Below are 55698 nucleotides of genomic sequence, written 5' to 3'. Positions count from 1 at the left end.
CCTGGCCACTGTGGCCGGCTCCCCGTACCCCCTCGGCGCCCTGCTGGTGGCGGCAGTGGTCACCGCGAACGTGGCACTGGGCGGCATGCGCGCGATCACCTTCGTGCAGGCGTTCCAGTACTGGCTCAAGCTGACCGCCCTCGCCGTACCGGTGATCTTCCTGGCCCTGCAGTGGCAGGCCCACGGCCGCCCGGCGGTGACCCCGCCCGACGGGCCGACGTTCCGGGCCGCGACCACCGTCGTGGTCGAGCACCGCGCGACCCTCACCCTGCCCGACGGTGACATCCGGGAGGTACGCCCCGGCGACGAGTTGACCTTCGCTGCCGGTGATCCGGTGCCGGACGTCTCCGGAGTGGCCACCGATGCCAACGACTGGTTGCTGCCCAGCGCCGCCGGTGACGACGACCGCGGCCTGTTCGCCACGTACTCGCTGATCCTGGCCACCTTCCTGGGCACCATGGGCCTGCCGCACGTGCTGGTCCGCTTCTACACCAATCCGGACGGCGCGGCGGCCCGTCGGACCACGCTGGTCGTGCTGGCCTTGGTCGGCGCGTTCTACCTGCTGCCCACCCTGTACGGGGTCCTCGGCCGGATCTACACCCCGCAGTTGCTGCTCAGCGGCCAGACCGACGCGGTGGTGGTGCTGCTACCCGAAGCGGCCCTGGGTGACGGCCTGGCCGGGCGGCTACTCGCCGCGCTGGTCGCCGCGGGCGCCTTCGCGGCGTTCCTCTCCACCTCGTCCGGCCTGCTGACCAGCGTCGCCGGGGTGATCTCGACGGACGTGCTCGGTCGAGGGTCGGTACGCGGGTTCCGGCTGGCCACCGTCATCGCCGGTGGTGTGCCAGCGGTGCTGGCGCTGCACGTCTCCGGGCTGGACGTCTCGCAGGTCGTCGGGCTGGCCTTCGCGGTCGCCGCGTCGAGCTTCTGCCCGCTGCTGGTGCTCGGCATCTGGTGGCGCGGGCTGACCGACGTGGGCGCCACCGCCGGCGTGGTGGCCGGCGGCGGCGCGGCGATCGGCGCGGTGCTGGTCACAGTGCTCGGGCCACCGCTGTCCGGCTGGCCGGCCACGCTCATCGCGCAGCCGGCCGCCTGGACGGTGCCACTGGCCTTCACGGTGATGGTCGCCGTGTCGATGGCGACCCGCCGGCGGGCCCCGGCCGACGTCGCCGCCACCATGCTCCGCCTACACACCCCGGAAGCCCTCCGCATGCAGTGATCACCGCTGCGACATGCCCTCAGCAGGTGTCAGTGCCGGCGCAGAGCCGCTGCGCCACCGGGCGGGCGTACCGCAGCGCCTCCTTCGGGGTGGTGTCCATGTCCAACGCCACCTGTGCCACCAGGTCACCCTGCCGTACGACGAGCCAGCGGCTCCGCACGCCGTCGATGTCCGAGCCCACCAGTAGAGACTCGTCACCGGCCCCCAGCCCATCGGCCAGGACCGACATCGAACTGGTCGCCCCCCTGGGTTTGCAGTCGGTGAAAAGTGCCCGGACCGCGTCCATCTCACGGGCGGCATCGCGAATCGAGAAACGGACGACGCGTTGGATCATCCTGTCGGTCGGCGAGTCGAACGACACGGTTCGCTGGGCGAGCCTGCCGTTGGACGTTCCCGTCGGCGCTTCGCGACAGTAGATCGACACTGACTCCAGGCTCCAATCGCCGTCGATGTCGTCCTCTGCCATCGTGAAGCCGGCGGGCAGATCCGAGAGCCGCAGCATGGCTGCGGCCGGAATCGCCGGCTTGGTGGAACCGGCCGACGGCGTACGTGACGGGCTCGATGGCGGTGCGGCGGGAGTGGTGCTGGTCGTCGACGACCGAGGTGCGGCCGAGGTGGCCGACGGCGTGGGTGTCGGGGTGGGTGTCGGCGTGGGTGATCCGGTCGCCGGCAGCACCGGCGTCGGCGCGCCCTCCCGGCCACCGGCCAGCGCCACCGCGCCGGTGGCCACCAGGGCCACCGCCACCACTGCGGCGAGCGCCGCCGCGATCCTCGTCTGACGGGTCCGCCGCCGGCCGCGCTCCCGCACCTGTGCGGTCGGGGGCCAGCTCAGGTGCTCGGTGTCCCGGAACAGGTCAACGAAGGGCTGATCAGGCATTGCTGACCTCCTCGGGGAGGGTGGTGCCGAGCAGAGGTGCGAGGGCCTTACGCCCTCGGGCGAGTCGGGCCTTGACCGTGCCGACCGGAACAGCAGTCCGGGTCGCGATGTCCGCGACCGAGAGATCCGCGAGGTGGTGCAGGACGATCGCCTCGCGTTGGTCAGTCGGCAACTGGCGTAACGCGGAGACCAGCGCGACGGTGTTCTCCGACGGTGGTCCGACAGCGTTCACCGGACCATTCCGCCGATGGGCGGTGATCCCGTTCCGGATCTTCCGCCAACGGTTCTGAAGCAGGCGGTGTCCCACGTGGTGCACCCACGCCTCCGGATCGTCGTACTCGCTGATGCGCCGCCAGCGCTGCCAGGCCCGCACGTACGCCTCCTGTGCGGCGTCCTGCGCCTCATGGAGGTCGCCACCGAGCGCGTACAGCACTGTGACGACCCGGTGCCTGCTGGCTCGATAGAACTCCTCGAAGCCGTCATCTCTGTCCAATGTCTCTCCCCGTGTCGCTCCTGCCCCTGTCACCCGCGAGCGCGGTGTCCGGTTGCACAGCTGGCCGCGCTGGATCGACCTGCTCCGCGATCTTGCACTTTCTGTCGCGACAGAGGACGCATATCCCCCCATGTCGACAACAGAGACCGCAAGATCGGCGGGTCTGTTGCCCGGAACCTTCGTCCGCCTCGGGGATGATCGCGGGTCCGCCCGTCGCCGGACGGCGGAACTGGCGATCGACGGATAACGTCGGCGCATGACTGTTGAGCACCCCGCGCTCGCACTGCGTGGCCTGGCCAAGCGGTTCGACGGCACGATCGCGGTGGCCGGCGTCGACCTGGACGTCCCCGCCGGCTCCTTCTACGGCCTGCTCGGCCCGAACGGCGCCGGCAAGACGACCACCCTGTCGATGGCGGTCGGGCTGTTGCGACCGGACGCCGGCTCGGCCTGGGTGCTCGGGCACGACGTCTGGCAGGACCCGGTCACCGCCAAGCGGCTGCTCGGTGTGATGCCCGACGGGGTCCGGTTGTTCGACCGGCTGACCGGCGCGGAGCTGCTGGCGTACAACGGGTTGTTGCGGGGGATGGACCCGACGGTGGTCGACCAACGGGCTGCCGAGCTGCTGGACGTGCTGGCGCTCGGTGACGCCGGTCGAACGCTGGTGGTGGACTACTCGGCGGGCATGAAGAAGAAGATCGGCCTGGCCTGCGCGCTGCTGCACGGCCCCCGGGTGTTGGTGTTGGACGAGCCGTTCGAGGCGGTCGACCCGGTCTCCGCGGCGCTGATCCGGGACATCCTCACCCGGTACGCGGCCGGCGGCGGCACCGTGGTCTTCTCCAGCCACGTCATGGAGGTCGTCGAGCGGCTCTGCTCGCACGTGGCGATCCTGGCCGGCGGCACCATCAAGCGGGTCGGGACCATCGACGAGGTCCGCGGCGGTCGCTCGTTGGAGCAGGTCTTCGTCGAGGTGGTCGGCGGGCGCACCGCGACCGGCGAGGAGCTGTCGTGGCTCTCCCAGTGAGCGCGGACGCCACCCCCGCCGCACCCGTACGCGCTGTCTCCGCTCGCCACTTCGTGCGGCTCAAGCTGCGGGTGATGGGCAACAACTTTCGGGGCCAGGGTTGGCGGATCGCCCTGTTCGTCGGCGGCGCGTTGCTCGGGCTCTGGTTCGCCGCCGCCGGGTTCTTCCTCTTCGCCGCGCCGGGCCTGACCGGCGACGGCCGGTACGCGGTGCTGATCGCGGCGGCCGGTGGCGGGCTGCTGGTGCTGGGTTGGCTCCTTCTCCCGCTCGTCTTCTTCGGCGTGGACGAGACACTGGACCCGGCCCGGTTCGCGCTGCTGCCGCTTCCCCGGCGCACGTTGGTGACCGGCCTGTTCGTGGCGGCCCTCATCAGCGTGCCGGTGCTGGCGGTGCTCATCGCGTCGTCCGGGCTGGTGCTGACCTCCTGGTCGTTGGGCGGCTGGTCAGCGGGGTTGGTCGCCGTCGTGGGTGTGCTCGCCGGGTTGCTGCTGTGTGTGGCGGCCAGCCGGGCGGTGACCAGCGCCTTCGCCACGATGTTGCGGTCCCGACGGGTCCGCGACCTGGCGGCCGTGCTGCTGGCGGTGACGGCCGCGCTGCTCGGCCCGTTGCAGGTCTTCGGCCTCGCCGCGCTGCGCGAGGCGGACTGGACCCGGTTGACCGGCGTGGCGACCGTGATCGGTTGGACGCCGTTGGGAGCTCCGTGGACCGTCGGCATCGACGTGGCCCAGGGGCGGGTGTGGGCGGCACCGGTCAAGTTGCTGATCACCGTGGTGGCGCTCGGTGCCCTGCTGGCCTGGTGGTCCCGGTCGATCGAGTCGGCGATGGTGGGTGCGGCGAGCGCCGGTAAGGCCCCGGTGCGGCGTGGGGTCACCGGCGGCGCGGTCGCCCAACTGTTTCCCCGGGTCGCCACCTGGGCCGGCCGGGACCGGTTCGGTGCCCTGGTCGCTCGGGAGGCCCGCTACTGGTGGCGGGACGCGCGCCGCCGGGCCAACCTGATCACGATCGCTGTGGTCGGCATCTTCGTACCGGTGTTGATCAACGTTACGGGCGGGGACTTCGCGTTCGAGGACGGCGCCGGGTTCACGGCGGCTGCCAGCGACAGCTCACCGGTGGTGGTCACCATCTCCATGCTCCTCGTGGGCGTGCTCGCCGCCGTCACCCTGGCCAACCAGTTCGGCTTCGACGGCAGCGCGTACGCGGCGAATGTGGTCGCCGGGGTGCCCGGCCGGGTCGAGTTGCGGGCCCGGATGACGGCTTTCTCGCTGTACGTGCTGCCCATGTTGGGCGTCGTCGCTGTGGTGTTGTCGTTTCTGCTCAGTCGACCGGAGTGGATCGGGCTCACCATCGGCGGCCTGGTCGCCACCTACGGCGCCGGGCTGGCGGTGAACAGCCTGATCTCGGTGCTCGGGGCGTACTCACTGCCGGAGACGAGCAACCCGTTCGCCATGAACAGCGGTGTGGGCCTGGCGAAGGGCCTGCTCACCCTGCTGGCCATGCTCGCCTCGGTGGTCGCCGCGGTGCCGATGGTGGTGGCCGCCGCGCTGCTCGGTGACGCGTGGCTCTGGCTGGCCCTGCCGGTCGGCGCCGCGTACGGGCTGGGCGCGGCGCTGCTGGGCGCGTACCTGGCCGGCGACGTCCTAGACCGGCGCCAGCCGGAACTGCTGGCCACTGTCACCCCGCGCCGCTAGTCAGCGCGTCGGCTGGGGTCCTGGGCGGCGTCGGCGATGCAGCCACGCCAAGCGGCCGGCGCGAAGCTGAGGGTCGGGCCGGAGCGATCCTTGCTGTCCCGGACCAGAACGACGCCGGGCAGATTGTCCGCCACCTCGACACAGGCACCACCCGTGTCGCCGGACCTGGTCGACGTCCGCCAGTGGGGTTGAGGAACGGTCATGGCCGTCAGCGTGGCCAGAGCCTCCTGGGACACCTCGGCACCGGCTCGGGCGGCCTTCAACGCCCGCACCCACATCTCGACGTTCATCCTTACCTCTCCGGTAAGTACGTGACTGCGCTGTGTAGTAAGTTGCGGCACCAGCGGCCGTGCCGGGCGCGAACGGATCGGAGCGGTCGGTAGGCCCGCCGAATCAACCACCCGCGTGGGCGAACGGGCCGACGGTGGCCCTGCCGCGACCAGGCCGGACCGGTTGGCTGACCCCGGCGCAAACCTGGCGCGCGAACGGTGGCCGCTGGTGAGCTGCGCCGCCCGGGAGCGCCACGCCACCACAAGCGATATACCTCTGAGTCATATTTATGCCTCAGAGGTATATCGCTCAAACCGGAGAGACCCTTCGACCACCGTACGGGGTCGGCCGATCGCGAAGGCCGGGCCCGGCTGGTGAGCCGGGGTTGCTGGTCTACCTGGCCACGATGATGGCGGAGGCCGGTGATCAGCTCGCCCGGCTCGGCGGACGACCCGCCGATCTGCACGAGCGCTTCCTTGGTTGGGCGAGGGGTCGGGGCGGCACAATGTTTCACGTGAATCATGAGCCGGGTGCCGAGATCCACCACACCGATCCGTTCGCGGTGCCGACCGGGCAACGGTCGCCGGTACGCCGGCTGCGTGGTCGCCTCGCCGCACCGGTGACCCTCTGGACGGCACCCGGCCCGGCCGGGCTGACCGTCTCGTCCACCCTGGTGGCCGAGGGGGAACCGGACCGGCTGCTCGGGCTGATCGACCCGGAGTCCGACCTCTGGGCGGCCGTCGAGGAGTCGGGGCGGTTCGCTGTCACGCCGCTCGGCCCGCCGCACCGGCAACTCGCCGACCGGTTCGCCGGCCTCTTCCCCGCCCCGGGCGGGCTCTTCGCCACCGGCGCGTGGAACGAGACGCCGTACGGACCGGTTCCGACGGATGCCGGCGGCTGGGCCGGGTGCCGGCTGGACACCGCCCGGGAGTACGGCTGGGGCCTGCTGGTCGAGGCCACGATCGAGGCGGTCGACCTGGCCGACGAGGCCACTCCGCTCCTGCACTACCGAGGTCGCTACCACGAGCTGCCGAGCTGAACGGATGCCCCGCCAGGGGTGACCGATCACCGCAGTGACCTGAGTCACTTGGCGCAGCCAGTCAACCGCTCGGCGCACTCGCCGACCGGCGTCGATCTCAGCCTTCCCTGGCGGGGAGTGCGCTCTTTACGGTGCGCGAAACTCCTCTGACGCCTGTGAAGGTGGTGATCCACAGATGTCCACGGACACACCCGCTCCGGCCGCTTCCCAGTCGGACAAGTACCTGGCCGTACAACGGTCGGACGAGTTCGCCGGGCTGCGGCGTGCGCTGCGCGGCTTCGTCTTCCCGATGACCGTCGCGTTCTTCCTGTGGTATGCGCTCTACGTCATTCTCTCCGCGTACGCCCGGGACTTCATGGGCACGAAGCTGTTCGGCAGCAACATCAACGTCGCACTGGTCTTCGGCCTGCTCCAGTTCGTCTCCACGTTCCTGATCGCCTGGCTCTACTCCCGGTACGCGGACCGGAAGATCGACCCCATCGCGGACCGGATCCGCGCCGAGATCGGGGAGGTGACCCGTGAAGACGGTTCACGCGGTTGAGACGTTCCTCGCGGCTGAGGCGGGCGATCACACCGCCCGCAACCTGACCATCACGCTCTTCCTGGTCTTCGTGGCGGTGACCCTGGGCATCACCATCTGGGCCAGCCGGCAGACCAAGACGGCGACGGACTTCTACGCGGGCGGCCGGTCCTTCTCCGGCTTCCAGAACGGCATGGCGATCGGCGGCGACTACATGTCGGCCGCCTCGTTCCTCGGCATCGCCGGCATCATCGCGCTGTACGGCTACGACGGCTTCCTCTACTCGATCGGCTTCCTGGTCGCCTGGCTGGTGGCCCTGCTGCTGGTCGCGGAGCTGCTGCGGAACTCGGGCCGGTACACGATGGCGGACGTGCTGGCCTTCCGGATGCGTCAGCGTCCGGTGCGTACGGCGGCGGCGGTCTCCACCATCACGGTGTCGATCTTCTACCTGCTCGCCCAGATGGTTGGCGCGGGCGCGCTGGTCGCGCTGCTGCTCGGCATCCGGCCGGGGACGACCTTCCTCGGCATGGACGCGGACACCGCCAAGGTGGCCACCATCATCATGGTCGGCACGCTGATGATCATCTACGTGACCGTGGGTGGCATGAAGGGCACCACCTACGTGCAGATCGTCAAGGCGTTCCTGCTCATGGGCGGCGCGCTGTTGATGACCATCCTGGTGCTGGCGAAGTTCAACTTCAACCTGTCGGAGCTGCTCGGCCAGGCGGCCGCCGCGTCCGGCAAGGGCAGCGCGTTCCTCGAACCCGGGCTGAGGTACGGCGTCGAGGTCGCCGGCAACTCGACGCAGACGTTCTACAACAAGGTCGACCTGCTGTCCCTGGGCATCGCCCTGGTGCTCGGCACCGCCGGTCTGCCGCACATCCTGATCCGCTTCTACACGGTGCCGACCGCGAAGGCGGCCCGTAAGAGCGTGCTCTGGGCGATCGGCATCATCGGCACCTTCTACCTGCTCACCCTGGCCCTCGGCTTCGGTGCGGCGGCGCTGGTCGGCAGCCAGGCGATCACGGCGCAGGACAAGGCCGGCAACACCGCCGCGCCGCAGTTGGCCGAGGCGCTCGGCATCGACTTCTTCGGCGGTGAACTGGGCGGGGCAGCTCTGCTGGCGATCATCGCGGCGGTCGCCTTCGCCACCATCCTCGCGGTGGTCGCCGGGTTGACGTTGGCCTCGTCGTCCAGCCTGGCGCACGACTTCTACGCGAACGTGCTGAAGAAGGGTGAGGCGTCGGAGCGGCAGGAAGTGCGGGTCGCCCGGATCTCCGCCCTGGGGATCGGCGCGGTGTCGATCGCCCTGTCGATCTACGCGCAGAACCTCAACGTGGCGTTCCTGGTGGCGCTGGCCTTCGCGGTCGCCGCCTCGGGCAACCTGCCCGCGATCCTCTACAGCCTCTTCTGGCGGCGGTTCAACACCTCCGGCGCGGTGTGGGCGATCTACGGCGGGCTGATCTCGGCCGTGCTGCTGGTGTTCTTCTCGCCGGTGGTCTCCGGTGCGGCGACCTCGATGTTCCCGGACCACGACTGGCAGTGGTTCCCGCTGTCCAACCCGGGCATCCTCTCCATCCCGTTCGGTTTCCTCTGCGGATGGATCGGCACCGTCATCTCCAAGGAGCACGACGAGGAGAAGTACGCGGAGCTGGAGGTGCGCGCCCTCACCGGCTCTGGCGCCCACTGATCGCGGCACCTGTCGAGGGGTCCCCGGTTGACGGACGACGTCAACAGGGGACCCCTTCCGCTAATTGGGCGGTCGGTAGGCTGAGCCGCATGAAGGTTGCTGAGCGCTTTGGGTCCGGTCACCGCGTCCTCGTCACCGGCGGAGCTGGCTTCGTCCCGTCGCACCTGGTGGACTCGCTGATCGCCCGAGGCTGCACTGTGGTGGCGCTGGACAACTTCGTGACCGGCTCCAAGGAGAACGTCGCCCACCTGCTGGACCGACCGACCTTCACCCTCGTCGAAGCGGACATCTCCGACGGTCTGCCGACCCACCACCCGGCGCTGGCCGAGCGGTTCGACGCGATCCTGCACATGGCCTCGCCGGCCAGCCCCACCGACTTCGCCCAGTTGCCTGTGGAGATCCTCCGGGTCGGCTCGGTCGGCACCCTGCACCTGCTGGAGCGCGCGGCCGCCGACGGCGCCCGGTTCCTGATGGCGTCCACCTCCGAGGCGTACGGAGACCCGAAGGAGCACCCGCAGCGGGAAACGTACTGGGGCAACGTCAACCCGATCGGGGTCCGCAGCGTCTACGACGAGGCCAAGCGCTTCTCCGAGGCCGCCACGATGGCGTACCACCGCTACCGCGGGCTCGACGCGGCGATCGTCCGGATCTTCAACACGTACGGCCCGCGGATGCGCCCGGACGACGGCCGCGCCATCCCCACCTTCATCTCCCAGGCGCTGCGCGGCGAGCCGATCACCGTGCACGGCACTGGCAACCAGACCCGGTCCATCTGCTTCGTCGAGGACCTGGTGCGCGGCATCCTGCTGCTGCTCGACTCGACCGAGACGGGCCCGGTCAACTGCGGCACCGAGCACGAGCTGACCATGCGGCAACTCGCCGAGTTGATCGTGTCGCTCTCCGACAGCACCTCGAAGGTGACCTATGTCACCCGCAGCTCGGATGACCCGGAGATGCGCCGACCGGATCTCACGCTCGCCCGTGAACTGCTCGGATACGAGCCGTCGGTAGCGCCCGAAGATGGCCTGCGACGCACGATCGAGTACTTCCGGTCGCGGCTAGGGTAACCAGATCTTCGCGTACCGCCTGCCGCTGAGTGTCGCCTGAAGGCGGCAGTGGCTCCCGCTACGTACCCTGAGTTACATGTCCGCGACCTCGTCAGCCGGCGTCCCGCATCCGTACCTGCACCGCAGCGCCGGGCGCGCATCGGTGCCCGGCCCCGATCGGGGCGCCTCCGGGCGTGCCCGTCCGACCGAGGCGCGCTTCTACCCGTCGTACGACGAGGAGCAGCCTCGCTCCGGCGGCCCGGCGGGGCCCACCGGGCCCGGCGGCCCGGGTGGCACCGGCGGATCGGGGCGGCGCGGCCCGCGACCGCGCTGGGGTCGGATCGCCCTGGTGGCCGGGGCCGCGGTGCTGGTGTTGGCGCTGCTCGGCAGCGTCGGCGCCTGGTTGTACGCGCGCAACCTCAACAGTGACCTGGCTCGCACCGACCCGTTCGCGGAGATCACCGGTGGCCGGCCCGCCAAGACCGTCGATGGCGCGCTGAACATCCTGCTGGTGGGCAGCGACTCACGGGACCCGGACGCGCCTGTCGACAGCAAGAGTCAGTGGCGCGCCGACACGATCATCGTCATGCACATCCCGGCCGACCATCAGGAGGCCTACCTGGTCTCCATCCCCCGGGACCTGTACGTGCCGATCCCGCAGAGCGCCGGCGCGGACTGCGGCTCCGGTTCGCGCGCGAAGATCAACGCAGCGTTCGCGTTCGGTGGGCTTCCGCTGGCGGTACGCACCGTGGAGTGCTTCACCGACGTGCGGATCGACCACGTGATGGCGATCGACTTCGGCGGTTTCAAGGAGGTCACCGACGCTCTCGGTGGGGTGGACCTGAAGGTGGAGCGCACCATCACCTCGATCCACAAGCCGTACCGGACCTTCACCAAGGGCACCAACCACATGGACGGCGCGGAGGCGCTGGACTGGATCCGGCAGCGCAAGCAGTTCCCGGACGGGGACTTCGCCCGGATGCGGCACCAGCAGGAGTTCCTTCGGGCACTGATGGACAAGGCGGCCAGCACCGGCACGCTGGCGAACCCGAAGAAGCTCAATGATTTCCTCAAGTCGGTGACCGCAGCCGTAACCGTCGACCAGACTTTCTCGGTTACAGACATGGCGCTGCAGTTCCGTAACCTGCGCGGCCAGAACCTCACCTTTGTGACCAGCCCGAACTCGGGCAGCGACACCATCAACGGCGAGTCGGTGGTGGTGTCGGACCGGGAGAAGGCACTCGCGATGTACAAGGCCATGTCCGCGGACACGATGGCCGACTGGGTCAAGGCGAACCCGCCGAAGAGCAACGACGGCGGCTGACCGCGGCCCGGCTGGCACCAGCCGTTCGGGTCATCGAGAAACGACGATCGACCGAGTCTGCGAAAGTCGACGTCCAGATTGACCCGGGATGAACTCGCCAAGTCGATTTGATGTACGTACAGTGGTGCCGCCCCCTCCTGATCACGAGCTGGAGCACGCATGCCGGTTCAGGCCAGTCGTCGCCCTTCTTCCTCCGGGTCCGCCGCCCCCAGCGGTCGAGTCGCTGCGGCCATACCCGCGCAGGCACGCCCCTCGGGGGGCGGGCCGGGCTCGCGTCCGCCCGGCAGCGGCGGTGGCGGCGGTGGCGGCGACCGCCCGGGTGGCGGTGGGTCGAAGAAGCGGACCAAGCGCAAGGACCCACTCTGGGCCAGGCTGACAGTTGTCTTCGGTGCCGTGCTGATGCTGAGCAGCGGGGTGGCCATCGTCGGCAGCAAGGCGTTGATCGGGCAGGCGACCGGCGGCATCGCGAAGGGCAATCTGCTGGGTGATGCCGGCAAGTCCGACGCCGAGGGCGGTGCGAGCCTGGACGGCCCGATCGACATGCTGCTGCTCGGCGTGGACGCGCGGGAGCGCTGGGCCGCCGACGACGTCCGCTCGGACAGCATCATCATCCTGCACATTCCGGCCACGCACGACCAGGCGTACCTGATCTCGATCCCCCGGGACACCGAGGCGCAGATCCCCGCGTTCAAGAAGAACGGCTACGGCGGCGGCTCCGGAAAGATCAACGCCGCCTTCCAGGCCGGTGCCGCAAATGGTGGCGGCTGGGAGGGTGGCGCCCAGCTGATGGCCCAGACGATCAAGCGGCTCACCGGGATCAGCTTCGACGGCGCGGCGATCATCAACTTCGGCGGCTTCAAGAACGTCATCGACACCCTGGGCACTGTGCGGATCTGTGTCAGCCAGGAGGTCAAGTCGCTGCACATGTCGTACGTCGACGGCAAGCCGATGTGGAACGCGGACGCCAAGAAGACCGGCAAGCAGCGGACCCCTGTGGTGCACAAGAAGGGCTGCCAGGAGATGGAGGGTTGGGCCGCGCTCGACTACTCCCGGCAGCGCAAGTCCCTCAAGAACGGCGACTACGACCGGCAGGCCAACCAGCAGCAGCTGATCAAGGCGATGGCGAAGAAGGCCACCGAGGGCGGGATGTTGTCCAACCCGGCCAAGATGAACAACCTGATCAAGGCGGCGGGCAAGGCGTTCGTGCTGGACACCGGCGGCGTGCCGATCGAGGACTTCATCTTCACCATGCGCGGGGTCACCGGCAACGAGCTGACCATGCTCAAGACCAACAACGGCACCTTCCACGCCAACAACAACAACACCGAGGGCTTGAGCGAAGAGACGATGGCGATGTTCCAGGCTGTCAAGCAGGACAAACTCGCCGAGTTCGTCTTCACCCACCCCGAGGTGATCTCCAGCCGCAAGTGAGGCCGGGAGTCGCGGAAAGCCAGCGACGGCCCCCTCACCGCCCGTAGCCTGACGTGAGCAGGTTTCACGTATCGGCTGCGGGGAGGCGGTCACGTCCAGGTGGGGACGGAACGCAGCGGACCGGGTCGGAGCGGCCCCGTCCGACCGGTCGCCTCGCGCCCGTTGGCCGCGGATCCTGCTCGGCATCGGCCTGGCTCTCGTCCTGCTGGCGGGGCTCGCCGTGGCCGGGCTCAAGACGCTCAGCCACCGCTACGACCGCACGGTGACCAAGGAGCAACTGCTCGACGCCGACGCCCGCACCGAGCGCACCGACCTGGACGGGCCGCTCAACTACCTCCTGGTCGGCTCCGACCGGCGTCCGGGCGGCAGCGGCCCCGACCAACGCTCGGACTCCATCCTCATCGTGCACGTCCCCGCCGGGCAACGGGAGGCGTACCTGGTCTCCATTCCCCGGGACCTGCTGGTCGCCATCCCGCCCGCGAACGGCTTCGGCGGCGGTCAAGACAAGATCAATGCCGCGTACGAGCACGGCGGCGGCGGGCAGGCCGGCGCCCAGCTGCTCTCCGCCACCCTGCACCGGCTCACCGGCATCCGGTTCGACGGCGCCGCGCTGATCGACTTCTCCGGCTTCCGGAAGGTCATCGACCTGCTCGGCGGGGTGGAGATGTGCGTGGACACCGAGGTCCGCTCGATCCACACCAACCGGGTCTTCCCCACCGGCTGCCACCAGATGGACGGCGCGCAGGCGCTTGACTACGTCCGACAGCGCTACGACCTGCCCGGCGGCGACTACGACCGGCAGCACCACCAGCAGCAGCTGCTCCGGGCGATGTTGGACAGCGCCGGCAGGGCGGACCTGCGGAGCAACCCCGTCAAACTCGACCAGGTGCTCCGGGCGGTCGGCGGCTCGTTGACCGTCGACACCAACGGCGTACCCCTGGAGGACCTGCTCCTCGCGCTGCGCGCGCTGCCGCCCGACGCGATGCGCGGCGTCCAGGTGCCCTCCTCGCCGCAGACCATCGACGAGGTCTCGTACGTGGTGCTGGACAACGGCGGCAACGGGCTCTTCGAGGCGCTCCGCGGTACCCGGGTGCCGGCCTGGGCGCAGGCCAACCCTCGCTGGGTGACCCGGTTGTGACGGTGCCGACGGCCCGGTCGGTGCCGAACCGGGCCATGAGGATCTAGTGTTGCTTCCTGTGTTCGGACCCCAGGTTCCCACCGTGCCCGTGACCGAGATCGCCGACGAGACCTACCTGCTGGATGTGCGGGAGGACGACGAGTGGGCGGCCGGCCACGCGCCCACCGCCCACCACCTGCCAATGATGGAGTTGCCGGCCCGGCTGGCCGAGGTGCCCACCGACCGGGAGGTGGCTGTCGTCTGCCGTTCCGGCGGGCGTTCCGCCCAGGTCGTCGCCTACCTGATCAACAACGGTTGGGAGCAGGTGCGCAACGCCGACGGCGGGATGCGTCAGTGGGCTGCGGTCGGCCGACCGGTGGTCGACGCGAACGGGCAGCCCGGCCGGGTCATCTGAGGCCGGCGCAATGGGCGGGCCACTGGTCTTCGCGCACCGCGGCGCCTCGTTCGACCTACCCGAGCACACCCTCGCCGCGTACCTGCGCGCCCTCGACGAGGGTGCCGACGGCCTGGAGTGCGACGTCCGGCTGACCCGGGACGGGCACCTGGTCTGCGTGCACGACCGACGACTCGACCGCACCAGCAACGGTCGCGGTCTGGTCAGCGCGCGTACCCTCGCCGAACTGGACGCCCTGGACTTCGGCTCGTGGCACCCGGGCAGCGCCCCGGACGGCGACCTGCCACCGGACGAGTCACACACCCGGCTGCTGACCCTGGCCCGGCTCCTGGACGCGGTGCTCGCCGCCGGGCGACCGGTCCGACTGCTGGTGGAGACGAAGCACCCGTCCCGCTACGGCTCGAACGTGGAACGGCGACTGGTCAACCTGCTGCGCCGGTACGGGCTGGCCGACCCCGCGCCGGACGACAGGGTGCAGGTCACCGTCATGTCGTTCTCCCCGCTGGCGGTCCGTCGGGTGCGCGAGCTGGCACCGACGCTGCCCACCGTGCTGTTGCTGGAGGTGCTGCCGCGCTGGCTGCGGTTGGGTCGGCTGCCGTTCGGCACCCGGATCGCCGGGCCGGGCGTCGGCCTGGTCCGGGCCCGCCCGCAGTTGCTGCCCGCACTGCGCGCTGCCGGCAACCAGGTGTACGTCTGGACGGTCAACGAGCCGACCGACCTGGAGCTGGTGCTGGCCGCCGGGGTGGACGGGATCATCACCGACCGGCCCGCGTACGCCCTCGCCCGGCTGGACCGCTGACCCATCGACCGGGCGGGGGTGCCCAAAACCGGGTCGGCGGGGCAGACTCGGCACATGCCGGAGCGTATCGATTTCCCCGCTCTCCTCGCCGGCCACACCGTCGTGATCGAGATGATCAACTCTGGGGACGCGGGCCTGCCCGTCCTCACCCAACTGCTCCGGGTGGCCCAGCCGGCGCTCGGCGCGACCGGGATGGCATTCGTCGAGTTCGGTCCTACCGGCGGTCGCGTCATCGCCGCGACCGGCGCGGCGGAGTGGGCCCTCGGCCGACCACTGGCGGCCGACGACCCGGACACCGTCTGCCTGCTCTCCGGGCCACGGGTACGCGAGGCGCGGGTGAGTGACCTCAACGGCAAGTTGGCCGGCGAACTGGCCGGCAGCGGCCTGCGCTGGATGGTCGTCTCCCGGGCCGAGATCGGCGGTCACACCGTCGGCAGCCTGCACGCGCTCTACCCGGGTGACGACGAGCCGGGCGCCGAGCAGCAGGGGGTGATCGCCTACCTCGCCTCCTGCGTCGGGCACATGTACGGCGACCAGAGTGGCCTGCCGGTGCACGGCGACGGCCCGGTGGTGGCGGCACTCGCCGACGGGCTGGCCGTCGTCGACCGCGACGGGCACGTCCGGCTCTGGAACCCGGCCGCCGCCCAGGTCACCGGCCGGACGGTCGAGCAGGCGCTGAGCCGCCCGCTGCCGTTCCCGCTGCCGCCCTCCGGGCAGGTTCGGGACCACCGGATGCCGGACGGCCGCTGGCTGCGGATCACCTCCGGCGACCTGCCCGGCCCGGGAACGTTACGGGTGGTCACCTTCCGCGACATCACCGACCAGCAGCGCCGCGACCACGACCGCGAGCTTTTCGTCGCGGTGACCAGCCACGAGCTGCGCACCCCGGTCACCGTCATCAAGGGGTACGCGGACACCCTCACCGACCACTGGGAGTCGCTGACCGACGTCGACCGACGGCAGGCGGCCCGGGTGATCGGGCAACGTGCCAACGAGCTGGCCCGGCTGGTCGACCGTCTGCTCAGCTCGGCGGCCGAGGTGGGGCCGGGCGACGACCCTCCCACCCCGTTCGACCTCGGCGAGGCGCTGCGCTCCGCCGTCGTCGACCTGCCGGCGGAGCTGCGCCGCCGGCTGGTGCTCCGCCTCCCGAGCGATCTGCCCAAGGCGCTCGGTCACCGGCCCAGCCTGGCCACCGTGCTGACCGAGTTGACGACCAACGCCGGTAAATACTCGGCGCCTGGTTCTCCCATCGAGATCACCGCCTCGGGCGACGGCCATCTGGTGGCGTTCCGGGTCAGCGACCAGGGCATCGGCATCCGACCCGAGCACGTGGAACGGGCGTTCGACCGGTTCTGGCAGGGCGAGTCCGGCGACCGTCGCGGCTACCCGGGGGCCGGGCTCGGCCTCTATCTCGTCCGCCGGATCGTTGAACAGCAGAATGGATGGGTATCCCTACGTCCGAGGACCGGCGGCGGTACGGTCGCAGAGGTGCGGCTACCACGCGGTTGACCAGGGGTGGCGCGACGTGGAGGCGACGGTGGCAGCGGCAACGAGGGATCGAGCGTGGTGCGTGGTGGTTCCCCACCACCCGGGCGGGGCACGGCTGGCCCGACACCGGCTCGCCGCCGAACTGACCGACGTCGTACCCCCGACGCTCCTCGCGGACCTGATCGCGGTGCTCGCGGAACTGGTGGGCAACGCGGTGCGGCACGCCAGACCGCTGCCCGGCGGCGTGATCCGGGTTGCCTGGCAGCTGCGGCCCTCGGCCGAGGGCGCACTGATCCAGCTGCGGGTCACCGACGGCGGCAGCGCGAGCACCGGGCCACGGCTGCGGACGGCCAACCCGGACGCGGCGGACGGGCGCGGGCTGCACATCGTTGCCGGCCTGGCCACCCGTTGGGGCGTCGAGCAGGACGGCATGGGCCAGCGCGTCTGGGCGGAGTTCGACCCGACGCCGACATCTCGACCCGACCTGGTGTCGGCGAGCTGAGGACGGCTCGGGCGGGTCCCGGTCACGGCGAGCCGCTCGGGGCTCTAGGCTGTGACGCCGTGAGTAAGCGTCGAAAGAGCCAGCGCGCCGCCGCCGACACCACCCCCCGTCGCGACAAGGTGCGAGACGTCTTCGTGCCGCGTCCGTTCGACGGGCTGGTCGACGAGTCCGAGTGGATCGCGCTGCGCGAGTTGGTGCCAGCCGCCTCCGCCCCGCTGCGCCTCGCGCCCGCCCTGGTCGAGGAATTCGGCGACCGGGCGGCGACGCTCGCCACGGTGCTGCCCATGGCCGCCCCGGCGATCACCAAGCCGGACGGCCGGGTGCTCATCGGTCTCCAGCGCCACCAGCAGTCCGGTGACGTGTCGCGGGACCTGGCCGACGCGCTGCTCAGCGCGCTGCGTGCCGAGCCGGGTGGCCAGGTGAGCGTGCCGCCACTGCCCGGCCCCGGGCCCCGGCTGCAGGACATCCTCGTGGACGGTCCGCTGGACATCACCATGCACGACGGTTTCGACTTCTGGCTCGACCCCGGAGCTGCCGACGATCCGACCGTCCAGGCGTCGCTGGAGCGGGCCAACGCGGCCATCTACCCGACGGTCCGGCTGACCGCGGCCAAGGCCGCCTACTGGTGTCAGGTCCCGGAGAAGGCCCACGTGCGCTGGGTGCTGCCGGACGACGAGGACGCCGCCCTGGACGCGCTGGCCCGACTCGGCGCGGCCGGCACGTTGACGCTCGGCGAGCAGACCAAGTTCGCCGGCATGTTCCGCGCGCACGGTCGACTCGTGCCGGTCTGGGACCTTCCGGAGGAGACCCCGGCCGCCGAGTGGGAGGAGCCGGTGGCGCAGTTCGCCAAGCGGTACGCCGAGGCGCTCACCGTCACCGACCCACTCGACGCCGCCGGCCGCCGGGCCCGTCAGGGGCTGCTCGGCCGCCAGCTCACCCTGCGCTGAGCCGGGGCGGTCTCGCTCAGCCCTGGGCGCGCTCAGGCGGCGTCTCGCTCAGCCGGGGTCGTCCCGCTCAGCGGGGTGACGGGCCGGTCGCGTGCTCAGCCGGCGACGGGTAGCGGGTCGCGGGTGATGGGGCAGGACATGCAGCGTGGTCCGCCCCGACCGGAGCCCAACTCGGAGCCGGCGATCGGGATCACCTCGATGCCGGCCCGCTCCAGTTGGGCGTTGGTCTCCGTGTTGCGCTCGTAGCCGACGCAGAGCCGGGGGGCCAGCGCGAGGGTGTTGTTGCCGTCGTCCCACTGCTCGCGTTCCGCGGTGACCGGATCCAGCCCGGTGTCGATGACCCGGAGCAGGTCGAGGTCCATCGCGTCGGCGGCGGCCCGCAGGAACGGCGCCGGCCCGTCCACCCGCGGGTCCTCGCCGTCCCCGCCGGCGATCACCGTGTACGCCGACAGCGTGCTCGCGATGTTGGGGTACATCAGGACGGCGTCCACGTCGACCATCGTGCACACCGTGTCCAGGTGCATGGTGGCGCGCTTCTGGGCGATCGGCACCACAAGGATGGTGTGGGCCAGGCCGGCGGCGAAGACCTGCCGACCGAGGCGTTCCGCGCCGGCCGGGGTCGTCCGCTCGCCCACCCCGACCGCCAGCACCCCGGGCGCGAGCAGCAGCACGTCCCCGCCCTCCAGGTGCTCGAGGCTGGGACGGTAGACGAATTCGGTGCCGACGAACCGGGGGTGGTGGCGGTAGATGGCGTCGGTCAGGGTGGTCTCGCGGCGGCGGGCCGGCATGGCCAGGCTGGTGACACCGACCCGGTCGCCGATCCACAGCGACGAGTCGCGGGTGAAGAGCAGGTTGGGCAACGGGTCGATGACGAAGTCGTGTCGGTCCATCAGCGTGTAGACCAGCCCACCCGGTCGCTCGGAGCTGATCCGCAACTCCTCGTGGGCCAGCCCGGCGGTGAGCACGTCGGCCAGCGCGGCCGGGTCCAGGTAGGAGAGGTGGTCGGCGACGCGGGCGCGCAGCGTGTCACCGAGCCGCCGGGAGCGCAGCACCTGCTCGGTGAGTTCGGCCCGGGCGTCAGCGACGGCTAGCGTCTCGGCCAGCAGGGTGGCCAGGTAGAGCACCTCGACGCCGCGCTCGCGCAGGGCGGCGGCGAACGCGTCGTGCTCCTCCTGGGCGCGCCCCACCCAGGGGATCGCGTCGAACAGGAGCGAGTCGTTGTTGCGCGGGGTGAGCCGGGCCAGTTCGGGGCCGGGCCGGTGCAGCAGTACGGTGCCGAGCCGCCCGACTTCACTGTCGACGTAGTGGGTCACTCCCGCAGCGTAGGGCAGGGTTTAGCGGCATCCGAGAAAAGAACTGTGGATGAATATGGCATTCATCCACAGTCACTCCGGCGCTCCGGCTTGCAGAACACCGGTAGTGGCGACGTAGGGTAGTGAGGACATAACTTCGAGGGACCTTTTGCCGGAGGTCGCGATGACTGTCTTTCCCGCACGACGAGCCGTACCGTCCGCTCGGGCACTGCCGCCCGTCGCGGTGCCACACCCCCGCGTCGAGGCGCCGGGGGTTCTCGAACCGGTCCGTCCGACACCGCTCGAATGGGCCCGCCGCCGTCGGGCCGAGCGGGGTGCACGCCGCCTGGAGGCGGCCGGGGCACGGGCGTTGGGCCAGCTCGACCACCTCGGGCCTGCCTGGCACGTGATCGAGTGGCCGCGCACCGACGTGACAGACGTCCTCGACCGCGGTCAGGACGAACGAGCCGGGTTCCTCGCCATCGGGCCGAGTGGCCTGTTTGCCGTGACCATCGCCGACCACGGCCGAGCCAGGGTGCTCGTCGCCGGAGACGTGGTGCAGATCAACGGCAAGCGGCCTCCGTACGTGGCCGAGTCCCGCCGTGACGCCAAGCGGGCCAGCAAGGCGCTCTCCGAGGCTGTGGGGCTGCCCGTTCCGGTGACGCCGGTGCTGACCTTCGTCGGTTCGGGCGTGATCAGCGTCTACGGCCTTCCGAAGGACTGTCTGATGGCCACCCACCGGGAACTGGACCGGCTGCTCGTGGCCGGCGGCAGCCGGATCAGCCCCGCCACCGCCGAGAAGCTTTCCCGGGTCGCACAGCACCCGGGCACCTGGCTGAACGGCACATACCGTCCAACCGCCGACTACCGGTGGTACGACGAGGGCCGAACGGCCGCTGACAAGCCGGCCCACCGCCGGTAACGTCACCGGCGACGCCACGCGGCTCCGGTCCCCCCGTTCACCTCACCGGTCTCCGCGCCGTCACCGGTCGCCTCGGTTCACGCTGCGCGCCCGGTGACCCGGTGCGCTCGGTGATTCCGTCGGCGACCCGCTAGCGTGGACAGTCGATCGGTGCACATAGGAGGCGCGGTGGCCCACGTCGAACTTTCGCTCTCGGAAGCGTTCGTGCCGGCGGCGCGGGCCTCGACAGAGCCGGAGTCCGACAACGTCGGCCAATGGTCGTCGACAGTCTCCCGGGCCGACGAGCCGTGCCTGCTGATCGACGCCGACACCCGGGTGGTGGCGATCTCCACGGCCGGTTGCGAGCTGCTCTGTCTCGGTGAGCCGGCCGGGCTGATCGGGCGACCGTTGCTCGATGGCGGGCTGCGCCTGCTCGACTTCACCGCCAACCGGGGCGAGCTGACCGAAGCCGAGATCGACAAGATTCCGCCCCTGCTTGCGCTCTCCTCCGGCCGACTCGCCCGTGGGCTACTCAGGGTGCAGGCCGCCTCGGCGAACAGCTCCGACGCGACAGTTGACGCGATCTCCACCCCGGTGCTCACCGACGGCACCGTCGCCGGCTCACTCACCTTCTTCTCCGAGGTCTGACCAGCGGCGCAGTGTGTCCTTCGCCGCACGCGGCGTTGCCCGGGTGGGTCCACACGAAGGCCGTAGGGTGCCCTCATGCTCGATATCGCTCTACTGCCGGGGGAATACGCTGTGTGCCGGCTGGCCGCCGGCACCACAGTGCCGTACGCGCTGTCGAGCGGGTTGCGCGGCGCGGACGTGGTGACGGTGAGCTGGACCTCCGACGGGATCTCCGTGATCTGCCCGACCGAGCGTGCGCCGGCGCAGGCCGTGGTGGAGACGACCTGGCGCTGCCTACGGGTCACCGCCCCGGCGGCGCTGGCCGGCACCGGCAGCCTGGCCGCGCTGGTCGACCCGCTCGCCGAGGCACGGGTCAGTGCCGTCACGTTCTCCACGTTCGACACCGACTATCTGCTGGTGCCGACCGTCCGGCTGACCGAGGGCACGGCCGCGCTCCAACGCGCCGGGCATCGCGTCACCGGCTGACCTTCACCCGACCGGCCGCTCACCCTACGATGGGCTCGGCCACCCCGGCCGCGACGAATTCTCCGATGTCCCGAGGATCGGCCCGTGCCGTTCACCCCACCCCCGCCCGCGTCCCCCTCACCGCGGTCGACGATCCACCCTCCACTGGCGGCGCCTGGCCGGGCAGCCGATCGCGCTCCAGCGCGGGGCCTCGCCCGAGTCCTGCCGATGGCGCTCGCCGTCGCGGCGCTGGCCGGCTGTGGCGCCCCACCCGGGCTGGGGGAGCCGACCAGCGTTCCCACCCACACCGCGGCCCCGACACCGTCCGGCCCGAGCATCGCACCGGCCACCCCGCCCACCACCGCGCCGTCTCCCGGTACGGTCACGCCCACCCCGGACGCCGGGTTGGTCGCGACGGCCTGCCGCAACGGGCCGACCGGCCAGCGGGTGCTGCAACTGCTGCGCGGCAGGGCCGGAGTGCTGCCGGCGAATGTTCGGGTCCAGGTCCGCACCGGGCCGCTCTGCGCCGGTGACTGGCAGTTCACAGTGCTGACGGTGACCGGGCACGAGGAACTCCAGGTGGTCACCCGGGGCGAGCCCGGTGCCCCGGCGCTGGTCACCGCCGGCACGGACGTCTGCACCATCGAGGTACGCGCCACCAGCCCGGCCGGGATTCGCGCCCTCGCCTGCGACGCCGGCCCGGCCAACGGGCCGGGTGCGTAGGCTGATCGGCATGCCGGGAACACCGCCGACGCGTTTCGTCTTCCTCGGGCCGGAGGGCACCTTCGCCGAGCAGGCCCTGCGCTCCATACCCGCTGCCGAGCGCGGCACCCGAACGCCCGCCCGCAGCGTCGGAGAAGCGCTGGACGGCGTCCGCGCCGGCGACGCCGACGCCGCGCTGGTGCCACTGGAGAACTCGATCGGCGGCGCGGTGGGCGTCACGCTGGACGAGATGGCCGAGGGCGAGCCGCTGGTGATCACCCGGGAGGTGATCCTGTCGGTGCAGTTCGTGCTCGCCGCACGGCCCGACACCCCGCTGACCTCGATCCGCACCGTGGCGGCCCATCCACAGGCGTCCACCCAGTGCCGGGGCTGGTTGCGCAACCACCTACCCGACGCCGTGGTGGTCGACGTGCTCTCCAACGGCGCGGCCGCCGCCGGTGCCGGCACGGGCGAGTACGACGCGGCGATCTGCGCACCGATCGGAGCCTCCCGGCACCGACTCACCACACTCGCCGACAAGATCGCCGACCATCCCGACGCGGTGACCCGGTTCGCGCTGGTGTCTCGCCCCGGGCCGCCACCGCCGCCGACCGGTGACGACCTCACCTCGCTCGCGGTCTACATCGCCCACGACCGGGTCGGCGCGCTGTTGTCCGTGCTGATGGAGTTGGCCGTCCGTGGGGTCAACCTGACCCGGATCGAATCCCGGCCGACCGGCGAGGCGTTGGGCCGCTACGTCTTCTTCCTGGACTGCACGGGCCACGTGGCCGACGTACGCCTGGGTGAGGCGTTGCAGGGGCTCCGCAGGGTCTGTGCCGACGTCCGCTTCCTGGGCTCCTACCCCCGGCACCGGTGGGCCGAGGCGGGCGAACGCCCGGTGTCCGCGCCAGCGGGCCTCTCCGACGTCGACTACGCGGACGCGGCGGCCTGGCTGACCCGCCTGCGTACCGGTGAGTTGACCTGACCGGCGCGGAGCGCCCCCACGTGAAGGGGGCGCCCGCGCCGCTGCGGCCGGCTCGACAGATCAGGTGCGCCCAGCGCCGCTTCCGGTCAGCTCAGCAGGCCGCCGAGCAGACCGCCCTCCTGCTGCTGCTGGCCACTGCCCATGATCGGCGGCTCCTCGGACGGCTGCACCACCACGAAGCCCTGACCGGCGAAGCTCATGGTGAACGACTCACCGGTGCGGCGGCCGAGCAGAGTGCCGAGGCCCATCTGCTCGGCCCGGTGGTAGCCGGTCTGGAGGTTGGCCGACCAGCAGACCGCGGCCTGGGGGTCGACGTACGTCGGGGCGTCCACGTTCAGCACTACCGGGGTGCCCTTGGTGGTGATGGCGATCCGCCCGTGGCCGCTGAACACACAGTTGAAGAGGCCGGACGAGGACGCCATCCCGGCGCCGCCGACCATCCTGATGTCGTACTGGAGGGTGGAGTCGAAGGCGAGCACGCTGCTGCCGTTGATGGAGAGGGCGTCGCCCGGCTCCAGGTCGATGATGTGCACGTCCTTGGCCAGTTCGGCGAGGAAGACGTCACCCTGCCCGGTTACCTTCATCAGCGGGACGCCCTCGCCGGTGAGCTTCTGCTTGAGGAACTTGCCGAGCCCGCCTGAACCCAACGCCTGGAACTGCACATTCCCCTGGTAGGCGACCATCGACCCGACCCGGGCCATCGCCTCGCCGTTGAGCTCGATCTTCAACATCTTGGAGTTCTGCAACCGCATGCCGGGCTGCGCGGACTCCTTCTCCAGATTCTCCGCGGAGAACAGCTCGCTGCGCATGAAAGGGCCTCCTGAATAGGGTCGCGTTCGCTGTACCGACGGTAGGCGACCTCGGCAAGCACCGACCGCCGGACGGGCGGCGCGGCGCGGGTGGGTGAGCGCGGGGCTCAGCCCCAGCCCAGCGCGTGCAGGCGCGCGTCGTCGATGCCGAAGTGGTGGGCGATCTCGTGCACCACTGTCACCGCCACCTCGTCGATGACGTCCTCGTCGTTGTCGCAGATCCGCAGGATCGGATGGCGGTAGATGAAGATCCGGTCGGGCAGCACGCCGGCATAGTCCCAACCGCGCTCGGTGAGCGCATACCCCTCGTAGAGGCCGAGCAGGTCGACCTCGCCCGGTGGCGGGTCGTCCTCGACCAGGATCACCACGTTGTTCATCAGGCCGAGTAGTTCTTCGGGCACCTCGTCGAGGGCTTCGCCGACCAACTCCTCGAAGCGCTCACGGCTCATCTCCACCGGCACCTCGCCCATTGTGCCCGACGCGGGGGCACGCGGCCCGGTCGTGCTGGACGCCGGTGGCCGTCATCCGCACATGCACGGAAGAAGCGACCACCCGGGACCGGGCGGAGGCTCCTTCCGTGGACGTACGGTGTGGGCCGGCTGGCTCAGGCAGCCAGGCGAGCGTTGAGGGTGATCTCGGCGCCCGGCGAGAGCAGGCGGGAGATCGGGCAGTTGGCCTTGGCGGCCTCGGCGAGCTTCTGGAACTCCGCGTCGTCGATCCCCGGGACCTGGCCGACCGTCTCGAGGTCGATCCGGGTCACGGTCATGCCGGCGTCGGTCTTGTCCAGGTGCACCTTGGCGGTGGTCTCGACCGAGGTGGCCGTCGAGCCCGCGTCGGCAAGCGCCTTGGAGAACGCCATCGAGAAGCAGCCGGCGTGCGCGGCGGCGATCAGCTCCTCGGGGTTGGTGCCCTCACCCTCCTCGAAGCGCGACTTGAAGGAGTAGTTGCCGGACAGGCCGCCCTTACCGGTGCGGATGGTGCCCGCGCCCTCGGTGAGATTGCCCTGCCATTGTGCTGAAGCGGTACGGATAGGCATGGGGCAAACGCTAGCGGAAAGGCGACCGCGGAGCGACAGACCGGCGCGCTCGCCAGCCCTGCGATCCCTGTCACCACCAGCTTGCTGTGCCATGATGCGACCCAGGTCCGTGACCGGCGGAAGGGTGGCCGATGTCCGAGGAGCTTCCAATCCCGCGGCAGGGCGACCGATCCGAGGCCCCGGCGGTGATCGAGTGGGGTGCCGACGAGCCGGCCCCGCGACGCCGCTTCGCGTGGTCCCTGGCCGACTTCGCGCAGGATCCTCGGCTGCCCGTCCTGCTCGCCGGTCTGGGCGCGGTGGCCGCGATCGCCTCGCTGGTCGGTGAGTGGCTGGTGATGAACCTGCCGAACGGCGGGCCCGACGGAAACGCGACGATCAAGGTGCCCGCCGGGGTGTCCGAGGTCGGTGGGTTCGGGGTCGGCTACCTGGTCGGGCTCCTCGCCCTCGTCTGCACCGTGGCGCTGACGTTGCGCGGCACGGCGGCCGTGCGGCCGAACGCTCGGCTGGCCGGCCTCACACTGGCCGGTGCCCTGCTGGCGCTGCTGGCGGCTGCCACGGCCAGCCTCGACAACCCCGGCCAGCGAAACTTCTTCTACTCACCCCAGGACGGCTTCGAGGTCGAGTACGGCCGTGGGTTGGTGATGGCGTTCGTGGCCTGTGTGCTGTTCGCGGCCGCCCTGCGGCTGACCCCCGCCGCACCTCCCGGCGCGTTCGCCGGGCCGCCGGACGACGACCAACCCGCCGACGCGCCAGCACCACGACCCCGGCGCCGCCGCCGAGACCCCGACCCGATCGAGGACGGCCTCCCCGCCCCAGCCGACCTGACCGTCACCCCCGCCGCCCCCTTCGCCCGCCCCGACCCCCAGCCCTAACCCCACCCCACCCCACCCCACCCCCGCGCCGATCTTGCATTTTCTGTCCCGGCATAGGGCCCATAAGTACGCGAAACGGCAACCGAAAGTGCAAGATCGCGCGGTGAGGTGTGGGTGGTGCGCGCGGGACACCTCACCGGCGCTGAGGGTTGGCGTCCGATTCGCCTGGAAGCCATGGATGCGACCCGTTCCGCGAGGTACGGTTGCTGCCCGCCGTCACTCCGGGACTCGGTTTCCCTGACCCTGGCGGTGCGACGGCGGTGGGCGAAGGAGGAACGATGACCCGCCCAGGACTGCCCAAGTTGATCGCGACCGACCTCGACGGAACGCTGGTACGCAGCGACAACACCGTCTCCGCGTACACCCACGGGGTGCTCGACCGGGTGCGCGCCGCCGGAATTCCGGTGGTCGGCGCGACCGGACGCGGCCCTCGGTTGACCGAGTTGACCCGCAACGACATCCGGGCCGCCGACTTCCTGGTGATGGCCGGCGGCGGACGGGTGGTCGACCAGAGCGACCCGAGCGGCCCGGTGGTGCTCCGCGACGAGCGGCTGCCCGCCGAGGTGCTGGCCCGGCTCCTCGCCGACCTGGAGGCGGAGGTCGGCCCGCTGACCGTGATGGTCGAGGCGTCCGACGAGCACGACGCCCCGCTGTGGGGCGACTACCACGAGAGCTGGCCCTTCCAGGACCGCTTCGAGGCGCGCACCCGCGACGAGTGCCTCGCCTGCGACGTGATCAAGGCGTTCGCCCGGACCGCCGACCATCACGTGGACGAGCTGCTGGCGGTGGCCCGCCGGATCGTCTCGCCGCAGGTCGCCACGCTCACCCAGGCCGGGCTCGGCTTCATCGAGATCTGCCCGCCGGGCGTGGACAAGGCGACCGGGTTGACCGTCGTGGCGCAGACCCTCGGGGTCGACCCGGCGGACGTGCTGGTCTTCGGTGACATGCCCAACGACCTGCCGATGTTCGAATGGGCCGGTTGGTCGCGGGTGGCAGTGGCCAACGCGCACCCCGCGCTGCGCGCCGCCGCCGACGAGGTGACATTGCGCAACGACGACGACGGGGTGGCGGTGTATCTGGACCGGCTACTGTCCCGGTAATGGGAGACACACCCCGCCTCATCGCCACCGACATCGACGGCACGCTGATCCGCGACGACCACACCGTCAGCCCACGCACCGCCGACCTGCTCGCGCGGATCGCCGCGCGTGGCACGCCGGTCGTCCTGGTCACCGGCCGTCCGGTCCGCTGGCTCAAGATGGTGTACGACCAGCTCGCCCGACCGCTGCCGGCGGTCTGCGCCAACGGCGCCGTCGTCTACGACCCGTTCGAGGACGCTGTGGTGCGGGCTGACCCGCTCGCCCCGCACCACCTGGCCGAGGTGGCCCGGAGGCTACGGGCCGAGGTGCCCGGGATCAGCTTCGCCGTGGAGATCCTGGACAGCCGGGAGATGCGGCACGAGGCGCACTACCCGCTGCGCTGGGACGCCGACGCCAACGGCATCCGGCCGATCGAGACGCCGGAGGAGTTGCTCTCGGTCCCGGCGGTGAAGCTCCTCGCCCGAGCCGGCGAGCAGGACCCGGACGCCTTCGCCGAGCTGATCGGCACGGCGGTGGCGGGGTTGGCCGAGGCCACGCACTCGTCGTCCTCAGGGCTGGTGGAGATCTCGGCGGCCGGGGTGACCAAGGCGGCGGGACTGGCCTGGTACTGCGACCAGCTCGGAGTGGCCGCGGCGGACGTGCTGGCCTTCGGCGACATGCCCAACGACGTGCCGATGTTGACCTGGGCCGGGCGTGGTGTGGCGGTGGCCAACGCGCACCGCGCCGTCCTGGCGGTCGCCGACGACGTGACGACGGCGAACACCGAGGACGGCGTGGCGGCGTACCTGGAGAAGATCTTCGGGGTGGACTGAGGTCAGAGGTACTGACCGGTGTTGTGGCCCTCGCCGCCGCCCGGCTGGCCGATGCCCGGCATCCCGGGGACCACCCCACCGGGGCCGCTGGGCAGCGCCTGCCGGCCGCCGCGCATCTGCTCCAGCTGCACCCGGGCGGCCATCTGCTGGGCTACCAGGGCCGCCTGGATGCCGTGGAACAGGCCCTCCAGCCAGCCGACGAGCTGGGCGTGCGCGATCCGCAGCTCGCCCTCGCTGGGGGCCTTGTCCTCGGCGAAGGGCAGCGAGATGCGCTCCAGCTCGTCGCGCAGCTCGGGGGCGAGGCCCTCCTTGAGCTCTACGATCGACCGCTCGTGGATCTCCCGCATCCGGTTGCGGCTGGCGTCGTCGAGAGGTGCGGCCTTCACCTCCTCCAGCAACTGCTTGATCATGCTGCCGATCCGCATCACCTTGGCCGGCTGTTCGACCAGGCGGGTCGGGTCCTCGCCCTGGCCCTCGTCGGTCTGCATCGTGCCGATCGGCCGGCCGTCCGGGCCAACCACCACCACGGTGCCGGAGTGGCCGGAGTCGTCGGGGCCGGGCTCGTCGTTCTGTCCAGCGGAGCGCGCTTCGGTCATGGGGTCCATCTTTACCCAGCGGGCGCGAACCATGCCGGCCGGGACCGACTACCGGGGCCGAACCACCCGGGCGGGGCGCGCTACCGTCGCGCCATGCCTGTCGACCCGCGCGCCGTGTTGACCCGGCCCGCACCGGAGCCCGACCGGACAGTGGCGTACGGAGACCACCCGGATCAGGTGGCCGATCTGCGCCTCCCGGCGGGAACCGGGCCGGCCCGGCCGCTGGTCGTCGTCCTGCACGGCGGCTTCTGGCGGGCCGAGTACGACCGACGGCACACCGGCCCGCTGGCAGCGGCCCTCGCCGCTGACGGCTACCCGGTGGCGCAGCTGGAATACCGCCGTTCCGGGCAGCCCGGAGGTGGCTGGCCGGGCACCCTGACCGACGTACTGACCGGGGTGGCCGAGCTGCCGGTGCTGGCGGCCGAGGCGCTGCCCGGCCGGGTGAGCCTGGCCCCGCCGGTCCTGGTCGGGCATTCCGCCGGCGGCCACCTGGCGCTGTTCGTGGCGGCCACCGCCCCGGCAACGGTGGGCGGGGTGCTCGCCCTGGCCCCGGTGGCCGATCTGGGCGAGGCGTACCGGCGGGATCTGGACTCGGGCGCTGTCGCCGCGCTGCTCGGAGGCGGCCCGGCGCAGTTCCCGGACCGGTACGCGAGAGCGGATCCACGAATGTTGGTACCGATACGAACACGCACGGTAGTTGTTCATGGCTCTGACGATCGCCAGGTTCCGGTGGAGATGAGCCGGGATTTCGTGGCGGAGGCGCGTGTCACAGGTTCCGATATTTCCCTTGTTGAACTGCCCGGATGCGAGCATTTCGGGCTGATCGACCCGGAGGCCGTCGCCTGGCCTCAGGTCCTCGCCGTGTTGCGGTCCCTGCACGATGATCACTAGCCATTGACGCAGCGTCGCGGAGCAGGTAGAACGCCGGTGGGGCGGTGTTCGGCCCTGTACGCATCCTTGGAAGGAACTCGGTGTCGCAGATGAATCGCAGGCGGGCGCTCCAACTGTTGGCCGCGCTCGGTACCACCGGGTTCGTCGCCGCGTGTGGCTCAGACGGTGATGCCGATCCGACCACCGACCGGGGCCCGATCAAGATCGGTTTGATCACGCCGCAGGCCGGTGGTTTCAAGAGCATCGGCGACGACATCACCAATGGCTTCCAGCTCTTCCTCGACCTGCACGACCAGCGGCTGGGCGGCCACCCGGTGGAGCTGCTGACCGCCGACGAGGGCGACACCGCGAAGACCGGCAAGGCTGCCGTCGAGGGCCTGCTCAAGCAGGGCGTGCTGGCACTCACCGGCGTGGTCAACTCGGCGGTGATGGTCGGCATCCGGGACACCGTGGAGCAGGCCCGGGTCCCGCTGATCGGCTCCAACGCCTCACCGAGCAGCCTGCAGAGCGTCTTCTACATCTGGCGGACCTCGTACGTGCTCGACGAGGCCGGCCGGGCGCTGGGCCGCTACCTGCGCGACCAGCTGCCGGCCAACGGCCGCGTCGCGATCATCATGCCGGAGAACGTCGGCAGCCCGGACGTGGTCCGCGGCTTCCGGCAGGAGTTCGGCGCGAACGACCGGCGGATCAGCGACCCGGTGACCTACACCAACGCCACCTCCAACCCCAGCAAGACGACGTACGCCTCGGACATCACCAGGGCGCTGGCCAAGAAGCCCACGGCGGTCTTCTGCTTCTTCGCCGGGGCGGCAGCCGTGGAGTTCATCAAGCAGCTGCGCGAGAAGTTCGCCGGGCCGATCTACGCACCGGGCTTCCTCACCGAGGGCACAGTGCTGGAGAACCTGAAGGACAACGCGCTGGGCATCCAGACCGCGTTGAACTACTCGGCCGACCTGAACAACACGTCGAACCGGGTCTTCGCCTCGGCGTACCGCAAGAAGTACCAGGTTACCCCCACCACGTACGCGATGGCGTCGTACGACGCGGCGCAGGTGCTCGACCAGGCCATCCAGCTGACCGGCGGGAAGCCCACGCCGCAGCAGGTGAACCTGGCCCTGGGCAAGATCGGCCAGATCGACAGCCCGCGCGGCATCTGGCAGTTCAACCAGCCGCGTACCCCGCAGCAGAAGTGGTACCTGCGCGAGGTGCAGCGCGACGGTCAGGTCATGTCGAACGTGCTGATCAACGAGCTGGCCACGCTGGGCTGAACGCCCACCCGGAACACGATTCGGGGCCGGTCTCCCAGTGGGAGGCCGGCCCCGAGACGTTCGCGGGTCAGTGCCGCAGCTCGGCGATGCAGCACTTCACGCTGCCGCCGCCCTTCTTCAGCTCGGCCAGCTCGACCGGGACCGGGGTGTACCCGGCCGCCTTGAGCTTGCCGGCCAGGCGGGTGGCCTCGCTGTTGAGCACCACGTTCGCGCCGTCGCTGACCAGGTTGAGCCCGAAGGCCATCGCGTCCTCGTCGTCGGCGATGACCGCGTCCGGGAAGAGCTGGGTGAGCACCCGCTGGCTGGCCGCGGAGAACGCGCCCGGGAAGTAGACGATGTTCGCGTCGTCGATGGCCGCGAGCGCCACGTCCAGGTGGTAGAAGCGGGGGTCGATCAGGCGCAGCGACACCACCGGACGACCCAGCGCCTCCTGCGCCTCCGCGTGCGCGGGGATCTCGGTACGGAAGCCGTGCCCGGCCAGGATGAGCCCGCCGTGCGCCTCCGGCACGTACGCGAAGTCGCCCTCACCCTCGTTGGTCTCGCCGGGTGCGATGAACCGCCAGCCCTGCGCCTCGTAGAAGGCGTGGTGGGCGGCGGCCTCGGCGGCCCGCTGTTCGTGCTTGAACCGTGCGCCGTAGACGCTGCCGTCCACCACGAAGCCGCCGTTGGCGGCGTAGACCATGTCGGGCAGGCCCTGCTCGGCGGTGAGCAGGTGCACGTCGTGGCCGAGGCCGACAAGCGTCTCGCGCAGCCGGTCCCACTGCTTGACGGCCAGGTCCCGGTCGACCGGGGTGGTCACGTCCATCCACGGGTTGATCGCGTACTCGACCGCGAAGTACTCCGGCGAGCACATGAGATATGTCCGCTTTCGCGGGAAACGCTGCTGGTTCACGGTCACCAAGAGTAGGTACCGTGGAACTTTGAAAACAGCCACAAGCGTTGCTTCTCAGAGGCGGAACGTTGCAGATAGACGCGGTAGACCAGCGGATCATTGCGTTACTCGTCGCGGACGCCCGTGCGTCGTACGCCGACATCGGCGCCCGGGTGTCACTCTCCGCCCCAGCGGTCAAACGTCGCGTCGACCGACTTCGCGCCACCGGTGTGATCAGGGGATTCACGGCCGTCGTTGATCCGGCGGCCGTCGGCTGGACCACGGAGGCCTTCGTCGAGTTGTTCTGCGCCGGCCGGACCACCCCCGCGCAGATCGGCGTGGCCGCCCGCCGACACCCCGAGGTGGTCGGCGCGTACACCGTCTCCGGGGAGGCGGACGCGCTCGTGCACCTGCGCGCCGCCGACATCGGCCACCTGGAGGCGGCACTGGAGCGGCTGCGTGCCGAGTCCTTCGTGACCTCCACCCGCAGCACCATCGTGCTCTCCCGGCTGGTCGAATCGCCCGGCGTCGGCCCGTCCGCCGGTACCTCTTGACCTCAACCCAGGTTGAGGAGATGGACTGGCTCCGAGTGGGCGAGGCAGCCCATCGAGGCCGAGGGGGCTGTCATGCGGGCGATCTGGTTACGTGAGTTCGGTGGGCCCGAGGTGCTGGTGCCCGGTCCCGCGCCCGACCCGGTCCCCGGTCCCGGCCAGGTGCTGATCGACGTCGCCCACGCGAACATCACCTTCATCGAGACGCAGCTGCGCGCCGGTCACCCCGGCCCGTTCCGCCTCACCCCACCGCTGATCCCCGGCAACGGCGTCGGCGGGGTGATCACGGCGGTCGGGCCGGACGTCGACCCGGCGCTGACCGGGCAGTGGGTGGTCAGCGCCACCGGAGGTTCCGGCGGTTACGCCGAACGCGCGGCAGTTGACGCGTCGGCGACGATCGCGGTGCCGGCCGGGTTGGCTCTGGACGAGGCGGTGGCACTGCTGGCCGACGGGCGGACCGCCACCATGCTGATCGAGGCGGTCGGCGTCCGCCCGGGTGACCGGGTGCTGGTGGAGGCCGCGGCCGGCGGCGTCGGCAGCCTGCTGGTGCAGCTCGCGGTCCGGGCCGGGGCCCGGGTGATCGGCGCGGCCGGTGGGCGACGGAAGGTGGACCTGCTACCCGGCCTGGGCGCCGAGCTGGCCGTCGACTACCTGCTGCCCGAGTGGCCCGAGCAGGTCCGCGCTGCGGTGGGCGCTGTCGACGTGGTGCTCGACGGGGTCGGTGGTTCGGTGGCCCGCGCCGCCTTCGACCTGCTCGCTCCCGGCGGCCGGATGGTCAGCTTCGGGCTGGCGAGCGGGGAGTGGTCACCGGTGTCGGCGGAGGCCGCCACGGCGCGGCAGGTCACACTGGTCCGCCCGGACGTGCCACCGGCCCGGCTGCGGGCGTACACCGAACAGGCCCTGGCGGACGCGGCGGCCGGCCGCCTGCGACCGCTCATCGGCCAGCGTTTCCCACTGGAACGTGCCGCCGACGCGCACGCCGCCATCGAGGCGCGCGCGACGGTCGGCAAGACCCTGCTGGACGTGGCCTGATCGGGCTCAGAGATACATGCCGGTGCGGTGCTCCGACTCGTCGCGCCGGACCGGCTTGTCACCCTCACCGAAGAACCGCTTGCCGCCGAACTCGCCGTGCAGACGGTCGTCCAACTCGTCGGCGAGACCGGTCATCACCTGCACGGCCAGCATCAGATGGGTCGCCTGGAAGTTGCGGCCGAACACCGGGATGGACGCCCACACCGTGTCGTCGGCGCAGTAGAGGCGACCGATCGGCATCCGGTTGGTCAGTTCGGAGAGCTTGACGTAGAGCCGCTCGGTCGGCTCCACCTCGGTGAGCACCGGGGAGAAGACATCCACCAGGGGCGGATTGTCCCGCACCCGCACGAAGACCATCGCCGAGCCGGCGCGGATGGTGATGTCGCCGTCCGAATCGATCTGCAACCGGTCGGTGTCCGACTTCAACATGGTGGAGACCACTGTGCGGACCCGATCGGCCAGGTCGAGCACGTCGTCTCGCTCGACCTGCGAGGCGGCCGCCTCGGCCAACGCCTCCTCCAGGTCCGCCTCGACGTCGGCGTCCGGACCGAACTCACTGCGGGCGGTGCCCAGCGGGTCCACTGCCAACGGCTCGCCCTCGGCATCGTGCACCAAATAGACCAGGAAGGCCGGGTGCGGAGCACCGTAGACGTCCCGCAGCGTGCGGGAGAGCAGCGTGGCGACCTGCGTCGACTCGGCCGTCGTGGCATTCAGCCCGAAGGAACCGCCGGAGCCGGCGACCACCCCGGGCGGGGACCAACCGAGCGCGACCATGTCCGCCACCGCGCCGCGGTCCAGTCGGTAGCCCGCCGGCAGAGCGGCGTTGCCGACCGCGCGGGCGGACAACACCAGGTCCGCGTCCACGTCGACGCTTATCGAATAGACGGCGTCCCCGGTGCCGGAGGCGGTGGGATCCAGTGTCACGTCGAGGTGCGCGCCGACGGGAAGTTCCCGCAGCCGTACGGCGAGCGCACGGGCGAACTCCCGCCACGCCTCGGTCACCTTCGCCCGCAGGTCGGTGGTGCTGGGCTCGTCGAGCAGGATCGATTCCGCCGGCTCACTCGAAGCGCCGGGCAGCTCACCGTGCGGCGCCGAGGGGTGGTCAGCCGTCATGATCGCCTCCGTCCGTCACGATCACCCTACCCACGCCGCCTGTTGGTCCAATCAGCCCGGACCGGGATCGGACACCGACGGTCAGGGGGCCGTCGGGTGCGTGGGGTCGGCGCCCAACTCGACCGGCCAGGCGCCCGCCAGCGCGCTGAGCCGGGCCGCGGCGTCCGCCGGGTCCGCGCCCCGGCCAACCGCCAACCCGAAGAGGTACGCGGTGACCGGCGCACCCGGACGCAGCACCTGGTGGGCGACGTCCCGGGCCAGATCCAGCACCGCCGGCACCGGCACCGCAGCCGGAGGCAGATCCAACTCGGCGCAGACCGCCGTGACCCAGTCGTCCATCACCGTCATCGCGCCCACTCCTCCGCCCGGCGTACGTCCTCGTCAGTGTCGCAGTCGAACCACGGTGGCGGGCCCTCGCCGGACCAGGCCACCTCCCGCACGACGAGACCGGCCAGCAACGCCCGGACCGGAGCTCCGGACAGACTGCCGCCCCGCTCGACCGTCAGCCGGTCCACGGCCGCCCGCAGCGCGCCGACCCGCCAGACACCACAGAGCGACTGCCGCCGCCCGTCCCCGTCCACGAAGCACGCCCCGTCCGCCCCCCGCTCGCCGTCGAGGCCACCGCGGACCGGCGTCGGAGCGAGGCCACCGCCGGCCGGTGGCGTCGGAGCGAGGCCACCGCCGGCCGGCGTCGGAGCGAGGGCAGTGCCGGCCGGTGGCGTCGGAGCGAGGCCGCCGCGGACCGGCGGCGGCGGCGGAGCGAAGCCGCTGTGGGCCGTCGGTGCGGAAGCAGAGCCACTGCGGGCCGGCGTCACCGGAGCTGAGCCCCTGTGGGCAGGCAGCGGCGGAGCAGAGGGGCCGCCCGCCGGTTCTGGGTCGGGGGTCTCCCGGTCGAGGTGCTTCAGCAGTTCACCGATCGCGGCCCGGGTGAGCAGCGGCAGGTCGGCGGCGAGCAGCGCGACCACTGTGACGTCGGGATCCAGCAGCGCCAGGCCGGCCGCCGCCGCCGCGACCGGACCCCCGCCGGGCGGGTCCTCCCGAACGACCAGCACACCCGCCGGTACGGCGTCGGCCGCACCGACCAGCACCTGCGGCGTCGCGTCGCTGACGGCGGCCAGCACCCGGTCGCGCATCGGCCGGCCACCGACCGGAAGCGCGGGCTTGTCGAGCCCGCCCATCCGTCGGGCGGCCCCACCCGCGAGCACCACTGCGGCGTACGTCCCCACCCGGCCACCGTAGCCGTGCCGACGCCCGCTCAGGCCGAAGCCCGCTCAGGCCCGATCGCAAGGCCCTCACCCGACTCCTCCGACGTGCTGGCCCGACCCCTCGCCCCGGTGATCATGAAGTTATCGCTCGACACGCCGACGACGCGCGCGGACAACTTCATGATCAACGCGCAGGGCTCGGGTGGGGTCGGCGGTCGGTGACGGGCGGTGGTCGTGCGGGTGGGCCGGCGGGGGGTGGAGGATGGCGGGATGGGACGGGCAACTGATCGACGCGGCATACTCCGGATCGACCTGGACGCGGCCACCGCCGGGCGCGGATCGGTTCGCCGGCCGGACACGCTCGCCGTGGAGGAGCCGCTGGAGGTCCGGGTTGGCGCGGCCGGTCCCGGCAAACGTCGGCCGCTCGCCGTCACCATGCGTACTCCCGGCGACGATCTGGACCTGGCCATCGGATTCCTGCTGACGGAGGGGCTGATCCGGTCGACCGATGACGTGTTGACAGCGCAACTCTGCGCCGGCGCGGAGACGCCGAACACGTACAACGTGGTGGACGTGGTGCTCGCCCCCGGCGTACCGGAGCCGACCACCGACCCGTCCCGGAACTTCTACACGACCAGTTCCTGCGGTGTCTGCGGCAAGGCCAGCATCGACGCGGTACGCACCCGGTCGCTGTTCCCGGTCGCGGCGGACCCGCTGAGCGTGCCGGCCACGTTGCTCGCCGAGCTGCCCGACCGGTTGCGCGCCGCCCAGCGCGGCTTCGATCGGACCGGCGGGCTGCACGCGGCGGGCCTGTTCACCCCCGACGGTGAGCTGGTGGTGCTCCGGGAGGACGTGGGCCGACACAACGCCGTGGACAAGGTGATCGGGTGGGCCGTGCGGGAACGCCGGCTGCCGCTCACCGGGCACCTGCTGCTCGTCTCCGGACGGGCCAGCTTCGAGCTGACCCAGAAGGCGTGGATGGCGGGGTTGCCGCTGCTGGCCGCGGTGTCCGCCCCGAGCACCCTCGCCGCGGACCTGGCCGACGAGGCGGGGATGACACTCGTCGGCTTCCTCCGCGGACGGACCATGAACGTCTACACCGGGCCACACCGGATCAGTGTGGAGCAACCAGCCTGACCCGAGCGCCCCGTCATTTACCGATCCGGTCGATCAGGTCGAACAGGGCCAGCCGGGCGGCGGCGTCACGGGCGATCAGGAAACCGGCGATGCCGAGGATCCAGCCCAGCGCGCTGCCCGCCTTGGTGACGATCCAGGTGTTCAGGCGGGCCAGCACCGGCTCGACCAGTCGCGGGCGGGCCACCCTGGCACCCAGCAACAACACCGCCGGCAGCACCATGACCAGGCAGTACCCGGTGAGCAGCGCCACCACGCTCGCCGCTCCCACCCCCGAGGTGGCCAACAGACCCACCGCACCGAGGTACGGAAGCATTGTCGCCACCTCGGCAAGCGCCGCGAGCAGCGCGAGCCCGACCAACCAGCGGGCCGAGGAATCTCCGGCGGTGGCCCGGTCCCGCCAGCGCAGGACACCCCCGGTACGGGGACGCCGCTTGCCGTCGTAGCGGAAGCTGAGTGCCAGCATTCCCACGCCCAGGACGAGTTGTGCCCAGAGGACACCCCGGTTGTCCAGGGCGCCGCCCAGCGCGTCGCCCAGCCTGCTGCCTCCCCAGACCAGCAGCAGCCCAACCGCGAGGTAGAACACCGCGATGGTGGCGAGGTAGCCCAGGATCCGCCGGACGTTGACCGGCCCGGGGGCGAGCAGCAACCAGACCGGGATGAAGAGGGTGCCGATGCTGGTGCTGTCGATCAACGCCAGCCCGGCCAGCGACAGCAGCAACTCGGGGGTCATGTCGTACCAACGCGGAGAAGGGCCACGAGATCATTCTCCGGCGGCGGTGAGCCTGCCGCGTCGGCCGTGGACAGGAGCAACGCGTACATCCTTCGACGGAGGGCGTCGCCGGAGGACCCGTCACGCCAGGTCGAGGATGCTCCAGTTGGTGGGGAGCACCTTCGCCGCCACAGTGGGTCGCACTGTCGCGTAGTGCGCCTCGTGGGTGAGTGCCGCACGGGTGGCCTGACCTAACGAGATGTCTCCGGCCGTGGCGCGGGCCAGCGTGCCGGTGTCGCGCACGTCCTCGGCGTCGAGTGGCAGCAGTCGGATTATCGGGGCAGTCATCATCAGGGCCAGTAGGGCGGCATCGATCTCGTCGGCCACGCTCGCGAAGGCGACAGCCAGGCAGGTCGCGGGGATGGCCACCTGCCGACCCTCGTCGGCGACCTCCAGCATCAACTCCCCCACCGAGACGTTGCCCTCGATGTAGGCCGTCAACGCCGACGCGTCGAACACGACAGCGATCTGATCGCTCATCCGGCACGCCCCAACATCCGGCGCCCCTCGGCCAGAGCGTCCGCCGGGATGGGCGTCGCCAGGCGCTCCCGCCATCGCGCCCTGCCCGCCTCGGTCACCTCGATGCCGGCGCGCCGGAGCACCTCGTCGAGGTGCGTGCCCTCCATCTGGGCCCGCACCGCCGCGGTGATGGCGGCCGAGACGTTGGGCTGCTGGTCGAGCCACTCGGCGACGTCGTCGGGGAGGCTCACGGAGCGCTTCACTGTCACGTCCGTCAGCCTACAATTCCGGTAGCACCCACGGTATTACCACGCAGGCGCGGGACCGGTCAGCGGCGGCCACGTCGGCTCCGCTTGCGGGGCCGGATGACGCCGGGCATCCCGACCGACGGCCAGCCGTCCAACTCGGCCGGGGGCACGCCCCGCCGGAGCAGGTCGTCCAGCACCAGGGCGAGCGAGTAGTCGGGGTGCAGGCTCAGCGTGCGTTCGAGCGCGACCGCCGCCAACGCGCCCTGTCCGGCGCGCCACGCGGCGAACGCCAGCAGCGCACCCGGCGCGGCGGCCACCTCCGGCTCGGCGCGGCGCAGCACGTCGGTCCAGAGAGCGATGTCCCGGTCCCGGCCGTCGGTGCGTTCCCACGCGTGATCGCGGACCGACAGGTGGGTCATCAGCAGGCTCAACCAGGCCGCCTCGTCGTCGTCGAGCCGCTCACCACGCCGCTGCCGGCGCTGGGCCTCGCGAACCGCCGCCACCCCGGCGGCGCGCAGCGCCCGCGCCCCGAGCAGGTCGCTCTCGGGTGCCTGCTCGATCAGCTCGGCCAGTCTCAGCTCGGCGCGGGCGGTGGCCGCTCGGGCCGCCTCCCGGGCCGGGCCGTCCACCGGTGCCACCTGCGCCACCAGGGCCGCCCGGTCGGGGAGTGCGACCTGACCGGCGAAGACCGCCGAGGCGGTCAGACGGTTGACGGTCGGGTCGTAGCGGCGACCCTCGGGCGGGCAGCAGTCGGGCTCGGTGCAGAGGTAGGACCACCAACGGCCATCGGTCACCCGCAGCGCGTCGAGCACGTGCAGCCCGAAGTCGTTCAGCGCGTCGCGGACCGCGTCCACGGCCGGGGTGACCAGCTCCGGTCGCCCGTAACCCACGACGGTGGCGGCTTCGGCGCCCTGCCGGCGGATCACACCAGCCAGGTGCACGGCCAGCCCGCCGGGCTCGGTCGGGTCGGGCAGATCCGCGCGGGCGGCGAAGACGATCTGCCGGCCGACCAGCACCACGGCGACCACGCTGTCGGTGGGATGAAAGCCGAGCAGGTACGGCACAGCGGCGATCAGGTCCGCAGGTGAGCGGACGGCAAGCTGAGGGCGTTCGGTCGAGGTCATGTCGGAAGCCTGCGGCGGGCGTGCCGGGCCCGGCCACCCCTGTGGACGACACGCGACTTATCCACAGTTACTGAGTGTGTTTTCCCTGCTCACGCCACACCTACAGGTGCGGAAAGAGCGCCGATGTCGTCGGGCGACACCTGGCTGTCGTAAGGAGCGGTTACCGTGCGCTGATGGACCTGGCGTACCTGCGCGCGCATCCGGCACATCTCCCGACCTTCCGGACCCATCAGCGGCTCCGGGAGACGCCGGTCGCCGGTGGAAACATCTGCGCGGCCGCCCGGCTCACTCTCGACGACGGCCACTCCGTCTTCGCCAAGTCCTGGCCCGACGACGCCGACCGACCGCCGCCGGAGGGCTTCTTCGCCGCCGAAGCCGCCGGTCTGCGCTGGCTGCGGGAGGCGGGCGCGGTCGGCGTACCCGAGGTGATCGTGGTGTTGCCGGAGCTGCTGGCGCTCGACTGGGTGGAGCCCGGCGAACCGACGCCGGAGGCCGCGGAGCGCTTCGGCCGGGAGTTGGCCGGGCTGCACCGGGCTGGCGCAACCACCTTCGGTGCCACCTGGCCCGGGTTCATCGGCTCGCTCCCACAGGACAACACCCCCACGGCCGGGCGCTGGTCGACCTGGTTCGCCGAGCGACGCCTCGCCCCCTACCTGCGACGCTCGGTCGACGGTGGCGCGCTGACCAGCGCCGATGCCGCTCTGGTCGAGCAGGTGATCAGTCGCCTCGACGGGCTCGGCGGCGACGAGCCGCCCGCGCGCATCCACGGCGACCTGTGGCCGGGCAACGTGCTGTGGGGGGCCGACGACCGGGCCTGGCTCGTCGACCCGGCAGCCCACGGTGGGCACCGGGAGACGGATCTCGCCCAGCTCGCCCTCTTCGGCGGCATCCCCCACCTGGATCGGGTGTTGACCGCCTACCAGGAGAGTTGGCCACTACCGGATGGTTGGCGTGACCGCGTACCAGTGCATCAACTGCATCTCCTGCTGGTGCACACAGCACTCTTCGGCGTCAGCTTCCGAGATGTGGTCGTCCAGACCGCCCGTGGCGTCCTGAGCCGCGCCGAGCGCGCTACGGTCGACAGGTGAGCGCCGCCCCGGGGACCGACGGCGTCCTCGTCGACCGGTACGGCCGTGTCGCCCGGGACCTGCGCGTGTCCCTCACCGACAAGTGCAACCTGCGCTGCACCTACTGCATGCCGGCGGAAGGTCTCCCCTGGCTGGCCGGCCCCGAGTTGCTGAGCGACGAGGAGATCGTCCGGTTGGTCCGGGTGGCTGTCGAGCTGCTCGGTGTGACCGAGGTGCGGTTCACCGGCGGTGAGCCGCTGATCCGACCCGGGCTGGTCGACATCGTGACGGCGGTCGCCGCTCTCGAGCCCCGCCCCCGGGTCTCGCTGACCACCAACGGCATCGGCCTGGACCGACTGGCCCCGGCGTTGCGGGCCGCCGGCCTGGACCGGGTGAACGTCTCACTGGACACCCTGGACCCGGACCGGTTCACCACGCTCACCCGCCGCCCCCGTCTCGACGCGGTGCTGGCCGGGCTCGCCGGAGCGGCGGCTGCCGGCCTCAGCCCGGTGAAGATCAACTCGGTGTTGATGCGTGGTGTCAACGAGGACGAGGCGCCGGCGCTGCTCCGCTTCGCCCTCGACCACGACTACCAGCTACGGATCATCGAGCAGATGCCGTTGGACGCCCAGCACGGTTGGGCCCGCGACACCATGGTGACCGCCGAGGAGATCCTGGCGTCGCTGCGTACCGTCTTCGATCTGAGCCCCGACCCGGCCGAGCGCGGCGCGGCACCGGCGGAGACCTGGCTGGTCGACGGAGGCCCCGCCCGGGTCGGTGTGATCGCCAGCGTCACCCGCCCCTTCTGCGGGGACTGCGACCGCACCCGGTTGACCGCCGACGGCCAGGTCCGCGCCTGCCTCTTCGCCACCGAAGAGTCGGATCTGCGCGCCGCGCTGCGCACCGGCGCGGACGACGACGAGTTGGCCCGACGCTGGCGTACCGCGATGTGGGGGAAGCGCGCCGGGCACGGCATCGACGACCCCACCTTCCTCCAGCCGACCCGCCCGATGTCCGCGATCGGAGGCTGAGCGTGGAGGGGACCCCGCTGACCATCCGCTACTTCGCGGGCGCCCGCGCCGCCGCCGGCCGCGCCGAGGAGGCCATCCCCGCCGGGCGGTCACTCGACGACCTCACGGCCGAGCTGACCCAGCGCCACGGCGACCGGCTCGCCGGGGTGCTGCGGGTGGCGAGTTTCCTCGTGAACGGCGTCACCTGTCATGATCGTCGGGCACCCCTGCCGGCCGGGGCCACGATCGATGTCCTGCCCCCGTTCGCGGGCGGCTGAGGGAGGCGCTCGCAATGATTGCGGTTCTGGGGTTCGTGGCTGTCCTGGCGCTGGTCACCGGTCTCATCCACCTCTACCTGTGGAAGCGGCTCGTTCGGGACACCACCACGCCGGGCCGTTGGCGACGGGTCGGCGGGATCGCCGCCCTGGTGCTGGCCCTGCTCGTGCCGGTCACCCTCGCCGGAACGCAGGCCGGGCTCTACTGGCTCGCCTGGCCGGGCTACCTGTGGCTTGCGCTGATGTTCTACCTGCTGGTCGTCCTGGTCGTGCTGGAAGTCCCGATGCTGGTCGCCCGGCTGGTGCTGCGTCGCCGGGTGGTCGCCGCGGAGCCCACCACCGCCGCGCCCGAGCCGGTGCTGGTCGGTGCCGCCGGCCCGACCGAGCCGCCGGCCGCTGGTGCCGTAGCGGCACCGGACCACGACCCGTCCCGCCGGTTGCTGCTGGCCCGTGGGGCGGCCATCTTCGCCGGCCTCACCGCCACCGGCGTCACCGGGTACGGCATCCGCACGGCGCTGGGCCCGCCCCACCTCGACCGGGTGCGGATCCCGCTGGCCAAACTCCCCCGCAGCATGGACGGCCTGCGCATCGCCACCGTCTCCGACATCCACCTCGGCCCGCTGCGCGGGCGGGCTCACACCGAGCGGATCGTCGCCGCGATCAACCGGCTCGACGCGGACATCGTCGCGGTCGTCGGTGACCTGGTCGACGGCTCCGTGGCCGAACTCGGCTCGGCCGCCGCGCCACTGCGTGACCTGCGCTCCCGCTACGGCAGCTTCTTCGTCACCGGCAACCACGAGTACTACTCCGGCGTGGAGGAGTGGGTTCAGGAGGTCGACCGGCTCGGTCTGCGGGTGCTGCAGAACCGGCGGCAGGAGATCCAGGCCCGGGGCGGTGTGCTCGACCTGGCTGGCGTGAACGACCTCACCGGGGCAGGCACCGGCCTCGCCGCCGGGCCGGACTTCGCCGCCGCCCTCGGTGACCGCGACCCGAGCCGTCCCGTGGTCCTGCTCGCGCACCAGCCGTTGGCTGCCAAGGAGGCGGCCCGCTACGGCGTCGACCTGCAACTGTCCGGGCACACCCACGGTGGGCAGATGGTGCCGTTCAACCTGGCCGTCAAGCTGGAGCAGCCGGTGGTCAGCGGGCTCGGCGAGGTCGACGGCACCAAGGTCTACGTGACAAATGGCGCCGGTTTCTGGGGGCCGCCGGTCCGGGTCGGCGCGGAGCCGCAGATCAGCCTGGTGGAGCTGCGCTCGGCATAGCGGAGGTCACGTACGCGCGTGGCGGCGGGTGGCCGGCGCGGCGGGCGTGACAGGATGCGGCGTGCCCCCGTTCAGCGCCGTACCCCCCGGTGGCCTACCGCCATTCGTCGCGGACCTGCACATCCACTCGAAGTACTCGCGCGCGTGCAGCCGTGACCTCACCCTGCCGAACCTCGCGTGGTGGGCCCGGCGTAAGGGCATCGGCCTGCTCGGCACCGGTGACTTCACCCACCCCGCCTGGTACGACCACCTGCGGGAGACGCTGCGCCCGGCCGAACCGGGGCTCTACCGGCTCGACCCGGAGGCGGAACGCGACATCGCCCGTCGGCTGCCACCCCGGCTCGCGCACACGGTGGAGGCGGACCCGGTCCGTTTCATGCTGAGCGTGGAGATCTCCACCATCTACAAGCGGGACGACCGGACCCGCAAGGTGCACCACCTGATCTACCTGCCGGATCTGGACGCGGTGGCCCGGTTCAACACCGCGCTGGGCCGGATCGGCAACCTCGGCTCCGACGGCCGACCGATCCTCGGACTGGACTCCCGCGACCTGCTGGAGATCACGCTGGAGGCCAGCCCGGACGGCTACCTGGTGCCGGCACACATCTGGACTCCCTGGTTCTCCGCGCTGGGCTCGAAGTCCGGCTTCGACGCGATAGCGGACTGCTACGCCGACCTGGCCGAGCACATCTTCGCCGTGGAGACCGGGCTCTCCTCCGACCCCGCCATGAACTGGCGGGTCGGCAGCCTGGACGGCTACCAACTGGTGTCCAACTCGGACGCGCACTCGCCACCGGCGCTCGGCCGGGAGGCGACAGTGCTGACCGCCGAACGGGACTACTTCGCCGTTCGGGAAGCGCTGCGTACCGGTGACGGCCTGGCCGGCACCATCGAGTTCTTCCCGGAGGAGGGCAAGTACCACGCGGACGGGCACCGGCTGTGTGGGGTCAACTGGTCTCCGGAGCGCACCCGGGCGGCCGGCGGGCGCTGCCCCGAGTGCGGCAAACCCCTCACCGTGGGTGTCCTCAGCCGGATCGAGGAGTTGGCCGACCGCCCGGACGGTCACCGGCCGGCGCACGCCCGGGACGTCACCCACCTGGTACCGCTGGCCGAGATCCTCGGCGAGATCAACAAGGTGGGTGCCCGGTCGAAGAAGGTCGAGGGGCGGCTCAACGAGCTGCTGGCCGCACTCGGCCCCGAGCTGGAGATCCTGACCACGACCCCGCTGACCGACATCGCGCAGGCCGGTGGTGAGCTGCTCGCCGAGGGCATCGGACGGCTTCGGCGCGGCGACGTCCGCCGGGTGCCCGGTTACGACGGCGAGTACGGCGTGATCACGCTCTTCGACAGGGCCGAGCTGGGCGCGCAGGAGACGCTGTTCGACGTACCGGTGCCGGCGCAGCGACGGCCCGCGGAGCCGGCTCCCCGGGTCCCGGCCAAGCGCCCGGCGGCGGCCAAGGCGGAGCCGAAGCGGAAGCCGGTCCCGGTGCCCGCGCCGCCGATCGCGTCGCCGCCGTCTCCGCACGAGCCGTTCGAGCCGATGCTCTCCGGCATGGAGGAGGTCGGCACCGGCCTGCTGGACCGACTGGACGCCATGCAGCGGGTGGCGGCCTCCGCACCCGGCGGTCCGTTGCTCATCGTGGCCGGTCCGGGCACCGGCAAGACCAGGACGCTCACCCACCGGATCGCGTACCTCTGCGCGGAGCTGAACGTCTTTCCCGAGCACTGCCTCGCGATCACGTTCACCCGTCGGGCAGCCGAGGAGCTGCGGCACCGCCTCGACGGCCTGCTCGGTCCGGTCGCCGAGGACGTCACGGTGGGCACGTTCCACGCGTTGGGGTTGACCATCCTGCGGGAGAACGCCGGCGCGGCGGGTCTGCCGGCCGACTTCCGGATCGCCGACGACGCCGAACGGGCGGCGGCACGCACCGAGGCCGGCGGCGACAGCGCCGCGTACGTGTCGCTGCTGCGCAAGCAGGACCTGGTCGACCTGGACGAACTGGTGACCCTGCCGGTGGAGCTGCTGCGGGCCGACCGGAAGCTTGCCGATCGGTACCGGGACCGCTGGCGGTGGATCTTCGTCGACGAGTACCAGGACGTCGACGAGGTGCAGTACGAGCTGCTGCGGCTGCTCAGCCCCGCCGACGGCAACCTCTGCGCTATCGGCGACCCGGACCAGGCCATCTACTCGTTCCGGGGTGCCGACGTCGGCTACTTCCTGCGCTTCTCCGAGGACTTCACCGACGCCCGACTGGTCCGGCTCAACCGCAACTACCGCTCGTCGGCCCCGATCCTGGCCGCCGCCGTGCAGGCCATCGCCCCGTCCTCGCTGGTCCGGGGCCGGCGACTGGACCCGGCCCGGCTCGACCCGGAGGCTCCGCTGGTCGGGCGCTACCCGGCGGCGTCCGTGGCGGAGGAGGCCGACTTCGTGGTGCGTACCGTCGACGATCTGGTCGGTGGCTTGTCGCACCGTTCGTTGGACTCGGGCCGCATCGACGGCCGGTCCACGTCGCTGTCGTTCTCCGACATCGCCGTGCTGTACCGCACCGACGCGCAGGCCGCCCCGATCGTGGACGCCCTGACCCGGGCGAACATCCCCGTGCAGAAGCGTTCCCACGATCGGCTGCGGGATCGGCCCGGGGTGGCCGCCATCGCCCGCGAGCTACGGCACGCCGACGGTCTGGCCGGCTCACTTGCCGCCCGGGTGCGGCTGGCCGGTCAGGTGGTGGCCGAGCGGTTCGCCGTGCCCACCCTGGACGGCGCCAGCAACGCGGTCCGACCCGAGGACGTCCGCTCGGCCGTGGACCTGCTGACCCCGCTGGCCCGACGCTGCGGTGACGACCTGGAGGCCTTCCTGTCGCAGTTGGCCACCGGAGCGGAAGTGGACGCGCTCGACCCGCGCGCCGAGGCGGTCACGCTGCTCACCCTGCACGCCGCGAAGGGCCTGGAGTTCCCGGTGGTCTTCCTGGTCGGTGTCGAGGACGGGCTGTTGCCGTTGCGCTGGCCGGGCTCGACGCCGGACGAGGACGCCGTGGCCGAGGAGCGCCGACTCTTCTTCGTCGGCCTGACCCGGGCTCAGGACCGGCTGTACGTCAGTCACGCCGCCCGCCGCACCCGGCACGGCACCGAGCGCGACTGCACACCTTCGCCGTTCCTCAACACCATCGACCCCGGCCTCTTCGAACGCTTCGGCGAAGCCGAGCCTCGCCGCCCCAAGGACCGCCAACTCCGCCTGATCTAACCCGGTCCCCACGCCCCACGCCCCACGCCCCACCACCCCGTCGATCTTGCACTTTCGGTCGTCGTTGTGCGTGGAATGCACCTTATGTCGGCGCAGAAACTGCAAGATCGACGAAGCCGGGGGCGGGGGCGGGGGCGGGGGCCGGGGGCGGGGCGGGGCGGGGCGCTTTAGGTGAGGAGGGGGGCTAGCCAGGTGCCCACCAGCAGGGCCGGGCCGAGGGGTAGCAGGGTGTTCCGGTGCACCTTTCGGGCGGCGAGCAGGCCGAGCACCAGACCGCCGTGCAGCACGTGCGGCAGGAGCAGCCCGGTCAGGAGGACCTCCCACCCCAACCAGCCGAGCGGCAGGCCGAGGACGGCGGCGAGTTTCACGTCCCCGAAACCCAGTCGTGAGCCGGGCAGCAAGGCCAGCAGCACGTGCGCCGCGCCACCGATTGCCGCACCTCCCATCGCGCCGAGCAGCCGGCCGGGAGTGCCGGACAGCAGCGCCACTGTGGTCAGCCCTCCGAGGGCCAGCAACCCGGCGACGAGCACCAACGGGTCGGGCAGCCGCAGACAGGCCAGGTCGACCCGCGCGAGCACCAGACCGACCGCCGCGACCGCGAGGAAGACCGGCAGCGCCGGGTCGTCACCCACGGCGACGGCAAGGCCGACGAAGACGATGGTCGCCACCATCGGGTCGGCCCACGGCCGTCGGACCGGCTGCGGCAGTGGAAACGTCAGTGGCCGGGCGTCCGCTGTGGCGAAGCGCCGCGACACCACTGGTACGACGAGGCCGACCAGAGCGCCGAGCAGCGCGATCGACACCAGCGCGGCGGCCGACATGGGCCGGACGTTACTGGCGGTCGCGCACCGGCGCGTCCCCCGATCGTGATCCTGTGCCCGCCCGACGCGGCCGTTCGGTGGTCACCACCAGGGCGACCCCGGCGACGATGACAGCACCGCCGAGCAGCACCTGCGGGGTGATCGGCTCGGCCACCAGCAGCGCGCCGAGCGCCACCGCGACCGCCGGATTCACGTAGGCGTACGTCGACACCAGCGAGATCGGCGCGTTGTGCAGCAGCCAGACGTACGCGGTGAAGGCCACCAGCGAGCCGGCCACCATGAGGTAGCCCAGCGCCAACCAGGACCGGGTGCTCACCTCCGCCGGGTGGAAGTCGGCCAGTTCGCCCCGGCCGGCGGCGACGGCCACCAGCACCAGCGCGCCGGCCATCATCTCGTACACCGTGGCCACGAACGGGTCCGCGGGCATCCGGATCCGTCCGGACAGGAACGACCCGACCGACCAGGAGGTGGCTGCCGCCACCACTGTCAACGCCCCGAGCAGCGGCACCGCTGCCGAACTTCCGCCCGGCAGCACCAGCAGGATGAGGCCGACGAAGCCCAGTGTGACCCCGGCGAACGTCCAGATCGGCGGCCGGTCCCCGGTGGCCGAGCGCAACAGCACCACCAGCAGCGGCACCGTGGCCACCAGCAGCGCGGCGATCCCGGACGGCACCGCCACTCCCGGCGGCCCCGATTCGGCGAGCACCACCAGGCCGTTGCCGGCGGTGAGCAGGAGCACTCCGACCAACGCGGCCGAGCCGAGTTGCCGTCGGTCCACCCGCAGCGCGCCAGGGCCTCTACGCAGTCGCAGCACCACCGCCAGGACCAGGCCGGCCACGGCGAACCGGAGGGCGGCCGACAGCAGCGGAGGCATCGTCTCCACGGTGATCCGGATGGCCAGATAGGTCGACCCCCAGAGCACGTAGACCACGATCAACGCGGTCCAGATCACTGTCGGCGTGCTGCTGGCACGACGGTCGGCGAGGGCCGTGGTGCTCGGTGGAGGTGAGCTCATCAGTGGACCACGCTACGGTGACCCCGGAGCCCGCGTCGCGCTTTGGTGGCCGGCCTCTCACCACTCGTGCAGGAGGGCGGCATGACGAACTACGGACAACCGGGGGGCGGCCACCCAGGGCCGTGGCGTGGGCAGAGACCCGACGAGACGCCCGGTCGACCGGCGCAGCAGCCCTACCCGCCCGCGTCGGAGCCCTACCCGCCGGCGGTCCCGTCGTACCCGCCCGCACCGCAGGGACGTCCCGGGCCGTACGGCGGCCCACCCACCCCGCCCTACGGAGCGGCGCCCGGCGAGCCCTACGGGGCAACGCCCGGCGCTCCCTACGGTGGCGGGACCGACACGCCCTACGGCCACGAGCCCCGCACGCCCTACGGCGGCTCGTACCAGCCGACCCCGCCGTACGACGGGCAGCCGTACCGGCCCGACGACCCGTACGGCGAGGATCCGGCACCGAGCCGGCGCGGTCGGGGGCCGTTGATCGCGGTACTGGCCGTCGTCCTGCTGGTGGTGGCCGTCGCTGGCGCGTTCTGGTTGCGCCGTGGGCAGAGCGACCCGGCGCCGGCAGCCGCGCCGAGCAACTCGGCCGTTGCCGGTGAGCCCAGCGCGGACGTGGTCGAGCCCGTGCCGAGCGCGGCCGCGCCGGAGTCGTCGGCCGATCCCCGGTTCGCGAAGGTCGGCCAGTGCGTCCGCAACGACGGCACCGCCGGCGGCAAGCCGAAGCTGCTGATCAGCGGCTGTACCGCGAAGTCGTACGAGGTGCTGAGCCGGATCGACGGCCCGACCAGCGGCGAGCGGGACGCCGAGGCCAAGTGCGGCAAGGTCGAGGGTTACACCAACTGGTATTTCTTCGACAGTGAGCTGGACACTCTCGACTTCGTCCTCTGCCTCAAGCAACGCTGAGACCACCCACCCCGGGGATGACATGACGACCTACGGACCTGCGGGTTCCGATCAGCCGGACGATCCGTACCAGCGCCCACCCAACGAGCCGGCCAGCTCACCACCGGTCGACCCGACGGTGCCCCAGTTGAGCACCCCGCCGGCCGGGGACGACCCGACCCGGCAGCAGTGGGGTCCTCCCCCGACCGACGGCGAGCCACCGACGGCACCCATGTGGGCGCCGCCGCCCTCCAACCCGGAGCCGCCGACCACGCCGATGTGGGCACCGCCGCCCACCTCGGGCCCGGGTTACCCACCGCCCGGGCCGTTCCCGCCGGCCGGTCCGTTCCCACCGGCGGGCCCGATGCCCGGTCAGCCAGCCGGGCCGTATCCACCGGCGGGCCCGATGCCCGGTCAGCCAACCGGGCCGATGCCGGGCCAGCCATCCGCGCCGTGGGATCAGCAGCCTCCCGGCGGCTACGGGATGCCGCCCGTCGCGCCGGCGAAGAAGACCGGCCGTAACGTCGCTCTCATCATCACTGTGGTGGTGCTGCTCGTGCTCTGTCCGTGCCTCGGCCTGGCCGGGTGGGCGGTGTGGAAGGTGGCCGACGCTGGCAGCGACGCGGCGCGTACCCCATCGACGAGTGCCCCGGTCGTTCCACCCGCGCTGCCCAGCGACGCCCCGACGTCGGCCGCCCCTACTCCGGGTGAGGAGTTCGCCAGGGGTGACTGCGTGGTGAACGACGGCAGTGAGAACGACGCGGACCTCCGCAAGGTGCCCTGCGGCCCGAACACCTACCAGGTGCTGCTGCGAATTCCGGCGACCACCGACGGCGACCGGTGCGAGACGCTCGCGCCACAGGCCACCGCCAACTACGTGCACGACAACTCGGTCGACCTGTTCGACTACGTGCTCTGTCTGAAGAAGCGCTAGCCCGATCTGGCCGATCGCCGGTCCGATTGCCAAAACTAGGGCTGTCTAGCGTCCACGCTAGACAGCCCTAGTTTATGGTCGACGGTCTCGACACGCCGGTAGCCCTATCTATCCATGTCTAGCCTCGCAGCTAGATGGCCCGATAATCTGCGATGCGTGGATCCGGTCCGCAACCCGTACGCGCCGGGCGCCGGTCAGCGTCCGCCCGAACTTGCCGGGCGGGGGCGGGAACTGGACGTCTTCGACATCGTGCTCGAACGCATCGCCCGGGGTCGACCCGAACGCAGCCTGATGCTCACCGGGCTGCGCGGCGTCGGCAAGACGGTTCTCCTCAACACGCTCCGGTCGCAGGCGATCAACCGGCTCTGGGGCAGCGGCAAGATCGAGGCTCGACCCGACCAGTCGTTGCGCAGACCGGTAGCAGCCGCGCTGCACATGGCGGTCCGGGAGCTCGCCCCCCGCCACCGCGCACCGGACCGGATCGACGCGTTCCTCGGCGTCCTCAAGGCGTTCGCCCAGCGTTCCAACCCGACCGGCCGGGCCGGTGCCGCCACCAAGCTGCGCGACCGGTGGCAGCCCGGCATCGACGTGCCGGCCGCCAGCGGCCGGGCCGACTCCGGCGACATCGAGATCGACCTGGTCGAGCTGTTCAGTGACGCCGCCGCCGTGGCCAGTGACGTCGGCACCGGCATCGCCATCTTCATCGACGAGATGCAGGATCTCGGCCCGGAGGACGTGTCGGCGCTCTGCGCCGCCTGCCACGAGCTGTCCCAGCTCGGCGCGCCGCTGATCGTCGTCGGCGCCGGCCTTCCGCACCTGCCGGCCGTGCTCAGCGCCGCCAAGTCGTACTCCGAACGGTTGTTCCGCTATCAACGCATCGACCGGCTCGACCGGATCGCCGCCGACCGAGCGCTCTGCGCGCCCGCCGAGCGCGAGGAGGTCGAGTACGAGCAGAAGGCACTCGACCTGCTCTACGAGAAGTCCGGCGGCTATCCCTACTTCGTCCAGGCGTACGGCAAGGCCACCTGGGACCACGCGCCACGCTCGCCGATCACCGCCGCCGATGTGCGGGTCGCCGCGCCGGAGGCGGAGGCGGAGCTGGCGGTCGGGTTCTTCGGTTCCCGCTTCGAACGGGCCACTCCCGCCGAACGCGAGTACATGCGGGCGATGGCCATGATGTCCGCGGTCGAGGGTGAGCCCGGCGCTGTGGTCCGCGACGACATGGATGCCGCGGTGCCCACCGCGGAGATCGCCCGTGCCCTCGGCCGCAAGCCGGCCAGTCTGTCCCCGGCCCGGGACGCGCTGATCAAGAAGGGGCTGATCTACTCCGGTGAGCGGGGCACTGTCGCCTTCACCGTCCCGCACTTCGGCCGGTACCTGCGGACGCAGCCGGCCTGACCCCGGCAATCGCGTGGACTCGGTCAGACCTTCGACCAGGGCGCCGGAAAGAGCACCTCACCGCGCGGCGGGGGGCCCTCCTCGCTGGTGGACGGCGGCAGCACCAGCGCCTGCCAGGGTTCACCGAGGCCGGCCCACGGGCCGGTCAGGCCCAGTTCACTCGCCGGGCCGAACCCGAACCGGCGGTAGAAGACCGGAGCGCCGAGGACGACGACGAGCCGCTCGCCCAACTCGGTGGAGGCGTCCAGGGCGGCCTGCACCACCGCCGTGCCGTGCCCGACACGCTGTCGGTGCGGCGCGACCGCCACCGGGCCGAGGGCCAGGACCGGCACGTCCGAGCCTCGCTCCGGCCGCAGCCGTACCCGGGTGAGCAGCGCGTAGCCGACCACCTCACCGCCGTACTCGGCGACCATGGCCAACTCCGGCAACCAGGCGGTGGTGTCGCGTAGCTCGTCGACCAGGCTGACCTCCGGCGGCGTCGCCACGTCCGGGCGGGCGAAGGCGGCGGCCAGTACGCGGCGGACCGGGCCGGCGTCGGCCGGGTCCTCGGGGCGTAGCCGCAGCGTGGTCACCCGCGCGACGTTACCCGCCGGCGCCCGTCCATCAGTGACTGTCGCTCGATTCGGCGTGGCGTACGTGTACGAACACCAATCCGATCCTGCGGTTGACGGGGTAGCAAACGTCGCGACGGGGTATGACTGATCCATGACGCCCGTACGCTCCCTCGCCCGCGCCATGCTGAGCGGCATCTTCGTGGTCAGCGGGTATCGCAACTTACGCGACCCCGGCCGGCTCACGGTGGCCGCCAAACCGGTTACCGACAAGGTCGCACCGGTGCTGAAGAAGGCACACCCGAGCTTCCCCACCGACACCGAGACGTTGATCCGGCTCAACGCGGCCGTGCAGGTCAGCGCCGGTCTGATGCTGGCCACCGGCCGGCTCAGTCGACCTGCGGCGCTGGTTCTGGCCGGCACACTGGTGCCGGTGACCATCGCCGGGCATCCCTTCTGGAACAACGACGACCCGATCGCCAAGAACAACAATCAGATTCACGTCCTGAAGAACCTCGGGCTCCTCGGCGGTCTGCTGCTCGCCGCGGCGGACACCGAAGGCAAGCCGGGTCTGCGGTGGCGGACGGGCCATCGCATCGGCCACTCTCGACGTTCCATGCAACGTGCCGTCCGGACCGCCCGCCGCGAGGCCCGAATCGCCGTCCGCTCCGCGGCCACCGCACGTCGACTCCCCGGCTGACCTGCGTCGATCCGTCTGCGTCCCACCCCCACCCCTCGCTAAGGCCACGAATCACCTGAACCACCCGGTAGGCGTTAACGCGGTGGAAATGTAAAAAACATGTGTGGGATCGGACACGGTCGCATAACGCGGGAGGCACTGACGTGAGGCGCCGTTCTAGGCTCCGTGCAGGACCTGGACGGGTAGGACGACCTTGGTACGGGGGTGGCCACGCCATGCCGACGGATGTCGGTAGACGGGCGGACCGCCTCGCCCCAATCCAACGTGTGTCACGCGGGATCGACCGTGTGACGCGCGGGATCGATCGCAGGAACGTCGTACGGGGCGCCATCGTGGCCGCCGTCGCCTATGCCGCATGGCTTGCCATCGGCACCTTCGGGCGGCCGTACAACTTCTTCGACATGAAGATCTACCACGGTGCCGTGGTGTGGTGGGCGAGCGGTCACGAGCTCTACGAGTTCATCGCGCCCGAAACCACACTCGGGTTCACCTACCCGCCCTTCGCCGGGCTGGTCATGCTGCCGATGGCGCAGCTGCCGATCGGCGCGGCCGGCCTGGTCAACGCCGCCGCCAGCATCGCGGCCTTGGCGTTGGTGCTGGCCGGGCTGCTCCGACCCATCGTGGATCGACTGGGGTGGCCACTGTGGTTCACGGTGGCCCTGGCGGTGCCGCTCGCGGTCGCCATCGAGCCAGCTCGGGAGACCCTCGGCTACGGCCAGGTCAACATCCTGCTGTTCGCCCTGATCATGGCTGACCTGATCGGCCTGCGCTGGCGGTCCCGCCGGGGCACCCACTACGCCGCCACCGACGGCCCGCTGCTGCGCTTCATCTACGGCGGAGCCTGGGCCGGGGCCGGTATCGGCCTCGCCACAGCGGTCAAGCTCACCCCGGCACTGTTCATCGCCTACCTGCTGATCACCCGTCAGTGGCGGGTGGCGGCCACCGCCATCGGCACCACGATCGGCGTGACGGTGGGGACCTTCGCGATCGTCGGTGACGAGTCGCGGACCTACTTCGGCAGCGTGCTGTGGCAGACCGAACGGGTCGGCGCGGCGGACATGACGCCCAACCAGTCCCTCGCCGGCCTGCTCGCCCGGCTGTACGACTCGATCGAGACCCCCGGGCTGCTGTGGCTCGCCTTCTCGGTGCTGGTCCTGGCGCTGGGCCTGTCCCGGGCTGCCAGTTCCCGCGCCGACGGTGACGAGCTGACCGCCTTCACGTTGGTCGGTCTCACCGCGAACGTGATCAGCCCGATCTCCTGGACGCACCACCTGGTCTGGGTGATCCCGGCGATCATCGTGCTGGCCGACGCCGCCGTGCGTCGCCGCGAGGCGAGCCGGGGGATGCCGCAGCGCACCGGCCAGGGGCCAGCCTTCGGCGGTCTACCCGGGGTCAACGGGCTCCGCCCGCCGATCTGGTACCCGGCGCTGACTGGGCTCCGCCACGGCTTCGCCGCGATCGGGCTCTACCTGCTCTTCCTGATCTCTCCGATCTGGCCGTACGAACACCAACTGCCGGAGATGTCGCACTACCAGGACGGCCTGTTCGGGGCACTGATGGAGAACTCACTCGCGCTCGCGCTGATCATCCTGGTCGCCGCGCTGCCCTGGCGCCCAGGCGCGGAGCCGGCGTTCTACGGCGACCGGCTCGCCCGAGCCGTGGTGGTCAACGGCCGCCGCTGAGCGGTCAGGGGCAGTTGACCCATTCCTCGGTGCCGTCGGTGAAGACCTGCCGCTTCCAGATCGGCAGTCGCGCCTTGACCTCGTCGACCAGCCGGGCGCAGGCCGCGAAGGCCGCCGCCCGATGTGCGGTGCTGACCGCGGCGACCAGCGCCACGTCACCGATGACCAGGGGGCCGACCCGATGCGAGACCGCCACCGCGTAGACGTCGGGCTCCGCGGCAATCTCGGCGGCCACCTCGCGCAGCACCTGCTCGGCGCTCGGGTGCCCCTCGTACTCCAGGCTGCTGACCTGGCGACCGTGGTCGTGGTCGCGGACCACGCCCTGGAAGGACACCACGGCGCCGGCCCGACGGTCGGCGACCGCCGCCTCGTGCGTGGCGAGGTCGAGCGGCTGGTCGGTGACCTCGCCGAAGGTGATCGCTGGTGCCGTCACGACGCACGCTCCCCGGGAAACAACGGCAGTGGCACGATCGGCACCCGGTCGCCCGGCTCACCGCTGGTGCCGGGTCGGATGACAGCGAACCCGTCGGCGCCGGCCAGGCCCCGCAGCATCGCCGAGCCGACGTGACGGACCGGGAACGCGACGCCGGCGGACCGGTCCAGTCGGACCAACGCCAGGTGGGTGTGGTCACCGCGACCGGGCACCGCCTCGGCCAACGTGACCTGCGGCAACACCGGCATCGACCGACCCTGGAGGCCGGCGAGCAGCGGGGCGACGAGCGACACCAGCGCGACGATGGCGGACTGCGGGTTGCCCGGCAGCCCGGCCACGAACCGGGCCCGCCCGTCGGAGCCGGTCAGCCGGGCCAGCAGCATCGGGAAGCCCGGGCGGACCGCCACCGTGTTGACCACGTAGTCGGCGCCGAGCGCCTCCAGGGTCGGGTGCAGGTGGTCGACCGGGCCGTTCATCGTGCCGCCGGTGGTGCAGACCAGATCGGCGTGGCCCAGCGCCGAGCGTAGGGCCGCCACGTGCGCGGGCAGCGTGTCGGCCACCGGGCCGACCACGTCGGATGGGCGGACCTGGCAGCCGTATCGCCGCAGCCAGGCCGGCACCGCCGGGCCCAGCGCGTCGCGGATGCGACCGGCCGCGGGCGGGCCCGCCGTCAGCAGCTCGTCGCCGAAGACCAGCAACGCGGCGCGCGGCACCCGCCGGACCCGCAGCGTGTCGTGCCCGCAGGCGGCTGCCAGGCCGATCACCGCCGGGTCGACCGGCGTGCCGGCCGGCAACAACTCCTCATCGGCGTACGCCTCCTCGCCGGGGTTCCGCCACTCGGGCGACTCCCGGGGAACGCCGGTGACCAGGCCGTCAGCGTTCGTCGACTCTTCCACCCGCAGTACGGCGGTGGCGCCCTCGGGCACCATCGCACCGGTCGCGATCTCGACGGTGGTGTCGTCCTTGGTGAGCGGCGCGGGGGTGCTGCCGGCCAGGACCCGGCCGACGACGCGCCACGGCCCACTGCCGCGCACCGCCCAGCCATCCACGCTGGAGGTCGGGAACGCCGGCAGGTCGGTGCGGGTGGTCAACGGCTCGGCCAGGGTCGACCCGTCGGTGTCGACAAGCGGTCGGGCGGTGGCGGGCAGCGCGGCGGCCAGACCGACCGCGTAGACCCGCGAACGGGCTTCCTCCCACCCGGCTGGCGGGGGTGCGGTGACCCGATCCGCTGTGGGTGCGGTTTCCGTGCTCACCGACCGAGCCTATCGGCACGGACCGACACCCGCCCGGGCCTGGCGCGCACCGGTCAGTGGCCGCCGCCGCGAAGCGGTCAGTGGTCCCCGCCGCGGAGCTGGTCGACGGTGTGGCCGAGGATCGGCCCGAGAACGGCCAGGCCGTCGCGGGCGCCGCCGGTCGAGCCGGGCAGATTGACCACCAACATCCGACCGGCGACCCCGGCCAGGCCCCGGGACAGCACCGACGTCGGCACGCGGTCACGACTGTGCGCGCGGATGGCCTCGGCGATGCCGGGGATCTCGTAATCCAGCAGACCCCGTGTCACGTCCGGGGTCCGATCCGTCGGGGTCACTCCGGTGCCACCGCTGGTCAGCACCACCTCGACACCGTCGGCGCGGGCGGCCCGCAAAGCGTCGCCGACCGGCTCACCGTCGGGCACCACCACC

Annotated in this window: 59 protein-coding genes and 1 pseudogene (2 of these 60 cut by a window edge); 38 read left to right on the top strand and 22 right to left on the bottom strand. The window is 71.6% G+C overall.

From position 1 onward, the window contains the following. Nucleotides 1-1216, top strand: partial view of a cation acetate symporter gene (locus tag OG992_RS21565; protein ID WP_266304141.1) — the 3' portion only. It extends 428 nt beyond the left edge of the window; only the last 1216 of its 1644 coding nucleotides appear in the window; its start codon lies off the left edge, out of view; its stop codon occupies nucleotides 1214-1216. A gap of 19 nt (nucleotides 1217-1235) precedes the next feature. Here OG992_RS21565 and OG992_RS21560 read toward each other — a convergent pair whose 3' ends face one another. Together OG992_RS21560 and OG992_RS21555 are read right to left on the bottom strand one after the other, a co-directional pair. Then, on the bottom strand, nucleotides 1236-2093 hold the full coding sequence (locus OG992_RS21560) for a hypothetical protein (RefSeq protein WP_266304140.1): 858 nt from the start codon (nucleotides 2091-2093) through the stop codon (nucleotides 1236-1238). Beyond that, nucleotides 2086-2586 carry a SigE family RNA polymerase sigma factor gene (locus tag OG992_RS21555; protein ID WP_238687562.1) on the bottom strand — a complete coding sequence of 167 codons (501 nt, stop codon included), beginning with the start codon at nucleotides 2584-2586 and terminating at the stop codon, nucleotides 2086-2088. The genes OG992_RS21560 and OG992_RS21555 overlap by 8 nt, the downstream gene beginning before the upstream one ends. Before the next feature lie 256 nt (nucleotides 2587-2842). Here OG992_RS21555 and OG992_RS21550 point away from each other — a divergent pair, with 256 nt between their 5' ends. Further along, nucleotides 2843-3607: an ABC transporter ATP-binding protein gene (locus OG992_RS21550; protein ID WP_151497138.1), complete on the top strand. Its 765-nt coding sequence runs from the start codon at nucleotides 2843-2845 to the stop codon at nucleotides 3605-3607. Next, complete coding sequence (locus tag OG992_RS21545) at nucleotides 3604-5295, top strand: ABC transporter permease (protein ID WP_266305249.1); 1692 nt, start codon at nucleotides 3604-3606, stop codon at nucleotides 5293-5295. The genes OG992_RS21550 and OG992_RS21545 overlap by 4 nt, the downstream gene beginning before the upstream one ends. On the opposite strand, the gene OG992_RS21540 is transcribed toward OG992_RS21545, so the two are convergent. Further along, entirely contained in the window at nucleotides 5292-5498 is a 207-nt protein-coding gene (locus tag OG992_RS21540) for a DUF397 domain-containing protein (protein WP_266305248.1), read from the bottom strand. The genes OG992_RS21545 and OG992_RS21540 overlap by 4 nt on opposite strands. 473 nt (nucleotides 5499-5971) lie before the next feature. Here OG992_RS21540 and OG992_RS21535 point away from each other — a divergent pair, with 473 nt between their 5' ends. The 12 genes from OG992_RS21535 to OG992_RS21480 all read left to right on the top strand — a co-directional run bounded on the left by OG992_RS21535 (nucleotide 5972) and on the right by OG992_RS21480 (nucleotide 17883). Next, nucleotides 5972-6604 (top strand): flavin reductase family protein, encoded by a 633-nt coding sequence (locus OG992_RS21535; RefSeq protein WP_266305247.1) that lies wholly within the window; start codon nucleotides 5972-5974, stop codon nucleotides 6602-6604. 175 nt (nucleotides 6605-6779) lie between these two features. Continuing rightward, a complete protein-coding gene (locus OG992_RS21530) occupies nucleotides 6780-7145 on the top strand; it encodes a DUF485 domain-containing protein (RefSeq protein ID WP_088950720.1) in 366 nt (121 codons plus the stop codon). Then, nucleotides 7123-8814, top strand: coding sequence for a cation acetate symporter (locus tag OG992_RS21525; RefSeq protein WP_238687565.1), 1692 nt, complete (start codon nucleotides 7123-7125; stop codon nucleotides 8812-8814). The genes OG992_RS21530 and OG992_RS21525 overlap by 23 nt, the downstream gene beginning before the upstream one ends. Nucleotides 8815-8903: 89 nt before the next feature. Further along, nucleotides 8904-9881 (top strand): NAD-dependent epimerase/dehydratase family protein, encoded by a 978-nt coding sequence (locus tag OG992_RS21520; protein ID WP_238687566.1) that lies wholly within the window; start codon nucleotides 8904-8906, stop codon nucleotides 9879-9881. A gap of 76 nt (nucleotides 9882-9957) precedes the next feature. After that, nucleotides 9958-11184, top strand: a complete 1227-nt coding sequence (locus OG992_RS21515; protein WP_238687567.1) for an LCP family protein — start codon at nucleotides 9958-9960, stop codon at nucleotides 11182-11184. Between the two features lie 159 nt (nucleotides 11185-11343). After that, nucleotides 11344-12615, top strand: a complete 1272-nt coding sequence (locus OG992_RS21510; RefSeq protein ID WP_266304139.1) for an LCP family protein — start codon at nucleotides 11344-11346, stop codon at nucleotides 12613-12615. Nucleotides 12616-12835: 220 nt separating this feature from the next. Further along, nucleotides 12836-13753 (top strand): LCP family protein, encoded by a 918-nt coding sequence (locus OG992_RS21505; RefSeq protein WP_266304138.1) that lies wholly within the window; start codon nucleotides 12836-12838, stop codon nucleotides 13751-13753. A gap of 58 nt (nucleotides 13754-13811) precedes the next feature. Beyond that, a complete protein-coding gene (locus tag OG992_RS21500) occupies nucleotides 13812-14147 on the top strand; it encodes a rhodanese-like domain-containing protein (RefSeq protein WP_266304137.1) in 336 nt (111 codons plus the stop codon). Nucleotides 14148-14157: 10 nt separating this feature from the next. Next, the gene (locus tag OG992_RS21495; RefSeq protein ID WP_238687569.1) at nucleotides 14158-14946 is read left to right on the top strand and encodes a glycerophosphodiester phosphodiesterase family protein; all 789 of its coding nucleotides are present in this window, start codon (nucleotides 14158-14160) and stop codon (nucleotides 14944-14946) included. A 54-nt stretch (nucleotides 14947-15000) separates the two neighbouring features. Next, entirely contained in the window at nucleotides 15001-16455 is a 1455-nt protein-coding gene (locus tag OG992_RS21490) for a PAS domain-containing sensor histidine kinase (RefSeq protein ID WP_238687570.1), read from the top strand. A gap of 61 nt (nucleotides 16456-16516) precedes the next feature. Continuing rightward, nucleotides 16517-16936 (top strand): ATP-binding protein, encoded by a 420-nt coding sequence (locus OG992_RS21485; protein WP_238687571.1) that lies wholly within the window; start codon nucleotides 16517-16519, stop codon nucleotides 16934-16936. Nucleotides 16937-16995: 59 nt separating this feature from the next. Then, a complete protein-coding gene (locus OG992_RS21480) occupies nucleotides 16996-17883 on the top strand; it encodes a DUF5926 family protein (RefSeq protein WP_266304136.1) in 888 nt (295 codons plus the stop codon). A 95-nt stretch (nucleotides 17884-17978) separates the two neighbouring features. Here OG992_RS21480 and OG992_RS21475 read toward each other — a convergent pair whose 3' ends face one another. Further along, the gene (locus OG992_RS21475; RefSeq protein WP_238687573.1) at nucleotides 17979-19196 is read right to left on the bottom strand and encodes an arginine deiminase; all 1218 of its coding nucleotides are present in this window, start codon (nucleotides 19194-19196) and stop codon (nucleotides 17979-17981) included. 163 nt (nucleotides 19197-19359) lie between these two features. Here OG992_RS21475 and OG992_RS21470 point away from each other — a divergent pair, with 163 nt between their 5' ends. The 5 genes from OG992_RS21470 to pheA all read left to right on the top strand — a co-directional run bounded on the left by OG992_RS21470 (nucleotide 19360) and on the right by pheA (nucleotide 22855). Beyond that, complete coding sequence (locus OG992_RS21470; RefSeq protein WP_112583868.1) at nucleotides 19360-20097, top strand: hypothetical protein; 738 nt, start codon at nucleotides 19360-19362, stop codon at nucleotides 20095-20097. 168 nt (nucleotides 20098-20265) lie between these two features. Next, on the top strand, nucleotides 20266-20724 hold the full coding sequence (locus OG992_RS21465; RefSeq protein ID WP_112583869.1) for a hypothetical protein: 459 nt from the start codon (nucleotides 20266-20268) through the stop codon (nucleotides 20722-20724). A gap of 75 nt (nucleotides 20725-20799) precedes the next feature. Beyond that, a complete protein-coding gene (locus OG992_RS21460; protein ID WP_238687574.1) occupies nucleotides 20800-21189 on the top strand; it encodes an ACT domain-containing protein in 390 nt (129 codons plus the stop codon). A gap of 207 nt (nucleotides 21190-21396) precedes the next feature. Beyond that, on the top strand, nucleotides 21397-21891 hold the full coding sequence (locus OG992_RS21455; RefSeq protein ID WP_266304135.1) for a hypothetical protein: 495 nt from the start codon (nucleotides 21397-21399) through the stop codon (nucleotides 21889-21891). Between the two features lie 10 nt (nucleotides 21892-21901). After that, a complete protein-coding gene (gene pheA, locus OG992_RS21450; protein ID WP_266304134.1) occupies nucleotides 21902-22855 on the top strand; it encodes a prephenate dehydratase in 954 nt (317 codons plus the stop codon). A gap of 86 nt (nucleotides 22856-22941) precedes the next feature. Here the strand turns inward: pheA and OG992_RS21445 are convergent, their stop codons facing one another. The 3 genes from OG992_RS21445 to OG992_RS21435 all read right to left on the bottom strand — a co-directional run bounded on the left by OG992_RS21445 (nucleotide 22942) and on the right by OG992_RS21435 (nucleotide 24700). Next, nucleotides 22942-23664 (bottom strand): AIM24 family protein, encoded by a 723-nt coding sequence (locus OG992_RS21445; RefSeq protein ID WP_238687577.1) that lies wholly within the window; start codon nucleotides 23662-23664, stop codon nucleotides 22942-22944. A gap of 107 nt (nucleotides 23665-23771) precedes the next feature. Then, entirely contained in the window at nucleotides 23772-24119 is a 348-nt protein-coding gene (locus OG992_RS21440; protein ID WP_238687698.1) for a metallopeptidase family protein, read from the bottom strand. 149 nt (nucleotides 24120-24268) lie between these two features. Next, nucleotides 24269-24700 (bottom strand): OsmC family protein, encoded by a 432-nt coding sequence (locus tag OG992_RS21435; RefSeq protein ID WP_091396762.1) that lies wholly within the window; start codon nucleotides 24698-24700, stop codon nucleotides 24269-24271. Between the two features lie 131 nt (nucleotides 24701-24831). On the opposite strand from OG992_RS21435, the gene OG992_RS21430 reads away from it, so the two are divergent. From OG992_RS21430 to OG992_RS21420, 3 genes are all read left to right on the top strand, one after another. Continuing rightward, nucleotides 24832-25572 (top strand): hypothetical protein, encoded by a 741-nt coding sequence (locus OG992_RS21430; protein WP_266304133.1) that lies wholly within the window; start codon nucleotides 24832-24834, stop codon nucleotides 25570-25572. Between the two features lie 278 nt (nucleotides 25573-25850). Next, entirely contained in the window at nucleotides 25851-26672 is an 822-nt protein-coding gene (locus OG992_RS21425) for an HAD family hydrolase (RefSeq protein ID WP_238687579.1), read from the top strand. Continuing rightward, on the top strand, nucleotides 26672-27484 hold the full coding sequence (locus OG992_RS21420; protein ID WP_238687580.1) for an HAD family hydrolase: 813 nt from the start codon (nucleotides 26672-26674) through the stop codon (nucleotides 27482-27484). The genes OG992_RS21425 and OG992_RS21420 overlap by 1 nt, the downstream gene beginning before the upstream one ends. A gap of 2 nt (nucleotides 27485-27486) precedes the next feature. On the opposite strand, the gene OG992_RS21415 is transcribed toward OG992_RS21420, so the two are convergent. After that, complete coding sequence (locus tag OG992_RS21415) at nucleotides 27487-28089, bottom strand: bacterial proteasome activator family protein (protein WP_091396749.1); 603 nt, start codon at nucleotides 28087-28089, stop codon at nucleotides 27487-27489. 84 nt (nucleotides 28090-28173) lie between these two features. Here OG992_RS21415 and OG992_RS21410 point away from each other — a divergent pair, with 84 nt between their 5' ends. Continuing rightward, complete coding sequence (locus OG992_RS21410; RefSeq protein WP_266304132.1) at nucleotides 28174-28971, top strand: S9 family peptidase; 798 nt, start codon at nucleotides 28174-28176, stop codon at nucleotides 28969-28971. Nucleotides 28972-29051: 80 nt separating this feature from the next. After that, complete coding sequence (locus OG992_RS21405; protein WP_266304131.1) at nucleotides 29052-30239, top strand: ABC transporter substrate-binding protein; 1188 nt, start codon at nucleotides 29052-29054, stop codon at nucleotides 30237-30239. Nucleotides 30240-30306: 67 nt separating this feature from the next. Here the strand turns inward: OG992_RS21405 and ddaH are convergent, their stop codons facing one another. Then, complete coding sequence (ddaH, locus tag OG992_RS21400; RefSeq protein ID WP_353962155.1) at nucleotides 30307-31140, bottom strand: dimethylargininase; 834 nt, start codon at nucleotides 31138-31140, stop codon at nucleotides 30307-30309. 59 nt (nucleotides 31141-31199) lie between these two features. Here ddaH and OG992_RS21395 point away from each other — a divergent pair, with 59 nt between their 5' ends. Continuing rightward, nucleotides 31200-31664, top strand: coding sequence for an Lrp/AsnC family transcriptional regulator (locus OG992_RS21395; protein WP_124770828.1), 465 nt, complete (start codon nucleotides 31200-31202; stop codon nucleotides 31662-31664). 72 nt (nucleotides 31665-31736) lie between these two features. Next, nucleotides 31737-32693 (top strand): zinc-binding dehydrogenase, encoded by a 957-nt coding sequence (locus OG992_RS21390; protein ID WP_266304130.1) that lies wholly within the window; start codon nucleotides 31737-31739, stop codon nucleotides 32691-32693. A gap of 6 nt (nucleotides 32694-32699) precedes the next feature. Here OG992_RS21390 and OG992_RS21385 read toward each other — a convergent pair whose 3' ends face one another. From OG992_RS21385 to OG992_RS21375, 3 genes are all read right to left on the bottom strand, one after another. Beyond that, nucleotides 32700-33806, bottom strand: a complete 1107-nt coding sequence (locus tag OG992_RS21385) for a YbjN domain-containing protein (RefSeq protein ID WP_238687585.1) — start codon at nucleotides 33804-33806, stop codon at nucleotides 32700-32702. An 81-nt stretch (nucleotides 33807-33887) separates the two neighbouring features. Continuing rightward, complete coding sequence (locus OG992_RS21380) at nucleotides 33888-34154, bottom strand: DUF6457 domain-containing protein (protein WP_238687586.1); 267 nt, start codon at nucleotides 34152-34154, stop codon at nucleotides 33888-33890. Continuing rightward, nucleotides 34151-35032, bottom strand: coding sequence for an NTP transferase domain-containing protein (locus tag OG992_RS21375; protein WP_266304129.1), 882 nt, complete (start codon nucleotides 35030-35032; stop codon nucleotides 34151-34153). The genes OG992_RS21380 and OG992_RS21375 overlap by 4 nt, the downstream gene beginning before the upstream one ends. Nucleotides 35033-35281: 249 nt before the next feature. On the opposite strand from OG992_RS21375, the gene fdhD reads away from it, so the two are divergent. Next, complete coding sequence (gene fdhD, locus OG992_RS21370; protein WP_266304128.1) at nucleotides 35282-36148, top strand: formate dehydrogenase accessory sulfurtransferase FdhD; 867 nt, start codon at nucleotides 35282-35284, stop codon at nucleotides 36146-36148. A 13-nt stretch (nucleotides 36149-36161) separates the two neighbouring features. Here the strand turns inward: fdhD and OG992_RS21365 are convergent, their stop codons facing one another. From OG992_RS21365 to OG992_RS21350, 4 genes are all read right to left on the bottom strand, one after another. Further along, nucleotides 36162-36878 (bottom strand): GAP family protein, encoded by a 717-nt coding sequence (locus tag OG992_RS21365; RefSeq protein WP_238687589.1) that lies wholly within the window; start codon nucleotides 36876-36878, stop codon nucleotides 36162-36164. A gap of 120 nt (nucleotides 36879-36998) precedes the next feature. Next, nucleotides 36999-37397 carry a hypothetical protein gene (locus tag OG992_RS21360; RefSeq protein ID WP_266304127.1) on the bottom strand — a complete coding sequence of 133 codons (399 nt, stop codon included), beginning with the start codon at nucleotides 37395-37397 and terminating at the stop codon, nucleotides 36999-37001. Further along, nucleotides 37394-37645 carry a hypothetical protein gene (locus tag OG992_RS21355; protein WP_266304126.1) on the bottom strand — a complete coding sequence of 84 codons (252 nt, stop codon included), beginning with the start codon at nucleotides 37643-37645 and terminating at the stop codon, nucleotides 37394-37396. The genes OG992_RS21360 and OG992_RS21355 overlap by 4 nt, the downstream gene beginning before the upstream one ends. 59 nt (nucleotides 37646-37704) lie before the next feature. Further along, nucleotides 37705-38748, bottom strand: coding sequence for a DUF4192 domain-containing protein (locus OG992_RS21350; protein ID WP_266304125.1), 1044 nt, complete (start codon nucleotides 38746-38748; stop codon nucleotides 37705-37707). Between the two features lie 173 nt (nucleotides 38749-38921). Between OG992_RS21350 and OG992_RS21345 the strand changes: the two genes are divergently transcribed. The 5 genes from OG992_RS21345 to OG992_RS21325 all read left to right on the top strand — a co-directional run bounded on the left by OG992_RS21345 (nucleotide 38922) and on the right by OG992_RS21325 (nucleotide 45603). After that, nucleotides 38922-39836, top strand: coding sequence for a fructosamine kinase family protein (locus tag OG992_RS21345; RefSeq protein WP_238687593.1), 915 nt, complete (start codon nucleotides 38922-38924; stop codon nucleotides 39834-39836). Beyond that, nucleotides 39833-40846 (top strand): GTP 3',8-cyclase MoaA, encoded by a 1014-nt coding sequence (gene moaA, locus OG992_RS21340; RefSeq protein ID WP_238687594.1) that lies wholly within the window; start codon nucleotides 39833-39835, stop codon nucleotides 40844-40846. The genes OG992_RS21345 and moaA overlap by 4 nt, the downstream gene beginning before the upstream one ends. Before the next feature lie 2 nt (nucleotides 40847-40848). Then, nucleotides 40849-41103 carry a MoaD/ThiS family protein gene (locus tag OG992_RS21335; protein ID WP_238687595.1) on the top strand — a complete coding sequence of 85 codons (255 nt, stop codon included), beginning with the start codon at nucleotides 40849-40851 and terminating at the stop codon, nucleotides 41101-41103. A 14-nt stretch (nucleotides 41104-41117) separates the two neighbouring features. After that, nucleotides 41118-42362 (top strand): metallophosphoesterase, encoded by a 1245-nt coding sequence (locus tag OG992_RS21330; RefSeq protein WP_238687596.1) that lies wholly within the window; start codon nucleotides 41118-41120, stop codon nucleotides 42360-42362. Between the two features lie 61 nt (nucleotides 42363-42423). Beyond that, nucleotides 42424-45603: a UvrD-helicase domain-containing protein gene (locus tag OG992_RS21325; protein ID WP_266304124.1), complete on the top strand. Its 3180-nt coding sequence runs from the start codon at nucleotides 42424-42426 to the stop codon at nucleotides 45601-45603. 167 nt (nucleotides 45604-45770) lie between these two features. Here the strand turns inward: OG992_RS21325 and OG992_RS21320 are convergent, their stop codons facing one another. Further along, nucleotides 45771-46424 carry a prepilin peptidase gene (locus OG992_RS21320; RefSeq protein WP_266304123.1) on the bottom strand — a complete coding sequence of 218 codons (654 nt, stop codon included), beginning with the start codon at nucleotides 46422-46424 and terminating at the stop codon, nucleotides 45771-45773. A 10-nt stretch (nucleotides 46425-46434) separates the two neighbouring features. After that, nucleotides 46435-47439, bottom strand: a complete 1005-nt coding sequence (locus OG992_RS21315; RefSeq protein WP_238687599.1) for an EamA family transporter — start codon at nucleotides 47437-47439, stop codon at nucleotides 46435-46437. Between the two features lie 432 nt (nucleotides 47440-47871). Here OG992_RS21315 and OG992_RS21310 point away from each other — a divergent pair. The 3 genes and pseudogenes from OG992_RS21310 to OG992_RS21300 form a co-directional block, all read left to right on the top strand. Next, nucleotides 47872-48339: pseudogene (locus OG992_RS21310) on the top strand (hypothetical protein); the annotation flags it as partial. Between the two features lie 463 nt (nucleotides 48340-48802). After that, nucleotides 48803-49252 carry a hypothetical protein gene (locus OG992_RS33820; protein WP_323181958.1) on the top strand — a complete coding sequence of 150 codons (450 nt, stop codon included), beginning with the start codon at nucleotides 48803-48805 and terminating at the stop codon, nucleotides 49250-49252. Nucleotides 49253-49408: 156 nt separating this feature from the next. After that, nucleotides 49409-50650 carry an ATP-binding protein gene (locus tag OG992_RS21300; RefSeq protein WP_091396677.1) on the top strand — a complete coding sequence of 414 codons (1242 nt, stop codon included), beginning with the start codon at nucleotides 49409-49411 and terminating at the stop codon, nucleotides 50648-50650. A gap of 23 nt (nucleotides 50651-50673) precedes the next feature. Here OG992_RS21300 and OG992_RS21295 read toward each other — a convergent pair whose 3' ends face one another. Continuing rightward, on the bottom strand, nucleotides 50674-51222 hold the full coding sequence (locus tag OG992_RS21295) for a GNAT family N-acetyltransferase (protein ID WP_091396674.1): 549 nt from the start codon (nucleotides 51220-51222) through the stop codon (nucleotides 50674-50676). A 133-nt stretch (nucleotides 51223-51355) separates the two neighbouring features. Between OG992_RS21295 and OG992_RS21290 the strand changes: the two genes are divergently transcribed. Next, nucleotides 51356-51901, top strand: coding sequence for a DoxX family protein (locus tag OG992_RS21290; RefSeq protein WP_238687601.1), 546 nt, complete (start codon nucleotides 51356-51358; stop codon nucleotides 51899-51901). A 215-nt stretch (nucleotides 51902-52116) separates the two neighbouring features. Further along, on the top strand, nucleotides 52117-53583 hold the full coding sequence (locus tag OG992_RS21285) for a glycosyltransferase 87 family protein (protein WP_238687602.1): 1467 nt from the start codon (nucleotides 52117-52119) through the stop codon (nucleotides 53581-53583). Nucleotides 53584-53587: 4 nt separating this feature from the next. Here the strand turns inward: OG992_RS21285 and OG992_RS21280 are convergent, their stop codons facing one another. From OG992_RS21280 to OG992_RS21270, 3 genes are all read right to left on the bottom strand, one after another. Beyond that, complete coding sequence (locus OG992_RS21280) at nucleotides 53588-54016, bottom strand: molybdenum cofactor biosynthesis protein MoaE (protein WP_238687603.1); 429 nt, start codon at nucleotides 54014-54016, stop codon at nucleotides 53588-53590. Continuing rightward, the gene (locus OG992_RS21275) at nucleotides 54013-55269 is read right to left on the bottom strand and encodes a molybdopterin molybdotransferase MoeA (RefSeq protein ID WP_266304121.1); all 1257 of its coding nucleotides are present in this window, start codon (nucleotides 55267-55269) and stop codon (nucleotides 54013-54015) included. The genes OG992_RS21280 and OG992_RS21275 overlap by 4 nt, the downstream gene beginning before the upstream one ends. Before the next feature lie 77 nt (nucleotides 55270-55346). Then, nucleotides 55347-55698: the 3' portion of a molybdenum cofactor biosynthesis protein B gene (locus tag OG992_RS21270; RefSeq protein ID WP_091397543.1), read on the bottom strand. The gene runs 119 nt beyond the window's last position; only the last 352 of its 471 coding nucleotides appear in the window; the start codon falls outside the window, past its right edge; its stop codon occupies nucleotides 55347-55349.

The organism is Micromonospora sp. NBC_00362 (genome assembly GCF_026342155.1).
Taxonomy (GTDB): domain Bacteria; phylum Actinomycetota; class Actinomycetes; order Mycobacteriales; family Micromonosporaceae; genus Micromonospora; species Micromonospora hortensis.
Note: the sequence above shows the minus strand (reverse complement) of the source record. Positions and strands in the feature narration are given on the sequence as shown.

What these genes read in the sequence shown, in the direction of transcription:
- OG992_RS21560 (WP_266304140.1), bottom strand. Translation starts at nt 2,093, where the DNA reads ATGCCTGATCAGCCCTTCGTTGACCTGTTCCGGGACACCGAGCACCTG.
- OG992_RS21550 (WP_151497138.1), top strand. Translation starts at nt 2,843, where the DNA reads ATGACTGTTGAGCACCCCGCGCTCGCACTGCGTGGCCTGGCCAAGCGG.
- OG992_RS21540 (WP_266305248.1), bottom strand. Translation starts at nt 5,498, where the DNA reads ATGACCGTTCCTCAACCCCACTGGCGGACGTCGACCAGGTCCGGCGAC.
- OG992_RS21535 (WP_266305247.1), top strand. Translation starts at nt 5,972, where the DNA reads ATGATGGCGGAGGCCGGTGATCAGCTCGCCCGGCTCGGCGGACGACCC.
- OG992_RS21530 (WP_088950720.1), top strand. Translation starts at nt 6,780, where the DNA reads ATGTCCACGGACACACCCGCTCCGGCCGCTTCCCAGTCGGACAAGTAC.
- OG992_RS21520 (WP_238687566.1), top strand. Translation starts at nt 8,904, where the DNA reads ATGAAGGTTGCTGAGCGCTTTGGGTCCGGTCACCGCGTCCTCGTCACC.
- OG992_RS21515 (WP_238687567.1), top strand. Translation starts at nt 9,958, where the DNA reads ATGTCCGCGACCTCGTCAGCCGGCGTCCCGCATCCGTACCTGCACCGC.
- OG992_RS21510 (WP_266304139.1), top strand. Translation starts at nt 11,344, where the DNA reads ATGCCGGTTCAGGCCAGTCGTCGCCCTTCTTCCTCCGGGTCCGCCGCC.
- OG992_RS21495 (WP_238687569.1), top strand. Translation starts at nt 14,158, where the DNA reads ATGGGCGGGCCACTGGTCTTCGCGCACCGCGGCGCCTCGTTCGACCTA.
- OG992_RS21490 (WP_238687570.1), top strand. Translation starts at nt 15,001, where the DNA reads ATGCCGGAGCGTATCGATTTCCCCGCTCTCCTCGCCGGCCACACCGTC.
- OG992_RS21470 (WP_112583868.1), top strand. Translation starts at nt 19,360, where the DNA reads ATGACTGTCTTTCCCGCACGACGAGCCGTACCGTCCGCTCGGGCACTG.
- OG992_RS21460 (WP_238687574.1), top strand. Translation starts at nt 20,800, where the DNA reads ATGCTCGATATCGCTCTACTGCCGGGGGAATACGCTGTGTGCCGGCTG.
- OG992_RS21455 (WP_266304135.1), top strand. Translation starts at nt 21,397, where the DNA reads ATGGCGCTCGCCGTCGCGGCGCTGGCCGGCTGTGGCGCCCCACCCGGG.
- pheA (WP_266304134.1), top strand. Translation starts at nt 21,902, where the DNA reads ATGCCGGGAACACCGCCGACGCGTTTCGTCTTCCTCGGGCCGGAGGGC.
- OG992_RS21445 (WP_238687577.1), bottom strand. Translation starts at nt 23,664, where the DNA reads ATGCGCAGCGAGCTGTTCTCCGCGGAGAATCTGGAGAAGGAGTCCGCG.
- OG992_RS21435 (WP_091396762.1), bottom strand. Translation starts at nt 24,700, where the DNA reads ATGCCTATCCGTACCGCTTCAGCACAATGGCAGGGCAATCTCACCGAG.
- OG992_RS21430 (WP_266304133.1), top strand. Translation starts at nt 24,832, where the DNA reads ATGTCCGAGGAGCTTCCAATCCCGCGGCAGGGCGACCGATCCGAGGCC.
- OG992_RS21425 (WP_238687579.1), top strand. Translation starts at nt 25,851, where the DNA reads ATGACCCGCCCAGGACTGCCCAAGTTGATCGCGACCGACCTCGACGGA.
- OG992_RS21420 (WP_238687580.1), top strand. Translation starts at nt 26,672, where the DNA reads ATGGGAGACACACCCCGCCTCATCGCCACCGACATCGACGGCACGCTG.
- OG992_RS21415 (WP_091396749.1), bottom strand. Translation starts at nt 28,089, where the DNA reads ATGGACCCCATGACCGAAGCGCGCTCCGCTGGACAGAACGACGAGCCC.
- OG992_RS21410 (WP_266304132.1), top strand. Translation starts at nt 28,174, where the DNA reads ATGCCTGTCGACCCGCGCGCCGTGTTGACCCGGCCCGCACCGGAGCCC.
- OG992_RS21390 (WP_266304130.1), top strand. Translation starts at nt 31,737, where the DNA reads ATGCGGGCGATCTGGTTACGTGAGTTCGGTGGGCCCGAGGTGCTGGTG.
- OG992_RS21385 (WP_238687585.1), bottom strand. Translation starts at nt 33,806, where the DNA reads ATGACGGCTGACCACCCCTCGGCGCCGCACGGTGAGCTGCCCGGCGCT.
- OG992_RS21380 (WP_238687586.1), bottom strand. Translation starts at nt 34,154, where the DNA reads ATGACGGTGATGGACGACTGGGTCACGGCGGTCTGCGCCGAGTTGGAT.
- fdhD (WP_266304128.1), top strand. Translation starts at nt 35,282, where the DNA reads ATGGGACGGGCAACTGATCGACGCGGCATACTCCGGATCGACCTGGAC.
- OG992_RS21365 (WP_238687589.1), bottom strand. Translation starts at nt 36,878, where the DNA reads ATGACCCCCGAGTTGCTGCTGTCGCTGGCCGGGCTGGCGTTGATCGAC.
- OG992_RS21360 (WP_266304127.1), bottom strand. Translation starts at nt 37,397, where the DNA reads ATGAGCGATCAGATCGCTGTCGTGTTCGACGCGTCGGCGTTGACGGCC.
- OG992_RS21350 (WP_266304125.1), bottom strand. Translation starts at nt 38,748, where the DNA reads ATGACCTCGACCGAACGCCCTCAGCTTGCCGTCCGCTCACCTGCGGAC.
- OG992_RS21345 (WP_238687593.1), top strand. Translation starts at nt 38,922, where the DNA reads ATGGACCTGGCGTACCTGCGCGCGCATCCGGCACATCTCCCGACCTTC.
- OG992_RS21330 (WP_238687596.1), top strand. Translation starts at nt 41,118, where the DNA reads ATGATTGCGGTTCTGGGGTTCGTGGCTGTCCTGGCGCTGGTCACCGGT.
- OG992_RS21320 (WP_266304123.1), bottom strand. Translation starts at nt 46,424, where the DNA reads ATGTCGGCCGCCGCGCTGGTGTCGATCGCGCTGCTCGGCGCTCTGGTC.
- OG992_RS21315 (WP_238687599.1), bottom strand. Translation starts at nt 47,439, where the DNA reads ATGAGCTCACCTCCACCGAGCACCACGGCCCTCGCCGACCGTCGTGCC.
- OG992_RS33820 (WP_323181958.1), top strand. Translation starts at nt 48,803, where the DNA reads ATGCCGCCCGTCGCGCCGGCGAAGAAGACCGGCCGTAACGTCGCTCTC.
- OG992_RS21290 (WP_238687601.1), top strand. Translation starts at nt 51,356, where the DNA reads ATGACGCCCGTACGCTCCCTCGCCCGCGCCATGCTGAGCGGCATCTTC.
- OG992_RS21285 (WP_238687602.1), top strand. Translation starts at nt 52,117, where the DNA reads ATGCCGACGGATGTCGGTAGACGGGCGGACCGCCTCGCCCCAATCCAA.